Below are 57671 nucleotides of genomic sequence, written 5' to 3' on the forward strand. Positions count from 1 at the left end.
CGAGATCTGCGGTCTGACCGGCGGCGGCTGCTATCAGGGATTCCAGGGCGGGACCATCCACTACGCCCCCGGCGTCGGCGCCTACGCCACCTGGGGCGGCATCCGAACAGCCTGGGGCACCCTCGGGTACGAAAACGGCAAACTCGGTTACCCCGTCACCAACGAGATCTGCGGTCTGACCGGCGGCGGCTGCTATCAGGGATTCCAGGGCGGGACCATCCACTACGCCCCCGGCGTCGGCGCCTACGCCACCTGGGGCCCCATCCGAACAGCCTGGGGCACCCTCGGGTACGAAAACGGCAAACTCGGTTACCCCGTCACCAACGAAACCAGTCCTCTGCCGGACGGAAGCGTCAGCCAAAGGTTCCAAAATGGCACCATTACCTGGTCGCCAGTAAATGGTGCTGCAATCACGCCATAACAGGTCACGGCATTCCCCAGGCGTCTGGCCTGCCCCGCACCCCAAAATATAGCCAGTTCGACCCCGGAGGCGGCTTTCTGGCTACAGCAATGTCAAGTCCTGGTCGTTGACACCTTTCCTCCGCCGGGCAGTTGGACGAGCAGGTGCTCACGGCCCACGAGACGGAGCTGCCTCGAGATGATCGCGCTCATACGCATTGCGCCCCAGCGCAAGCAGCATCGGGGGGAGCTCATGGCCCTCAGGGTCGACTGCATGGGATCAAACAGTGAACTTGGGACTACTAGCCAGCAAGCGGCGAGGAGTACTAAGAATGAGGGAGGTTTCGTGCGAACGATCGAATTCCAGTACCGTTATAGCGGATGCCGCCAAGCAACTACCGCGGCCGCTGCCCCGAGAAACCCGTTAGGGGCATGGACGCCTCTCGTCGCCCAGTACAAGGAACGTCGCTATGACAACAGATCAAAAGCCATGCGTCTCGGTCGTGGTACCCACGATCAGCCTCGATCATTGGCTTGATCTGGCGTTGGACTCCCTACTCAGCCAGACCGAAGTGAAACTCCAACTCATTGTAATCTTTGACGGGATTAGGGAGCACGGAGACCGCCCGTGGATGGATGATCCACGAGTAACCATCCTGAAAAATCCGACTCGTCTAGGCGTTGGAGCTACACTTCGTAAGGCGATGGCCGAAGCGAATAGTGAGTTTGTTGCTCGCTTAGATTCAGATGATATTGCGAAGCCGGGCAGGCTCCTCCGGCAGGCAAATTTCTTGAAAGAGCATCCCGATACCGTGGCCGTAACCGCGGGGACTGAGTTGATCGATGGTGCAGGAGTGGCAATCGGCAAAATGCATTTTCGCCCTGACGCCGACGTCCGGTCCCAACTCCTCCTGCAAAACGTAGTTGTCCAGTCTGCTGTGATGTTCCGGCTCGACGACTATCATCTCGTCGGAGGCTACGAGCCATTGCCACAAATGGAGGACTATCTACTATGGCTTCGGCTAGCGCAGCGCGGAAAGATCACGCTTTTGCCAGATCTTCTCACGCAATATCGCGTTCACCAGGGGCAGCTTAGCCGAGGCGCCAAACCATACGGTACTCATATTTCCAAGGTTCTCGCCGAGCGGCGAAATCTGCGAAAGGCGCTCGGAGTGCCTATGCCGGTCGCTATTGCTAAAGATGTCATTTGGATTGGTGCCCAGTACCTCCGCTACTACGTCACTAATCCCGTTCGAAGAGTTTCGGCACGGGTCCTCGTTAAATGATCAGGGGCACCATATGGCTCACCCTTGCACTGGCGTCTAGAAGTCTTGGCCAAGCTGGGCTTTTGATTGTCTTTGCCAGGCTCGGATCACCGGAAACGCTGGGCAGCTACTCGCTGGCGCTGGCCGTTACCGCCCCGATCTTTGTTCTTTGTGAGTTCGGTTTACGCACTGTTTACCTGACACATCACGGGAGCCAGCCCTTCAGAGCCTACCTTCAAGTGCGCCTGATCACCTTGGCTCTAGCGATATTTTTGACGGCAATGATCGGGGTCCTTTTCGTTCCGGAGTCGACCGCGGTCCTCGTGTTGGTGAGCCTGCTGCGCGCGGCAGACTCCGTAGCCGAACTTTACTCTGCGCCACTTCAGCGTTACGGCGAGTTACCCACGATACTCAAGGCATTCAGCGCGAACGCCCTTCTGACCATCGGTGTTGGAATCGCAGTACTCGTGACCTTCCACGACTTGTATGTGGTCATAGGAGCGCTGATAGTGGTGTCAACAGCGACGACCCTGTTTCTCATGAAGCGACCAGCCCATGCGCTGCTGTTAAGACGAGAACAAACGTCAGCCAGCGCCCAGGGGCGGTGGGATCATCACAGCGTAGTGATCAGAGCTGGCCTTCCCACTGGTATTTCCTGGGGCCTATTGTCCCTGTTGTCATCAATTCCCCAATATTTTCTTGCCGCGTATTTCTCGGAAGTAGAAGTTGGGCAATTCGCGGTAATACTTTATGTCGTCGTCGTTGTTGAGATCTTTTTGAATGCGGTCAGCCAGTCCTGGATTCCGAAGGCAAAACAGTTGCTTTCCGACTCGCCGTCTTTTCCTATGGCAGTGCTAACGACAGCACTACTTTGGACTGCCGCATTTATTCCGCTGTCGGCCGTGATTTGCGCTATCGCCTATGTTATTCTGCCGATCATCTTGGGCCCAACCTATCAACTTACGTGGCCAGAAATTATTCCCCTGTTCGGATCCTTGGCAGTTCTTCCACTCGTGTTTTTCTCCGCCATGGCGCTAAACGTGGCCAACAGTTATGTCAAAGCGCTCTGCACGAGCGTCGTTTCGGTAATCGTAGCTACGGTAATAGCGTACGTATCAATACCAAGCAGTGAAGTCGCCGGTGCTCTTTGGGTCAGTTTTGCTGCACTAGTCAGCAGAGGTCTCCTCTCTATGGCTGCTCTCTATCTGGCACCTCCCAGCGACTACCAACTTTGACGATTGCTAAGTTCCAGAGTCAACATCTGCTCCATGCCTTCGTAGGGCTTTCCGCGGATGAGGCTCGGGACTACTCATTAGAGGACTCAAGCGACGGCCAACAGATCAACCCACTAAAGGGCTATTCACTATGGAGTTGTGGACCCGGTTGGTCTGGCTCCTTGATGGACGTGGCGGCCTCGGCTTGCTGGATGCAGGATGGTCTGGTGAGGCGGGTCTGACTCTCGGCTCTTCTGACGTCACCCCCTGGTGATTGTCCTTCCCGTGACCTGTCGGCCGACCTGGCTCATTTTCGAAGTGCAGCCCGGCAGGCCGTCATGTCCTGATAGGAGTCTGGCGAGTCCCCGATAGTGAACTAACTGACGCCCACCGAGCTGCGCACCCAACAACGAGGAAGGGCGCAGTTTCCATGGTGAACGAGAAGCAAATCAGGGTCTACGGCGGAATCGACACGCATGCCGACACGCATCACATCGCCGTTATCGACGCTGCAGGACAACGGCTGGCAGATGTGGAGGTGCCCACCACCGCTGCTGGTTACCACGCGGCATTACGGTTCCTGAGAACGTGGCCGGCCTTGGTGAGCGTCGGTATCGAGTGCACCGGCTCCTACGGGGCCTCGGTCACCCGTGTCGTCCGCGAGGCCGGTATTGAGGTGTTCGAAGTCAACCGGCCCAACCGATTCGATCGTAGGCTCCGGGGCAAGACTGACGTCTTCGATGCTTACTCGGCCGCCGAAGCAGTGCTGTCGGGGCGCGCAACGGCTGCACCAAAAGGTGGTGACGGCCTCGTGGAGTCTCTGCGGGTATTACGCACGTCAAGGTCCTCAGCATTGACGGCCAGGACCGCCACGATCAACCAGATCAAGGGCATGTTGATCGCAGCACCCGAACATCTTCGGGCCCGATACCGCGGCCTGCCAAACACCAAACTGATCGCCGCATTGGCGACAACGAGACCAACGAAAACGCCCGTCACCGCGGCCGAGGCCACGGCCTACAGCCTGCGCCTTCTCGCGCGGCGCTGGCTGGATCTGACCGAGCAAATCCAGGACCTGACCAGGCACCTGAAACGGCTGCTCGAGGACCACGCACCAGCCCTGATGGGCGTGTTCGGCTGCGGACCAGACACCACCGCCCAACTGCTGATCACCGCCGGAGACAACCCCGAAAGGCTCCGTTGCGAAGCTGCATTCGCTGCACTGACCGGCGTGAGCCCGATTCCGGCGTCATCGGGAAAAACGAACCGTCACCGACTAAACCGAGCCGGTGACCGCCAAGCGAATTCGGCGCTCTATCACATCGTCATTGTGCGGCTGCGCTACGACCAAACAACCCGAGACTATGCTGCTCGAAGGACCGCCGAGGGCAAAACGAAAATGGAAATCGTTCGCTGCCTCAAACGCTACCTCGTCCGCCAGCTCTACCCCCTCATCGTCCAAACACTGCAGGAGCCAACCGAGACATCAACTCTTGAAATCAGTCAATAGGAGTGTCACGGTTCATGGGGAAATGGTTCCCGGGTTTGAGTGGCGTGCCGCCGTCCGGACGGCACTTCTCAAGAGAATAACCGATTTGTAGTTGGCCGCGTTGCGGTACCCAGGAGCCGTGCGTTTGATGTTCGTGATGGCGGTGTTGTTGGCTTCGACCTTGCCGGTCGTGGCGCCGGTGACGATGAGCACCTCTCTTTCCACCATGTGCAAACGGTGCGGTAGAGCCTGTTGGTCTCCGGCCGGGCTGCTTTCTTCACGAGTTCCTCGAGTTCGTTTTTCGCCGCGGCGGCGTCGTCCAGGGAGCCGATGCGCGCAGCAGGCGCCCGGAGCTGTTCCTTGATGTTCCACGCGGCTTGGAGGGTGCCGGTCGGATCATCGACGGCGAAGACTTCCTCGAGCCGTCGTCACGGCCTGGGCCCACCGCATGCTCCTGTTTGCGCGGCGGCGGCATACTCAGCTGCCGGGCAGCCACCCGGCTCGATCGACCGCGGTGCGGGGCAGCCACATCCGCAACGCTTTTCGGAATGTCGCCGAGGGATCGATCGCCACGACCTGCACGGCCAGCCGCCATTCCAGCGGCCGGGCGAACAGCCAGTCCCCAACACTTTTGTGGTCCCGGCCGTCCACCACGCCCAGCACCTGTCCGGTGTCCAAATCCACGATGGTTGTCATCCACGGCTCGAACCTGGTCCATGCCTTCGTTCCCGGGGCCTGGAAGTAGCCCACCGACCGGAACCGGTGTTCGTCGATGCCTAGCATCCGCGGGCTGAGCTTGTCCATGTCCGGCAGCCGCAGCAGGCAGGCCTCGGTCACTGCGGCCCGGACCATCTACCAGGACACCGCAAAGCCGGCAGCTGTCTCCGACACCGCCCTGCCGGAACGGACGACCGCATCCACGAGCTGGTCCCGAAGTCTGCTCATGGACCGCGCACGGCGCGGCACCTGCGGCGTGGATTCAAAGAACGAGAGCCCGTCGCAGGCCCGTTCCTCGCAATACAGCGGTACTTGGACCAGAGCACCTCCAGCGACCCGGCCACGGGAATGTCGCGGAGCCGCTGAAGCCGCCGCTCCTTCCGCCGCCTGGCGATGACCCCACAGCTCGGGCAGCCTGGTGGCTGCTCCGTTTCAACGATGACCTGCCGCCGGCCGGCATTGATGGTGGTGGAAATGACGCGGTAGTCGGGCCGGTTGAAAAGGATGGTGGCAGCGTCGGCTGCGACCCCGGTAGGCTCGATCACGGCTCGTGGTCCTGTTCCAGGTTGAATGCTTAGACACACTCATCCCAGCAGGGCCACGGGTCCCCTTGTCTTCAACGACACGAACTCAATTCCCCACCAACCGCGAAGAGCCCTGTTGACGGCCGGCATCTCAGCAGACGATTCCCCGGGAACCATGAACGGCCGCTAAGGATGCCGCTGGTCACCGGGTCCCTCGCCGACGCCGCGGCCGCGAAAGACCAGCTGCAGGCATTCGTGAGGCGAGCCGCGCAGCCCGAAACGAACCGGCTTTGGCGCCATATCTGCCGCTGGTGGAAAGAGATCGAAGTGCGCGTTATCACCGGCGCCACAATAGCGAAAGTCGAAGCCAACACCGCGATGAAACGCCTAAAAGAATAGGCCGGGGATTCACCAACGCACGGAACTACAAAACGCGCATCCTCTGGGAAAGTGCTGCCAGAACAGCGGCATGAACGCCCGTCACGGCAAAATATTCATCACGATCCGCGAAGAGCCACTAAAGGCGATCAGCAGTCGTGTCAGTGAACTTCGCTGTTTCATCGAGGATTTGTACATACTGACGCGAGCGAGTCGACCAATCGAAGGACATCGTAAGTTTATTATCGACTATTTGACGGGCTGATGCTAGCACGCGCCGGCTCGTGTCGATCCACGCCGCAGGGGAAGAGTCCATCACGATAGTAACTGGAGCCCCCTCTTCAGCCAGATAAAGTGCAGCGGCAACAGGCGTGCTTATGACCGCGGCGCCTGAAGTAACGGCCTCCAAAAGCGTGGTCTGAAAGCCTTCGGCCAGAACGGTGGGATTCAACAAGACCGCATTAGCCAATATCGGCTGAATCTCATGTTTCTGCAAGTATCCATGGATCTTTACTCGATCTTTGATTGACGAAGATTTAGCAGCAATCTCAAGCAACGGACGTTGTGCACCGTCCCCAATGAAGTGAACCTCAAGGTCCGGAAACTCTTCCGTAAGAGCTTCCGCCACGGACAGACATATCTGCCACCCTTTGCCATCGACGAGACGCCCGAGAAAGACTATTTTCTCAGATTGGGGTGCTGTAGCATAGCCCTGGACTTTGAATACAGCGGTATCAATGGCATTGAAGAACACGGTGCTTTTGACCTGAGCAAGAGAGTCCACGAATTGCTGAGCTGCAGATGAAATCGCCAGGACTTTTGATGCGTGACGAAGAATGTATCTTCCCAATGTCCGATCAACCACACGACTGGCATATGCGATCGCTTTTGGGACACCCCGAACATGATCTGACCCGTGTTCAGTATGGATGACGGGAAGGCCGAGCTTTCGGCCCACCCGGACTCCAAGAAACGACATGGGGAAAAACCTTGTATGGGTCGATACGCTGGTTACCCCACGTTGCTGTAATTCCCGTCGCAGTTTCCTCGAAGTGCCAGGCAGAGGAATCGACAAGACGCCGCCGATCATCGCGCTGCCTGAGTATCTCACCACATCAACGCCGTGATAAAGACCCGAAGGAATATCATTATCCAACGTCAGAACAGTGACACCCAGCCCCAATTCTTTCAGGCTCACCGCTAGGTGCGAGACATGTGATTCTAGACCGCCAACCTTAGGCGGGAAATTATTCACAACAAACGCAACGTGATGCCGACCGCCTGGTACCGCGAGTGCGGACATTTTTTTACCTTTATTATATGCTTTGGTCTTCAATCAAGCCTCTTCCTGGTTTTCACGGAACACTGGCGATACATGACCAGGGATCTCGCCGCTCTCCCGAGACAAAGACTCAACTCGGAAGCGAAGTAACGCTACTTCTTCCGCGAGCACGCGCGTTTGATCTTCAGCTTTCGTAACCGCCAGGGACAAGTGGAGGCAGACGCCCATTAGTAAGAGAATCGATAGCGTGAATAATAGATTCGCAGGAACTTGGACACCAAGGAGACGGCTTGCTAGTTCCAGCAGTTGAGGGAAGCCGGCCAAAAGGAGAATGGCAGCTCCGATTATGAGCCAAAGTACGGCGAACTTTTCTCTTAGGTGCTTCCGTCTCGATAGTTCAACCACTGCGGTGACAAAAATGAGTGCCACAATGAACGCTGATACGGTGTTCACTTGTACGACTCCTGGTTCTTAGCTGACGCGGACTTCCGCCGCATAAGTGCAAAGAGCAATGCTAGAAAGGATCTGGCGAGGTAAACTGCGGCTTTGAAAGGATCGTGACTGGGTACCCCTCCCTGGCGCTTGCGCATTTCCACCGGCACCTGCGTTACGGTGCAACCCGACCTCAGCGCCACCACAAGTGAATCTATGGTGTCTCCAAGATATTCGGCTGGATAATGGTCAAGGTATTGCGCCATAGCTCTTGCGTTAGCCGCTCTGAACCCCGAAGTCACGTCAGTCAGCCGAACGCGAGCCAGCCTAGATATCGTGGCTGCTAGAAACCTCATCGCCCACTTTCGTGGGCCGCGTACCTCATAATCGCCCTTATCTGCGAAGCGAGCCCCGATGGATATATCAGCCTGCCGTAGCCCCGCCAAAACTCGACCGATATCTCGCGGATCATGTTGACCGTCAGCATCGACTTGGATCACGGAGCTATATCTATGCGCGACCGCAAATTTGAAGCCAGCCCGCATCGCACCACCCACCCCGAGGTTAAACGGAAGAATGAGTACCTGCGCCCCTGCCAATCTTGCTTCCAGAGCAGTTTGATCCTGAGATCCATCATCGATCACAAGAATATCCAACCCGGGATTCCATTTTACGATTTCGCGAACGGTGTCACCTACCGACGCAGATTCATTCCAAGCGGGAGTTATTACCAACGCATCGCTTCTGTTAGAGGTATTCATACGTATTCACTTCTGTCATCGGTAAACCTTGCTCCAAGTATTTCATGTCTGTGGCGCCTAAGTCCGCCCGAGTCGTGCTATCCCGAATACTTTGATTCAAATGGCGTTGCAGGGAGCCTTCGGGCCCATCGCCCCTCCGGCTTTCCCCTGTCGCAGCGAGTAACTCCACCAGCGTCCTCTCTGACACGGCTCGACAGCGGTCCATCCTTAGACTGGCCTGCCACGGGAGAACCACCGGTCCGATCCCGACTCCCCCGGATCCTGGATCAATTCTTCCGCTCGTGGACCACTTAAGTTGTGCGCAACCCTTGTACAGGGGATACATCTGGCGATGATGTTGCCCGAGGGGGTGCTGTGTTCAGGCCGCCCGTCGACCCCAGATTCTGCGAAGAGGTAACAGCGTCTGAGGCTGAACATGCCGGGAACAACCCCTTGATAGCGATAAATCTACCGACAACTTGGGCCTACTTAGTTTACACGAATGTGCTTCAACGGAAGAAGGCACTCACTGCGCATGGCATCTGGCGCTCTCTTTGGAGGTTGTTTCGAACCGTTATTCCAACGCGTCAACCAAGTTCGCTCCCAATGTTCCGAGACGGGGCTCATTCGTGCGGCTGCTCCGTAGCAGTCATAAACCACTTCGAGTCGCAGCCGACCGAGATCGAGACCTATTCAACAAGACTCTCATGGTCCATCGTGATGCTGCGACTGTACGGTCTTAAAAACCGTCCTCGGTCAGTATCGGGTGTGCAGCAAGCAATCCATCCATGGGCGAGCATCAGGACCGCCGGAAGCGGCACTGTTTTCCTACATAGAAAGTGGCACCAACGGAGCACGCCTAGAGTGGTCGAGGCCGTTGCAAATCGCATAGTCCGGTATCCTCGAAGAAGTGCCCGGTGGTTCCGCAGCGGGTTGTCAGGTTGTACCCGGAGGAAACCAATGACCGCACCAGCGGTGCCAGTCGCCGACCTACATTCAGCCCCTACGGGCGCTAACACCGAACGCAAGGTTAGCCAGGTCCATGCCCTAACCGGCGTGCGTGCTTTGGCCGCTCTTTGGGTCGTCCTCTTCCATATCCGTGGGAACATAGCAAGTGAATTCCCTTGGCTGGACAAGCTAGTAGGGCCAGTCTTAGCCCACGGCGAACTCGGAGTGGATCTCTTTTTCGCGTTGAGCGGCTATGTCTTGGCGTTGAACTACGGCGAGCGGATGGGCTTGCAATTCGACAGATCGTCAGCGCTCAGGTTCTGGTGGGCACGGTTGGCGCGAGTCTGGCCCGCCTACGCATTTATGCTGGCTTTTGCCGCAATATGGCATGGCTTGCTGATTGTGCGCCACGCTGCGGACCCTGTAGCCGTGCGGGACTACAGCATCGGTAGCTTTTTGCGTCAGCTGACTTTGGTGGTTCAGTGGACGGAGCCAGACTTCGAGCGATTGACTTGGAACGGCGCCGCGTGGTCGGTTTCTGCCGAAGCTTTCGTATATATGCTGTTCCCGGTCATCGCGCTTCTGTTGTTTCGGCTGAATCTAGCCCTCAGCACCAGAGCGTTGATTGCCTCGGCTGCTGTCGCACTCTTGCCCGTTGTTTTCTTTTCGTTTGCGCTGGGTCTTTACGCTCCATGGATGTGGGTACTGCGACTTTTATGTGCCTTCGTCGCCGGTGCAGTAACCTTCTACGTCCTTGAGCGCATTCCACGAACCATACGAAATCGCAGGCTTGCCAGCTACGCAGTTCCTTTTATTCTGGTACTGGTCATCCTGGGCTGCTACCTTTTTACCCTTCCCGCGTTCTCGCGATTTAGCGGCCTAATAATTCCCCTGCTAGTGGTATTCGTAGGGGTGCTAGGCATGGCGGATAGGCATGTTGCTAAGGCGTTGGGAAGTCGCTTCTTTGTCATAGGCGGAATGGCCTCATACAGCGTCTACCTGGTCCATATGCCCATTATCGAAGTTGTCTGGTTTATGCAGGGCCGGTTTCCTGGAATCCTGGGGACTGGATCTATGGGCGCTCGGGTTGTCTTCACACTTATTCCATTCGTTGTCGCAGCACTTGGGTATATGCTCTGGCGATATATCGAAGAGCCGGCACGGCGAAAAATGCGTGTGATGTCCACAAAGGGCTTACCCGAACGTGCTGTAGATGACCCATCGCTCAAATAGCGACCTCGCCGCTCGCACGAAATATACGCGTTTACTGGAACATGAGTCAGGGTGGAAGCAGCTTGTACCAAGAGCTTGCAGCCATAGGTCCGATTGATCCAGGCGTGACCGGTAAAAGCTTTGGAAAAAGAATCTTGTGTCCTTTGTTTCGACGTCCGCGGCGAGCCTAATGGTTTGTATTTGCTGTTAGCTTCTCGACAGAAGGTTCTCTCGCCTCTGTGTGTTGATACTAATTTGACACGAGGTTGCGCTTCTTGTTTGCTCTCCGTGCGTGCGTCACAGAACACACGGAGAGCAAATGGGACCAAACCCACAGCCCGAACAAGAAAGAATTGAAACTGATGACTTGGTTTTCGGTCCTGCCAGCCATCTCTGTCTGCATTCTAGTGATGTTCCTGCCGGGGGCTCTAATGCTTTCCGCCCTCGGACAAACTGGTAGCGTACGCTGGGCAGCCGCCCCTCTTATGACGGCCGCTTTAGTGGGAGTTTCGGGCATGGCTGCGGGGGCGCTGAGCCTCCCTTGGAACATCGGCACGCTTGCCGTATTTTCCCTTTTTTTGGCTGCCTGTTTTTGGTTTCTCGCCCGAAAGTTCAATCCGGGCGTCTCTCTTTTTGCAAAACCCGATTCCTGGCGTCCCAATATCGGAACGGTATTAGGAATTATCCTCGGGGTTTCAGTACAAAGCGCCATTCTCATCCGCGCGTTTGTTTTTCCCGAGAGCATCGCACAGCGCTTTGATAATGTCTTTCACCTAAATGGGATACGGTGGATACTTGATACTCAAAACGCTTCTTCATTAACGCTGAACCGTATGAGTGGTGTGGATGGACCTGTTGCGCTGTACCCCGCAGTATGGCACAGCATCGGCGCCCTAGTAGTTCAGCTTTCATCTATCTCTGTTCCAGCGGCAGCGAACGTGCTGAACCTAGTCATCGGAGGACTCATTTGGCCAGTTGGTTGCGTCTTTTTGGCGCGAACAATTCTCGGTCCTGGCTTAGCTCACCAGTTAGTGGCAGGAGCGGGTGCAGCTAGTTTCGCGGCATTCCCGTTAGCCCTACTTGATTTTGGCCCTCTATATCCAAATATCTTATCCTACAGCTTGGTACCGGTGGCGTTGGGAGTATTATTCCCTTTAGCTGTTAGGCGCGCCTTAAAACCCATGGAATGGTTCCATGCAGCGTTCCGCGTTGGCGCGATCCCGATTGCTCTTATGTTTTCCCAGCCCAACGGACTCGTTTCCCTGCTCGTCATTGTCCTACCACTCCTGATTTCGCAATGGGCGGCAGGGCTGCAGCGTCTGATGTCTCATCCTACGAAGGCGGCATCGGTCCTCAAGCATTGGGGGTTATTGGCAGCTGCAGGAGTTGTTTTCCTGACGCTGTGGAACTTCCTCAGACCAAACGACACTACGGGCGGCTGGCCACCGATTCAACCCACGGGAGCTGCCTTGGGAGAGTCGCTCATCAATGGCCCAATGGGCAGATTGCCAGCGTGGATAATGACTCTGCTGATCCTGGTTGGACTGGCAGTAGCGCTGCAGACCCCAAAGGTGCGATGGGTTGCTGGTTCATACGTTGTGGGGACAGCGCTTTTCGTGGTAGCCGCCTCGGCCCCCACCGGTGCAATTCGTTCTTGGTTCACAGGTGGCTGGTATAACGACAGCTATAGGCTCGCAGCGCTGTTGCCTTTGATCGGGGTGCTCATAGCGGCCATAGGTGCCGATGGTCTAGCACGCACGGCCAGAACCCTCGCACAGCACGTATCCATCAACCCAATTCGGAGACGTGAGCGTTTAGCGACTGGTGTTTACCTACTTTCTTCGGTTTTTCTCGTGAGTGCGGTCTTACTGGGAATCAAATATGGAGGCGTCCCGCCGGCACTGCGCAGCGCCTCCGAAGCCTACACCGAGGGACCGGACAGTCAGCTATTGTCTTCGGACGAGTACGATCTGCTGCGTCGGCTTCCTCAGGAGGTACCGAAGGATTCCGTAGTAGCAGTTAATCCGTGGAACGGCGGTGCGCTGGCGTACGCCGTATCCGGTACTCATGTTACCCTTCACCACCTAATCACCGAACTTAGCGCGGACGTACACGCGATCAACCAAGGTATCAATGTCGGCTTCCCGGGATCGGCTTCTTGTGCTGCCGCAAAAAATCTGAACGTTCAATATGTATTGGACTTTGGAGACAAAGTGTTTTTGGACTCTACCGAAAGCCAAGAATTTGAGGGGTTGCGAGCTGACCGCGGTTCTACTTTGAGCCTAGTGGACGCTCAAGGTTCGGCAAAGCTACTTAAAATTACCGGTTGCTGACTAGTTCAACCTGCAAACAGGGCAAGCTCCACGGCAATTCGGCAAGCGAGGTTGAGAATGTGAAGAGGCAGCGATCAATTCATCAGGCACCAGTACGTGACAAAACTTGCGATGCTAACCTGAACCGATGAGTGAAAACCTCTACCTTGTGGCATCCGGTGGAAACCCCAACTATGGTGATGAACTAATCGTCGCTTCATGGCTAACGTTTCTGGCTTCAGTTCGGCCGGAGGCAACTGTTTGGCTGGATACCCCTGAACCCGGTACGGCCACCTCCCTATTTTGTGGCATCCACCCCAAGCTTAGATCCACTGACACGCTCTGGCGCTCCTGCATGGAGGCCCCAGACCAGTCGGCTGCAGGTGTGTGGAAATATGTTAAGAATCTGGTCGACCACGGTGGACGTCCGGTGTCCGAAGTCGGGCTGGCAGCTCTCGGAGCCGCAACGTCCTTGCACCTCCTTGGTGGAGGCTACGTCAACGGAGTCTGGCCGGATCACGTTGGATTGGTCTCGGGTCTACTTGCAGCACGTAACTTGAACGGCGCGCGGCTGTTCGGCACCGGGCTTGGGCTCCTCCCTATGCCGGACAACCGCATTCAGCTAAAGGAGGCGTTCAACAGCTTCGCCAGTGTCAGCGTTCGCGATGGGGGCAGCGCGGAGGAAATCGGTCTCGATCTTGGGTTGGATGACGTTTTCCTGGGCTTGCCCACTGAACTGAAGCGCAGCCGCACCCGTAAGGCATCCCACTCAGCCAAAGACGTAATGCTGTGCATCCAGAGCGACATGACGGACGAGGCCGATTTTCATCTGCTGGGGAGCCGGCTGCGGGGAGTTATCCACCAAGCTTTAGCGAGTGGGCTAACGGTGGGCTACGTTGAGGCCATCCCGGGGTCTGACCGTCGCATGTTTGAGGAGTTGAAAGACCTGATTCCTGAACAGAACTTCGTCCCGTTTCTTGAGGTCTGGAAGCACGGTTTGCCGGTTCGAACGGGCCAACGGTGGTACACAACGCGCTTTCATCCGCACTTGGTGGCAGCCGCTGCCGGAGCGTCTGGTGTCGCCATCGGAATTCGAAATGGCTACTACGACGTTAAGCATCAATCGCTTCTCGATCTAGGCACTGGATGGACTTACTCGTATGCCGGATCAAACAGTAAGCTGCCGGAGCCAACGGGCAGCCTTCACTTCCGGACTACGGCCCTGGACCTCACAGCACGAAAACGAGCCGAGGCACTGCTGCTCTACCCGGTGTCGTGAAATCTGTTGGCATACAGAACAGCCGCACTTTCCGCGAGGGAAAGCGCGGCTGCCGCGCAGGACCCTAACTTAGGCGACGCTTCTCACTTGTTTTGGTGATGGGTTGAACTTCACGCCTTCGAGGATTTTTCCGGCCACAGCCAGCTGGAGGCGTCGGCCCACCCGTCCCCGCCGCATCCAGACGTAGGTGCTCACGACGAAGCGAAGCCAGTCCAGCTTGTTGTCGTGGTGCCAGCGGTAGGAAGACTCGTTACGGGCGCCGTAGAAGAATTTCCAGGCATTGCTGGCGTTGAGGTCCCCGAAATTCACTCCCCGGTTGTCGGGCATGTCGTGAGTAACCACGCTGTCCAGAACCTGGACCCCGGGACCTTCAGCACTGATGCGCAGCGTGTACTCCATGTCATCGAACCAAATGAAATACTCCACCAAAGGCAGGCCAAATCTGGCAATCGATCGCCGGGGAATTAAGACGGATACGAAGGAACAGTTGGTGATGACAACCGTATTTTGGCCCTTGGCAATCAAGCGGCCCCAATCCCAAGCAGTTCCCGGATTGTTCATCTCACAGATGGTCCCATCGGTAAAGCGAACCAGCGAGCAACTATAGGGGACGGGGCGTCCCAGCTCCGTTTCGGCAGCCGCGTGACCAGTTAACAACGTCCCAAGAGCGTCCGGCTCCGTATAACAGTCGTCATCCATGATCCAGACCCAGTCGGCTCCGCGCTCGTAGGCCCTCTCCATGCCAGCCGCGAACCCACCGGCACCCCCCGTGTTCCTTTCCAGGCGGACAATCTCAACGCGGGGATCATCCTCATAAGCCGCTAAGAGATTCGGGGTTGTATCCGTGCTGGCGTTATCGATGACAACCAGCATGTCCACACGTCGCGACTGCGCCAGTATCGAGTCCAGGACCCGGCCGAGCTTGTCGACCCTGTTGTAAGTAACAACCACGGCGGCAACTTTGTCGGTCATGCTTTCCATCCTTCATAAAGTGCCTTTGTCCACCCACGTGCGTCAGGAAGCTCTTTTAAGGCTTTGATCTTTCCCTGCTGCTCGGCGATGATGTCCATCCGGAGGGATTCTGAGGACATCACCTCCTGTGTCAGCTTCACGGCTTCGCTGACGAAGGCGAATGGCTGACGGGGAAGTAGGGCGCGGCCCGCGACGAGAGAGGCCTGCGACCCGACATCCGTGGACACTACGGCAACATTCATCGCCGTAGCCTCAAATGTAGTCAGGGTGAGTCCCTCGTTATCGGAGGAAACAACCAAGAGGTCAGCCTGGGAAAGCGTGTCACTGACCGGCTGCGGTGGACGGCGGAGTTCCACGCTTCCGGACAGGCCGTAGTGGGCAACCAGCTTCTCTGTCTCCTCCAAGAGGGCGCCGTCACCGTGAACAATGAACTTGACCTCGCGCGTGGCCTTCTTCTTAAGTGCTTTAGCGTAACGCAGGAACAAATATGGCCGCTTCTGCTGGCTCAGCCGACCGACGAAGGCGATTGTGAAAGGTCGGCCGGAGTCAATGGACGGGGAGGCTGCAGCTGGCGCGAAGTCATCGGACAGGCCGTACAGTGGTGCCAAGGCCACGCGGGTTTTTGGCACGTCCCGCAGTAGAGCGAGGTAGTCCCGCAACTGCGGCGAAATTACGTGGTGGATGTCGATCACGTTCGAAAGCTTCACGGAAACTTCCACAAAGCCGCCAGTGCGCCACTCGAGAATGTGGAGGGTGTCGACAATGGGAATCGAAGAATCGAAGGCCTTCAACCACGGCAAGCGATGGTACAACCAGTTGTTGTGGTGAACATGGATGCCTCGAACTGAAAACTCTGAAAGAAGGGCGAGGAGCAAATCCGCTTCTTCACCCTGGGGCAACGGAAAACTCATAGGTAGTACTAGTGCACCGTCCAGCTCAGGCCGGTCTATCCATGGGTGAGCTGAGTCTTTGTCGGTCAGCACGATGGGCAGAAATCCAGCCTCTTTGGCGACTGCAATGGACTCAAGCGCCCATCGCTCGGCGCCACCCATTTCCAGCCAGTGCAGGCCGAAAAGTATCGCCGGCGTCCCTTTGGTGTGCCGTACTTCCGCTACCGAGGACGAGAATTGGGGGGCCGCCATTCGCTGGAAAGGACGCCTCGGTACAACGCGTTTTTCGTAGACATCGGTGAGGCCCTGCCGCAAAGCGTCAAAAACTATGGGGGCCCCGAACCGGACACGCTTGAAAATTTTGCCCTTGAGGCCCGCCCGGTCATAGTAGCTCGTCCCACCTTCCGCACCTTCACCTCCCACATCAATGACGAGCGGCATAAAGACAGGCTCCTGGGAGGCGTCACCTGTGCGATGGCTCCGTACTGTCAGGGAGCAGACCGCAACACGGTCGGCTTTCCATTCCAAGCGGTGGCAGGACTGGTCGGTCAGCCTTGGATACTCCCCCTGAGGGGAGCGAAGCACCACAACTTTGAATTCCCTGCCGGGATGGACCAGGGAGTGGTAGTTTAGAGCGCCTGTAAGCAATCCAATCTCACGTTGGCTGAGGCGCCCCTCGCCCCCGGCCAGGCCGCTTTCACCGCCGTCGATAATGTCGAAAAGCATTCGTGCTCGTGTCATGGGTCCTTCCGGTATCACCAAATCGATCGTTACAGCTACCACTAGTTCTCCCGCAACAGCCGGACGGCTTCAGCGATCGGACCATCTGCGACCTTCTGGCCATGGCGCAAGACCACGCCCCGGTCACACACTCTGCTGACCATATCCAGGTCATGGCTGACAACCACAAGCGTCGTACCGGACGAGCGCAGTTCCTGCACACGGGCGAGGCACTTCTTCTGGAAAGGTTCGTCGCCAACCGAGAGAATCTCATCGATGAGAAAAACATCCGGCCTTGTATGGACGGCCACGGAAAATGCCAGCCGCAGGAACATCCCGGAGGAATAGAATTTGACTTCGGTATCGATGAATTTGCCGATCTCGGAGAATTCAACTATCTCGTCAAATCGATCGGTCGTTTCTTGTTCCGTCATACCGAGGATCACACCGTTGAGGTACACGTTTTCGCGCCCCGTGAGGTCGGGGTGGAATCCGGCACCCACTTCGATGAGTCCCGCAACTTTGCCTCGGGTCCTTACCCGCCCGGTGTCCGAACCCATCACACCCGATATCAGCTTCAGCAAAGTGGATTTCCCAGAGCCGTTGTAACCGAGCAATGCAACCGATTCTCCAGCATTCACTGTGAGGTCGACGCCATCCAGTGCCATGAACGTAGAGGACAAATCCCCTCTACGCCCTTTGAAGAGCCATACGACCGTTTCCTTTAAGGAACGGGTATGACGAAGGTTGAATCGCTTGGAGACGTTCTCGACGACGATTGCTTCATTTCCCACTACAGCTCCTGCGCAAATCTGCCCTCAAGGCGACGAAATACAGTTTGGCCCAAAATCAAGAAAAACACTGAAATAACCAATCCGACGGGGAGCCACAAGGAAATGAGGTGCTCGGGAAGCGGAGCGCTTTCAGGGGCTTTCTGCACGGCAGCGGTGGGGAACCAAAAAGCGGCGTGGAATAATTCGACTGCAATAGTCATGGGATTCAGCTGATAGAAAAAGTAAAACGTCTCGCCCAAGCTGTCCCTTACTAAATACCAGGCATAAAGAACTGGGGACAACCATGTCGCCATCATCAACATGAGGTCGACAATGTTCTCCGAGTCACGAAACATCACGTTTGCAGCAGCAAACAGAAGGCCCAGCCCAAGACCGAGAGCTGTCACGATTACAAATGCTCCGACCGCGCCCAGCAGCTGAACTAACGACGGAGCCCAACCGAAGAACAGGCAGGCCACCAAGAGAATCAACAGCTGAGGAAGGAAGTGCACTACCGCCACCCACACGGACGCTACTGGGAAGAGTTCCCGGGGCAGGAAGATCTTCTTGACCAAAGCACCGTTGGCAACTATCGACCGCGTGGCTTGCCCAAAGGCTTCAGAAAAAAAGTTCACGAGGATTATTCCCGAAAACATGTAAATCACGAAATTAGGCTGTTTATTCAGTCCCAAGAAGACCCCGAGGGCAAAGTAGAAAACCACAAACTGAACAGCAGGTTTGACGTAGCTCCACAGCAGCCCAAGTACAGAGCTCCGATAACGAACCTTTAGCTCTTTACGGACAATCAGCTGTAAAAGTTCGCGATGCCGCAGAACATCAATGAGTCCGCCACCCTTGTCAGGCGGCGTTAAGGTTGCGGCGCTCATGCGTCCACGCCTCCACTTTCCAGCTTTACGCCGCTTTGATAGTGTGGCCGGATCTTGTTGTCGAACATGCTCAGCGCGGCCCCGATGGCCATGTGCATGTCCAGGTATTTGTAGGTGCCCAGGCGCCCGCCGAACAGGACGTCTTTTTCAGCGGCGGCGAGGTCGCGGTACTTGAGCAGGCGTTCCCGGTCTGCTGAAGTGTTGACCGGGTAGTAGGGCTCGTCGCCCTTCTCGGCGAACCGGGAGAACTCGCGCATGATGACCGTCTTCTCGGTCTGGTAGTCACGCTCGGGGTGAAAGTGCCGTGGCTCGATCACGCGGGTGTAGGGGATGTCGGCGTCGTTGTAGTTCACCACAGACGTGCCCTGGAAGTCACCGACCTCCAGAACCTCTTCTTCGAAGTCAATGGTGCGCCAGGACAAGTCACCTTCGGCATACTCGAAGTAGCGGTCGACGGGCCCCGTGTAGACGACGGGTATATTCCCGACAACTTTGTTTTTGCTGTATTCATGCGACTCGTCGAAGAAGTCCGTGTTCAGCCGCACCTCGATGTTGGGATGCTCAGCCATCTTTTCAATCCAAGCCGTGTAGCCGTTGGTGGGGAGGCCCTCGTACTTGTCATTGAAGTACCGGTTGTCGTAGTTGTAGCGCACGGGCAACCGCGAGATGATGCCGGCTGGCAGGTCCTTGGGATCCGTCTGCCACTGCTTGCCGGTGTAGTGCTTAATGAAGGCCTCGTACAGGGGGCGGCCGATCAGCTGAATGCCCTTGTCGTTAAGGTTTTGGGGATCGGTTCCTGCGAGCTCGCCGGCCTGCTCCTGGATGAGGTCCCTCGCCTGCCCTGGCGTGAGATTGGCCCGGAAGAACTGGTTGATGGTCGCCAGGTTGATCGGCAGGGAGTAGACCTCGCCCTTGTGCACCCCGTAGACCTTGTGCACATAGTTGGTGAAGGTGGTGAACCTGTTGACGTACTCCCACACCCGTTCATTGGATGTGTGGAAAAGGTGGGCGCCGTACCGGTGGATCTCAATACCGGTCTGCTCTTCCTTTTCGCTGTAGGCATTGCCGCCGATGTGGTGGCGGCGGTCGAGGACAACCACCTTCAAGCCGAGCTCAGTAGCGGCCTGTTCTGCGATTGTCAGGCCAAAAAAGCCGGACCCTACGATGACAAGGTCAGCGGTCACAAAATCTCCTGGTTTGAATGCGGGCAGCGCAATGGTGCGCATTGTCTGCTGCTCTAGCCTACCCGAGGCACCACCGCCCACGTCGAATCACGAGCACTGGCACGGTGGATCCACACGAACATCAGCGATCCGAATCAAGCCCCGACGGAGATTGTCCACATACAGAAATTCGTCCGAGCCCCGCCCGCTCCTGCTGGCTACCGTGGGGTCAAAGGCGTAAGGATCTGTACCGATGAAATTGCATTGCACTCTCGTCCGCAGCCCAGGGGCCGGGCAGCAGGACGCACCTCTGGAACTCACTATCCTGGCTCCCGAAGGCACCGCTGGCGCCGACATTCAAACGCAACTGATTCGCCGCTTCGGCACCGGACCCGTCTCAATCGGCGGCAAAGATCTGCGTTCCCTCACTGTGGGGACTGTGCCCCTGGTTAACGGGGCCGTCCTCGTGGATGGGGACCCGCATCAGCGAGCGCGAAAACTACGACGGCGGGCGCCCACTGACGATGCCCGCCTTGCCCTTGCTGTCCACAGTGGCGTCGGCGCCGGCACGCTGGTGCCTCTGCGCCGAGGTTCATACACCCTGGGCAGGAGCGGGACCCGAATTGCGATCCCCGATCCGGAGCTCTCCAGGGAACACGCACGCATTGAGGTCACTGAAACAGACATCATGATCATCGATCTGGACAGCGCGAACGGCATCCACGTCGACGGCCAGAGGGTCCGAAACGCCGTCATCTCAACGGACTCCGTCATCCGCTGCGGGAACACAACAATGTCGTTGGTTCTGATGGACCCACCGCCAGGAGCTCTTGCCGGTGCCGGTACCTCAACGCAACTGCCCCTAACCGTCGCTGGTCGCGCGGAGCCAGGAAACCGGGCCATGCTGTTCCTGACGGCGGCTCTTCCACTGTTGATCGGTGTGGGGCTTGCCGTGCTCACGGGCATGTGGATGTTCCTCGCCTTTTCGGCGGTCTCGGCGGTATCCGTCCTGGTACCCCTCGCCACGGGCCGCCGCCAACGCCGCTACCTTGCCAGAGCTGTTGCGGCCGCCGTGGATGAAGACAGGGAACGACGACGGCGGGCCGGACCGTCGTTGGCGCGCCTGGTGCTGGCCGCCCGACAAGGCAGCCAACAGCAGACCGGCCCGCCATATCATGCTCCCGATAGTGCCCCTGACGGGAGCGGAGTTTGGCTGCGGCTGGGCCAGGCCCCACAATCGGCGAACGTGAAGATTGAGCCGGCCAACGCGTCCGTCAGCATTCCGTCCGCGGGCACAGTCCCCGTGGCTTTGGATCCAGGAATCCCCAAGACCAATTTCCGCGGACCGCAGGGCGTGACTGACGGCTTGGTCCGTTCCCTCGTGATGCAGCTGGCGGGCTACCCCAGGGCCCGCGATACCCGCATGCTCATCGTGGGTGAGGCGGAGCGCCTTCCCCTGGGCGCACGGTACCTCCCGGGCACCACTCTCACGGCATCCCGCAACGAAGCGCACCGGCTCCTGCGGGAGGGCTTCGGAGACAGCCGTCACCACGGCGTCCTCCTGCTCCTGGGCACATCATCAAGTGAGGACGACGACGTCACGGCGGCAATGGCCGAAGGGCTCGGTTGGCAGGTCCTTCAGTTCGCGTCGGCTGGCAGCGGAAGTGACGGCCACTGCGAAGTGCGGCTCTCCGAACGGACGTCCAGGTTTCGGTGCCCCACAGGGGATATTGTCTTCGTGCCGGACCTGGCCCCGGAATCGGTCTTCACTAATTTCTGCCGAAGCCTTGCCCAACAACCGGAGTTGCTTGGCAACGTACTCGCGAATGTCCCCGGTTCCTGCTCACTCCAGGACGTACTGCCGCTCTCCCCGGACAGTGTTGCTGCGCGATGGCAGGCGAGCGCCCGCAGCCATGGCCTAACCGTTCCCTTGGGAATCAGCGCTACCGGGACCCGCAGCCTAGACCTTCAGGCAGACGGCCCCCATCTGCTCGTGGCGGGCACCACGGGCTCAGGCAAGTCCGAATTGCTCCGCACCCTCACCCTCGCTTTGGCCCTCACCCATCCGCCGAACCGGGTGAACTTCCTTTTTGTGGATTTCAAGGGCGGCTCCGGGCTCGGACCGTTGACGGAACTGGTCCATTGCGTCGGGTTGCTCACGGACCTGTCCACCTACCAGCTCGAACGCACCCTGGCCTCACTCAGGGCCGAGATCAGGCTGCGCGAGGAAGCCTTGGCAGCCGCACGGGTACCGGATCTCGACGCCTACAACACCGTTGAGGCGTGCCGCAGCCTTCCACTCCCCCATCTCGTCATCGTCATCGATGAATTCAGGATGCTCGTTGATGATGCACCGGAGGCACTTCGGGAATTGATGCGGATTGCAGCGATCGGCCGCTCGCTGGGGATCCACCTCGTTATGGCGACTCAACGGCCCCAAGGAGCCGTCACCGCGGACATCAGAGCCAATGTCACGTCCAGCATTGCCCTCAGGGTCCAATCCGACATGGAGTCCTGCGACATCATCAACACCAGGGATGCAGCCGGAATAGGCGTCGGCACTCCTGGCAGGGCCTTCCTGGCCCGTGGAACGGAAGCTCCGCAGGAATTTCAGACAGCATCAATAGGTACGGCTCCGGCCGGCTCGGGTCACGCGCAGACCATCAGGGTGCAACTCGCCATTGACTGCCTGTCCCGTGTTGGCAACGACGCCGGAGATGGAGAGAGCGGGGACCAGCAACCGGCCGGACAGCAAACACCGACCGAGGCTGCCCACCCTCTGGTGTCGATGGTGCAGGATCTGTGGCACGGGCAGAATGGGCGGGCACCGCGCTTGCCAGTGGCCGCTCCCCTGCCAACGAAGCTTGGGGGCACGGTCAAAAAGACCCCGCAAATGTCGCCGGGCAGCAGCAGCGAATGGCCCATCGAACTGGGCCTGATGGACCTGCCGGAACAGCAAAAAGTGGTGCCCCTGGCGTGGAGGCCAGCCAAGCACAGCCACCTGGCCCTGGTGGGAGGTCCAGTTTCCGGTGCAGTGGAGGCCCTTGAATTCGCAGTCGGCGAGATGCTCCTCAATCCTGTGGAAACGCACGGCTACCTGCTGGACGCAGGCGGCACTTTAGGTGGCTTTTCCGGCTCCGGACTCATCGGCGCGCATGTCGGCCCCCATGAGCTGAGGCGTGCCGTACGCGTGCTGGAGCGACTGAAACAGGAGATGGCTTGCAGGCTGAGTCAGGGCGGAATGGCGGGCGAAGTGCCTCTGCTACTGGCCATCTCCGGCTGGGGATCCTGGATCTCCGCGTTCCGGGCAGGCCCCTTGGCTTGGGCTGAAGACGTCATCCAGGACCTTGTCCGCGACGGGAGCCGCGCAGGCATCGTGGTGTTGATCGCGGGTGACCGTGAACTCGTCAGTTCGCGGGCGTTTGCTGCACTTCCCAACCGGCTCTATTTCCCCGCCGGATCCAATCCTGACAGCCGAATAGCGTGGCCCCCCATGCCGGAAACAGCTGACGGTAAGGGCCGCGCCGTAGCGTTCGGTCCCGTATCCAACGGCGGACCGGCAGTTTGCCAGGTCCGCAGCCCGGAACCGCAAACTTCAGCGGACTCAAGCCAGCCTTCCCGGAACGCCCCGAAACAACAGCCCTTCAGGGTTGAGCCGCTCCCCTTGCTGATACCAGCCAACGGGATCAGTTCGGCCACAGCCCAAAGCGCCGCAGCTGACTCCCTCAACACTCCCCGTTCACGCAGAACCTCAGCAGACTCCAGCCGGTCCGGCAGCAGGGAGCACCATTTGCTGGTTGGGATAGGCGGTGACGAGCTCGGGCCGGCGCTTATCAAGGTACGGGACGGTGGCGTGCTAACAGTCCTGGGCGGACCTGGCTCCGGGAAAACCAACTTCCTGCGGGCACTGCCCCTGATGAATCCGGCAGCAGGGCCATGGCTCCGATCCGACGACGACAGAGACCCCGGTGGCTTCTGGCAGCAGACTCTGGCCAAGGCAGCAGCGGGCCGTATTCAACGCGGGGCGATGGCACTCGTGGACGATGCCGACCTCATCTCCCCCGAGGCCCTGCAGCACCTGTCGGAATTGAACGCGATGGGCTACGGCGTGATCCTCACAGCCAGCTACAACCCCTTGCTCGTGCAGCGCGTGCCCTTGGTCGTGAAGTCCCGCGCGTCCGGCACAGGAGTGCTGTTGGCCCCCCGTTCATTGTCGGATGCCGACTTGTTCGGAGTCAGGTGCGATATCGAGGCCCACCCGCCGCCCGGCAGGGGCGTGCTGATCTCCCAGTGCGTGGCAGGGACGGTCCAAGTCGGCTGGGCTGAAATTAACCAGCAATAGAAGAAACCCACGACAGGCCGGAACCACACCGAACGCAGGCGCCCGGAACCCGACAGTGCCTGGACCCCGCACCCGTAAAGGCGCGGCGACCAGCCGGTCAGAGAGCCGGTGTCGCACTCCCCGTGCGCGAGGCGAACCTGATGACCTTGTTCTGGAACAACAGCACAATCGCCGTGGCTGCCGGTACCAGCATCGCAAGCCCAGGCAGCGGAAGGCCGGCGCCCAGTGTAGGAAAGCCGATGGTGAGGACGAACAGTTGCGCCACCAACGCAGCCGCCCTGGTCCAGCGGTAACCCCGGTAGAGAAACAGCGAAACGGCGTACAACCAGGCCGAGAATGCCAGCAGCAGTCCAAGCGTGAAGAGGGCGCCCCAGAACGAAAGGACCGGGCTTCCGGAAACAAGCTGGTAGCCGTACCAGGCGGCAGCAGCCAACAGGGCACTTGCCTCCGCTGAAACGATCACGGCCACCACAAGTACAGCGGGCGGTCGGGCCGGTCGGGCCCCGTCCGAAGACCCATCGGGCCCGGACCCTGCTGGGGGCGTCTGCGGGTCTGTCGGGTTCTCCGGAGCTCTTGACACACTGGCACCCTACCGGACATAGTCGGACAGTGGTGAGGCCCAGTACCGCCACTGTGATGTATCGCTCAGCGTTCCGGGGATTTCAAGCCTTATTACCCCTTGTTTACACAGCGTTAACATGACAGGCTTGACTCAGATGACCAACGGGGCCCTGCCGGGCCCCTTTCCTTTGTAGCTACTAGTGAATAATTTCACAAAGGGCACTTCCCAGAAATGGAGCAACTGATCAGCATGGATTGGCGTAACCGCGCAGCGTGCCTCGAAAAGGACCCGGAACTGTTTTTCCCCGTGGGAAACACAGGCCCGGCGCTCCTGCAGATCGAGGAAGCCAAAAGCGTCTGCCGCCGGTGTCCGGTAGTGGACACGTGCCTGCAGTGGGCTCTCGAGTCGGGCCAGGACGCCGGCGTATGGGGCGGCATGAGCGAAGACGAGCGCCGCGCCCTGAAGCGCCGCGCAGCCCGTGCCCGGCGGGCCTCCTGACGTTCAAAACCCGAACGGCTGGCTGACGAACCAAGAAAGGCCCTGGCCGCAACCCACACAGGTTGCCGCCAGGGCCTTTTCTTGTTCCTGCTACTTGCTTGGAAGGATAAGCCGGATCTGGACGGCGGTGCCACCGCCCTCACGCGGGAGCCACTGAATGCTCCCCCCAAGCTCACTGGTCACCAGCGTGCGGACAATCTGCAGGCCAAGGCCCTCGACGTGGGGGGTGTCAGGCAGGCCCACACCGTCGTCGGCAATGGTTACCGTGAGCTCCTCGCCGTCGTCCCCTTCGGAGCGGTCCGCCAGGAGCCAGACTGTTCCCGCCCGCCCCTCAAGGCCGTGCTCCACGGCGTTGGTGACGAGTTCGTTGATCACCAGAGCCAGCGGAGTGGCGAAATCACTTGGCAGCTCACCAAACATGCCCGAACGTTCCGTCCGGACCTGCTGCGACGGGGAGGCTACTTCCGCCGAAAGCCGGAACTGCCGGCCGATAAGCTCGTCAAAATCAACACTCTGCGTCAGGCCCTGAGAGAGGGTTTCATGAACCAGCGCGATGGTTGCCACCCGGCGCATCGCCTGCTCCAGCCCCTGCTTCGCCTCGTCGCTCACCATCCGCCGGGACTGCATGCGCAACAGTGCGGCAACCGTCTGCAGGTTGTTCTTGACGCGGTGGTGGATCTCACGGATGGTCGCATCCTTGGTCACGAGTTCCATCTCGCGGCGGCGGAGTTCCGATACGTCGCGACACAGGACCAGGGCGCCGAAGCGCTGCTGCTCATCGCGCAGCGGAATGGCCCGCAGTGACAGGCTCACACCGCGGGACTCGATCTCACTGCGCCACGGCATCCGGCCGGTCACCACCAGGGGAAGCGTTTCGTCCACCATCCGCCGGTCCTTCAGCAGGCTTGCCGTAACTTCGGCCAGCGAGCGGCCCTCCAGCGATTCCCCGTCACCGAGGCGGCGGAAAGCGGACACGCCGTTGGGGCTCGCGTACTGCACGATGCCCTCGGCATCCAACCGAATCAGGCCATCCCCTACACGCGGTGCGCCGCGGCGGGAACCCGTGGGTGAGGCGAAGTCCGGCCACAACCCCAGCGTGCCCATTCGCAGCAAATCGTAGGCGCACTGCCGATACGTCAGCTCCAGCCTGGAGGGCATGCGGGAACTCGAAAGGTCCATGTGGGTGGTGACAACGGCGAGCGTGCGGCCATTGCGGACCATGGGAACGGCCTCCACCCGAAGGGCCATGTCGCTGCTCCAGTTGGTTTCGCTGGACCGCTCGATGGAACGGCTGTTCCAGGCCTTGTCCACCAGCGGCTGGAGATCTGAGCGAATCGGGTCCCCTACGAAGTCGCCATGGAACACCGTATGGGTGGTGGATGGCCGGACGTGCGCCAGTGCCACATATCCGTGGTCCGGGTGGGGGAACCAGAGTGCCAGGTCGGCGAATGCCAGGTCCGCAACCATCTGCCAGTCCCCCACCAGGAGGTGCAGCCATTCGGCATCGCCCGGCCCGAAATCAGCGTGTTCCCTGATGGGGTCCGTAAAGATTGCCACTGCACCTCCATTTGCGACGCCGCACCTGCTAGCGTCGGACGATTGACCTCAAGAGCCTCAATGCTACCGACAGTGACGCCATATCGTCGGCCTCGAGCGCGTTGACCTCATCGAACATGCTCTTCGCCCGGCCCAACTGCTCCGCGTTCTGCGCTTCCCAATCCTTGAGCCGCGCCTCCGGTGAGTCGGCAGCAGCGGTGGCGTCCAGCACCGCCGTCGTCATATCCGACACCGTGGAGTACAGGTCATCACGCAAGGCTGCCCGGGCCAGCGCCTGCCACCGGTCCTGCCGCGGCAGGCTGCTGATCCGTTCCAGGAGGGAATCCGCGTGGAAGCGGTTGAACACGGTGTAGTACACAGCAGCGATCTCCTCCACCGGATCCTTGCGGCCCCGGGCGATCTTCGCAATGTCCAGCAGGACAAAGCTCTCAAAGAGCTCCGCCCACCGCAGCGCCAGCCGCTCAGGAAGCTCCCACTCGCGAGCCTTTTCCAGCCAGCCGGCAACCCTGTCCCGGTCGTCGCCGCGCAGGTAGTCCAGCAGGCGGGCCCGCATCGGGTCCACGAGGGGCTTGAATTCTTCCACGACCTCGGCGATGGGCCGGCTGACGCTGCCTTGGCCCAACAACCACCGGACAGCCCGGTCAAGCAGCCGCCGGATATCCAGGTGGACGGTGCTCCAGTGTTCAGTGGGGAACGACGCCGGCAGGCTGTTCAGCTCCTCGACCATCGCATCGAGCTCGTAAACCTCGCGGAGGGCGACGAAGGCCTTGGCTACGGCAACTTCGGAAGCTGAAGTCTCCTCCATGGTCCGGAACGCGAAGGTGATGCCCCCGAGGTTGATCATGTCGTTGGCCACCACGGTGGCGATGATTTCGCGCCGCAGGGGATGGGTGTCCAGCTCCGCATCGAAGCGTTCCCGCAGCTGCTGCGGGAAGTAGGCGCGCAGCGTCTTCCTGAACCACGGGTCATCAGCCAGGTCGCTGTCCCGCAGAGCCGTCGCCAATTCGATCTTGGCGTAGGCGGCCAGCACTGACAGCTCCGGCGAGGTCAGCCCCTGGCCCTGCTGCAGCCGCTCCTGCAGCTCGGCCGTGGTAGGCAGCGCCTCCAGTTCCCGGTTCAGGTCGGCCTTCTTCTCCAGCCAGTCCATCAGCCGCTCGTAGCTCGGGCTCCACTCGGCCACGCGGGTACGGTCGTTCAGCAGCAGGATGTTCTGGTCGATGTTGTCCTCAAGGACCAGGCGGCCCACCTCATCGGTCATCGAGGCGAGGAAACCGGGGCGCTCTTCCGCGGACAGCTTCCCGGCAGCCACCATACGGTCCACGAAGATCTTGATGTTCACCTCGTGGTCCGAGCAGTCAACGCCGGCAGAGTTATCGATCGCATCAGTATTAAGGATGACGCCCTGGAGTGCTGCCTCAATACGGCCGCGCTGCGTCATGCCGAGGTTACCGCCTTCGCCCACCACCTTGACGCGCAGGTCCTTGCCGTCAACGCGGATCGCATCGTTGGCCTTGTCCCCCACTGACGCGTTGGACTCGGTGCTCGCCTTGACGTAGGTTCCGATGCCGCCGTTGTAGAGCAGGTCGGCCGGGGCCAGCAGAATGGCGCGCAGGAGTTCGGGCGGACTGAGTTCGGTGGTGTCCGAGGGAAGTCCGAGGGCCGCCCGCACCTGAACGGACACTGGAATCGACTTCGCCTGCCGCGGGAACACACCACCGCCCTCGCTGATGAGGGACTTGTTGTAGTCGTCCCACGAAGACCGCGGCAGTTCGAACAGCCGCTGCCGCTCCACGAACGTGGTCTCCCCGTCCGGATTGGGGTCGAGGAAGATGTGGCGGTGGTCAAACGCCGCGATCAGCCGGATGTGGCGCGAAAGGAGCATGCCGTTGCCGAACACGTCGCCGGACATGTCCCCCACGCCCACCACGCTGAACGGCTGGGTCTGGGTGTCGAGGTCGAGCTCGCTGAAGTGGCGCTTCACTGATTCCCACGCACCCCGGGCCGTGATACCCATGGCCTTGTGGTCGTAGCCCACCGAGCCGCCGGACGCGAAGGCATCCCCCAGCCAGAACCCGTATTCCGCGGCCAGCCCGTTCGCGATGTCGGAGAAGGTTGCGGTGCCCTTGTCGGCCGCCACCACGAGGTAGGAATCGTCGCCGTCGTGCCGTACGACGTCCGACGGCGGCACGAGCCGCTCGCCGTCGCCCTCCGTCAGGAGGTTGTCCGTGAGGTCAAGCAGTCCGCGGATAAAGGTCTTGTAGCTTTCGATGCCTTCAGCCATCCAGGCGGACCGGTCCAGGGTGGGGTCCGGGAGCTGCTTGGCGAAGAAACCGCCCTTGGCGCCGGTGGGGACAATGACGGCGTTCTTTACCGTCTGCGCCTTCACCAGGCCCAGGACTTCGGTGCGGAAATCCTCACGCCGGTCGGACCAGCGCAGGCCGCCGCGGGCCACCTTGCCGAACCGAAGGTGGACGCCCTCGACGCGGGGCGCGTAGACCCAGATCTCGAACATGGGGCGCGGGAAGGGCAGTCCCCTAATCTTCGCCGGATCCAGCTTGAAGCTCAGGTGCGGCTTGTACTGGTAGAAGTTGGTCCGGAGCGTGGATTCGATCAGGTTGAGGAAGGTCCGCAGCACCCGGTCGGCATCCAGGGTGGCCACTTTTTCAATGGCCTCTGCCAGTTCTTCACGCACGGAAGCCTGGGCTTCAACCCGCTGGCCTTCGCTTAGTGAAGGATCGAAGCGGGCGGCGAAAAGCGCGCTGAGGCCCCTGGTGACATCCGGGTTCGCGAGCAGGGTGTCCGCCATAAAACCGAAGGAGTTGGTGTTGCCCATCTGGCGCATGTACCGGGCGTAGGCACGCAGCACAGTGATTTGGCGCCACTGGAGCCCCTCCCGGAGGACCAGCCTGTCAAAGGCGTCGGATTCTGCAGCCCCGGTTACTGCGGCACCAAAGGATTCAGCCAGCAGTTCGTTCGTGGCCATCGGATCGACACCCGCCGGGTACTTCAAGCCAAGGTCGTACAGGAAAAAGTCCCGGCGATCAGCAGTCTCGATCTCGAAGGGGCGCTCGTCGAGCACCTCCAGGCCAAGGTTGTGGAAGAAGGGAAGGATCTGGCTCAGGCTCTTCGGCTCCAGCATGTAGAGCTTGACGCGGGCGTCCTCCTCCAGCGTTGCCCCCGCCCCTTCCGGGAGGTAGACGTGGACGCCGGGGCGTTCCTGCTTTGCACCCGCGGTCCGCTCTGCGGCCGCCCCGTATTTTTCGAAGCGGGCTATGTCCTCAAGGGCGTCCTCGACTTCGTAATCCACCCGGTAGCTTGCGGGGAAGGCTTCGGACCAGATGGCTGCCAATTCCTTGGCCTCGCTAACGTCCCGGCCTTCGCGCAGGACCTCGGCGATGCCTTCGCTCCAGGAGCGGGCGGCCAGCACCAGCCGCTTCTCCAGTTCCTCACTGTTGACATGGCTGACGTCGGCACCCTTGGGCAGCCGGATCCGGAAGAAGAGCCTGGCGAGGGCGGACTCCGTCATCCGCGCTTCATAGTCGATGGACACGGCTTGGAAGGTTTCGCGCAGTTCCTGCTCAATGCGGAGCCGGACATTGGTGGTGTAACGGTCCCGGGGAAGGTAGACAACCGCGGACATAAAGCGGCCGTAGATGTCAGGGCGCAGGAAAAGCCGGGTGCGCCGGCGTTCCTGCAGCTTCTGGATACCCATGGCGGTGGCGGCGAGGTCCGGGACCTCGATCTGGAAGAGTTCATCCCTGGGGTAGGTCTCCAGGATGCCCAGGAGGTCCTTACCCGAATGCGAGTCCGGCGGGAACCCTGCGCCGTTCAGGACGGCGTCGACTTTTTCCCGGACGATAGGGATCTCGCGAACCGAACCGGTGTACGCACTGGTGGCGAAGAGGCCGATAAAGCGCTGCTCCCCGTTGACGTTGCCCGCGGCGTCGAAACTCTTGATCCCGATGTAGTCGAGGTACGCAGACCGGTGGACGGTGGAGCGGGAGTTGGCCTTCGTGATAACCAGTGCCCGCTTTTCGCGTGCTTTCTTCCGGCCGGTGTCCGTAAGGTGCTGGATGTGGGGCGAGTCCGCAGCCGCCCGCAGCAGTCCCAGGCCGCTGTCTTCGCGAAGTTCCAGGACGTCTTCACCGCCCACGTTGACCAGGTCGTATTCGCGGTAGCCAAGGAAAGTAAAGTTGCCGTTGTCAAGCCAGTGCAAGAGGTCCTGGGCCTGCCGCAGCTCAGCAATCTGCGCCGGGTTGGCCACCTTGTCCAGGTTCTCCGCGATCTCCAGCGCCTTTTGGCGCATCCTGGGCCAGTCTTCGACGGCGGCCCTCACATCATTAAGAACCCTCCGCAGCCCTTCCAGGAGCGAAGCTTTGGCTTCGTCCGAGACGCGGTTGATCTCGACAGCGATCCACGACTCCATGTACGAGGCGTTGTCACCCTGGGCAATGAGGTGGGACAGGCTGGGCATGGCAGCGGTGTCGCCGCTGGAGATGCCAATATGGGAAGGCACCTTGTTGACCTTCACCAGGGCGCCGGTGTCTTTGTTGCGTGCGGCAACGAACAGCGGGTGGACCACCAGCCTGATGGCCGCGTGCTGGCGGACCAATTCTGCGTTGACGGAATCCACGAGGAAGGGCATGTCGTCGGTGACCACGAAGACCACACTGCTGTCTTCCTCATCAATGATGGAGATGTTCGCCTGGCCGGGTTTCCTGACAGAAGCGACGCTGCGGTGCCCTTCCGCCCTGGCGGCCAGCAGGTCCTCGGGGTAAGTCCGGGCGTCCTCTTCGGCCAGGTGCTCATAGTAGTCCCCGAGAAAACCTTCACGGCCTTCCATGGATAGGGGCTGATCCTCCACGCTGGATCCAGACGACATCTACAAACGCCTCCATCAGAAGTTCTGGCTGCATCGTCGCAGCTCTTACGGCGAGCCTAGTCTTTTAGTTTCCGCCTTGCTGTGGAAGAAAATACAAAGGTTTTCGATTTTTGCTGGGCGGGTGCACAAACGAGTCGGGCGATCGCGCGACGGAGGGGTGAATCTGGTGTCGACTCCAGCAGCAGCGAGCCTCCAAGCAGCGCGGCGTCTGCCGCCGCTGGGTCGTGGGGCAGGAAGGCTTTGAGGTCCGAGGCCAGACCATAACGGGCCCAGGCGTCCTGCAGTTGGCGCTCCGGCCCCCTGCCTACGGATGAGGAGCGGACCTTGTTCATAACGACGATGGGTGCGGCCTGCGGCACCACCGCCTCAAGCTCGGTGAGACCGCGGACGAGCCGTGGCACTCCGACAGGATCTGCGGCTCCGACCGCGTAGACCGTGTCCGCGAGCTCAAGGGACCGCAAGGTGGCGGCATTGCGCCGCGGTGCCATGGTGTCAAAACTGAGTTCCTCATCAGCTTCGAGGCAGAAACCGGTGTCCACCACAACCACCTCGGCAATCTGCCGGGCGCGCTCGAGCACCAGGGCAAGGGCCGGCGCCCGGAGTTCGGTCCAGCGATCGGCGCGGGTGATCCCCGTGAGCACACGGAAAGAGCCCAGTTTTGTTGCTACGGGAATGGCCACCTTCTTCAAGGCCTCGGTATTCAGCAGGCCCTGGTCGGCGAGCCTGCACGCCTGGGCGAGACCGGCGGATTCATCCATAAGACCGAGCACTGCGGCTATGCTCGCCCCATAGCTGTCGGCGTCCACGAGAAGGACGGACTTTCCTTCGGCGGCAAGTTCGCCGGCAATATTGGCTGCCAGGGTTGTCCGGCCCGGTGATCCTGCCGGACCCCAGACCGCAATGATTTGCCCGGGCCCGGTCTCCTCGGGACCCGCCCCGGCGTCCACTGCAACGGGGATAAGGGCAGCGCCCGGATCGGCAGGGGCGCTGCGGTGCGCTCCGCGGGGTCCGCTTCCGGTGAGCAGGGCCACCGCCTCGGCGATCCTGTCCGATAACACGGCCGATTCCACCCCAGTCAGGGCGCAGGCCACTCCTATGGCCCGCAGCCTGGCCGCTTCATCAGCCGAGTCGGTCAGGGCGATCACGGCTACACCCACGGCACCAAGCCGGTCCACGAGCGAGGCCGTGAGGTCCTCCGAGCCATCAGCCACCACCGCAGCCCGCGCCAATCCGCTCTGGCAGGCCGCTAACAGTTCCGCGAGTTCAGTGCATCTCCGTACTACTGTTACCGGTCCGTGCAGGCGTTCCAGCCCGCCGACCAGGTCCTCGCGGCTCTGCCCGACGGTGACGACGGGAATGCTCATCGAAGGCCGCCCCCTGGATTCCAGACCACGGAGATTTTCGCTTCATTGGCCTGCGCACCCAGGAGAGCAGGCATCTGGGCGTCTTCGACGAGCACCATCAGGACGGTGGTGCGGGACGAGCCGAGTGCAGTGGTACCTTCGGCGACCTCCGCGATCTCTGCGCCAGGAAGCAGGAGTTTGGGTTCACTGAACCCATTTCGCGCATCGGGCTGGGCCACCCAGACGTCCACCCGGGCACCCGGGACCGCCTGGGACGGCAGGGTCTCTTCGATGGCCAGGGCAACGGGCTTGCGGTCGAGTTGATCCACTGTCCCCAGGCTTGCCCGCGGAACGAGCTGGTCTTTGGCGATCCTTTGCACCGCAACAACACCTTCGGGCAGCCCCGCTTCAGCGGTAATGTACTGCGATTCCGTCTCGCCGAGCCTGACTTTGGCCCGGATGACGTTCTCGGAAGTGAGCTTTTCGCCCACTGCAATACCGTCCCTGGCCGCATAGACCTCGGTAGTCCGGTCCGCGCTGCCCACCAGGAAAACGACTCCCGCCACGGATGCCAACACCAGTAGGACACCTACCAGCAGGCGGGGATCCTTCCAGGAAGGCCGTTGCAGCCGGGCCGCCGTGGCAGATGACTCAGGAACCATTACCTTTTCCCCCCAATGTGCACGCGGATTGCACGGTGTGCTCCGACTTCCCCCATTGTTGCGGCAGCGGCCAGGGAACAAAAGTCCTAAGTTCAAACATGGTCAAATTGTGGATAACACCGGCAAGACGCACCTACTGGTGGCAAAATGGGTGCATGCCCAGGTTTCTTACGCTCGCAGATGTCGCGGAACAGCTCCAGATCAATTCTCCGGCTGCCTATGCCCTGGTCCGTAGCGGTGAACTCAAGGCTATTCAGGTCGGTGGCCGCGGCCAGTGGCGGGTGGAGGAAAAAATGCTTGAGCAGTACATTGAGGAACGCTACGCCGAGGCGAGCCGCATGATCCAGGAGTCCAAGTCAAAGTCCGTCTGACTCCAGGTCCACGGGAACGTGCAGCCGTTGGCTCAAGCTCACTCGGCCGTCCGGCGTGACCTGATAGCCGCCAAGGCAGTAAAGGGAATAGTCGCTACCTGGCTTAACTGACCGCTGCGCCGTACCTCGCCGGGAGTAAGCACGGCAAGGTCCAGGTAATCCTTTCCCACGCGGTCTATAACGCCAGCCATCCGCACAGACCCCGCAGCATTACCGACGAGGACTGAGAGCTCCGCCCGGTCCCTCGCCAGTCCGCGCAAGGAATGGGCAAGCCCCAACCGCCTGCGGACGGACGATGTTTCCGCGGCAGAAAGCCTGCCCAATCCCACGTACCGTCCAGCGGCAGCATAGGGAATAAGTACCTGCTGCTGTTCTTCATGCAGGACCAGGGCGTCCCCGCCGACGTGCATCAGCGTGCCCGAAAATGACTCGCCTACCGAAAGATGTACGGTGAGCCGGCACCCCAACACTCCGCGCAGCCGGTCCACGAGCTCGAGGGCCACCATCTCTGTCCTGGCCCGCTCATTGATTTCCGCGTCAAGGGCCAGCCGGTCAGCCTCCGTGAATTGGCTTTCCAGGTCATTAAAGAGTGCATCCCACCGCATTCGGCCAGCGTAGGGTGCCCGTCGCCGCCCGGTCAACAGCACAAACTTTCTCTCTCCATCGTCTGGACAAACGTCGAGAGAAAGGAGCAAACTGAAGCGAGCTATATCAAACAGCATCAAACTGCGCCAAAAGGGGATACGCATGAGCGGGCAGAGTGGACCCAAACCATGGACGGATGCCATCTGTGCCGCGGCAATACTGCTGCTTGGCGTGCTTCTCTGGCTCGTCGGAACCGGTCTGCTGGAGCAATGGCAGCACTCCTCGGTACGTCACCAGGGGCTCCGTGCAGAGGACCTCCTGGGGGCAGGCGCAGCGATCAGTGGAGCGGTCCTGGTGGGCTGGTGGTCTCTGTCCCTGCTTCTGGCCGGAGCCACCACCATCCTGTACCGGTTGGGAAAAGAACGCGCCGCAGCAGTAACGCTCAGGTTGTCGCCGGCCTTCATGCGCCGGCTTGTGCTGGCCGCCGTGTCGGTCCAGCTTGCGGCCGGGCCGGCCGCGCAGGCGGATGCGACAATTCCCGGACCGGAGTGGGCGCCCACACAAGAGCAATTTATCTCCGCGCCCTCATATCCCGGAAGCGGCTCTCCCTCGTCAGCCCCGGCAGATTCCGAAAGCTACGCCGGCCGCACCGTGACCCATCCGCCGCTTGAAGAAGCTGTGAAGGACAACGCCCATCCTCCCTCCGCCATCGCGCCGGGCTGGCAACCTGTTGCCCCCGTCGCTGGTCCAGGGCTGCTCACGGCACCCGCGATACGCACCGCCAAGGACGCGGGAACCGAAGCCGCAACCGTGACGGTCCTTGCCGGAGACACGCTGTGGGACATCGCAGCAGCCGCATTGGGGCCAGGAGCAAATGACGCGGAGATCGCCATGCAGTGGCCCCGGTGGTACGAGGCCAACCGGGCCATCATCGGCCAGAGCCCGGATGTGCTGCTTCCGGGACAGATTCTTCAGCCGCCGTCCGCGGCATAACCATCCACACGGCCCCACATCCCGGCCGCTACCTAAGGGGAAATCAATGACTGCAGTGACACCGATCCGGGCCGGGCAACGATCCGGCAACGCAGGGAGCCCGCCGCCCCGCAATGGCCTGCCCGCTTCCGCCAGGACCGGAACGCCACCTCCACCTGGAATCCCTGCCGGCTTGCGGCCGGTTGATGAGCTGTCCGAGGTGCGGGCAATCACCCGCGGCACTGTTCAGGCCGCAATGGAAGTGCTCGCCGGTATCCGCCCCGTCCACCAGTTGGCCCGCCGGCTCGATCCGCAATGCCTTTCGGCTCTGCAGCACCGTGCCTGCCTGATACGGCGCGAAGTTGCCCGGACGAACAATCCCGCATTGGCACGGCTGCACAGGAATTCCATTGTCCGCTCGGTTCGTGTATGTGAGGTGGCTGCCGGAATCTATGAGGCCAGTGCCGTGGTGGTGGACGATGTCCGTGCCCGGGCGGTGGCGGTCCGGCTGGAACGTAGCAAGCAGGTATGGCGGGTCACCCAGCTTGTTATTGGCTGAGGGACAGGCATCCCGGGAGCCATGGAAGGAACCGGTAAAACTGGAGCAGGGCCGGGACATGTATTCCCGGCCCTGCTCCCTGTTCTTACCTGTTCTCCCGCGGGCCGATCCCGCGGTCAGCGCTTCTTTTTCTTTGCCGGACGCTTGGCGGCGTCCTGGGCTGCCGCCTTGGCCGGGTTCCCCGACCGTCCCGAAGAACGGGTTTCCACCCGGGTCTGCGTACCGCCGTCCTCGCGGGGGGCCGTGTACTGCAGCTGGGCAGGCTGCGCCGGCGCTTCCAGGCCGGCGGCGCGAACCTGGGGCTCGACGTGCTCAGTGTGCCCGCCCTGGTCGTCGGCAACCACCACGTCCTGGGCAGGGGTGACTTCCACCTCAAGGTTGAAGAGGAACCCTACGCTTTCCTCGCGGATGGCCTCCATCATGGTCTGGAACATCGCGAAGCCCTCACGCTGGTACTCAACGAGCGGATCGCGCTGGGCCATGGCACGCAGGCCGATGCCTTCCTTGAGGTAGTCCATCTCGAAGAGGTGTTCCTGCCATTTGCGCCCAATCACGGACAGGACAACCCGCCGTTCCAGCTCCCGCATGCTCTCGGAGCCGATTGCCTCTTCCCTGGCCTGATAGACCAGGCGGGCATCGGACAGCAGCTCTTCCTTCAACATTTCGACGGTGAGCCTGGACTTTCCGCCGGCTTCGTCAATGATCTCCTCCGGGGTGACACTGACCGGGTACAGGGTCTTGAGGTTGGTCCAGAGCTGGTGGAAGTCCCAGTCATCCCCGTTGCCCTCCGCGGTCGCAGCGTCGATGAGCGCTGTGATGGTGTCCTCCACAAAAAACTGTACTTTTTCGTGCAGGTCGTCGCCCTCAAGGATCCGGCGGCGGTCACCGTAAATGGCCTCTCGCTGGCGGTTGAGGACGTCGTCGTACTTCAGGACGTTCTTCCGCTGCTCGGCGTTGCGGCCCTCCACCTGGCCCTGCGCGGAGGCGATCGCGCGGGAGACAAGCTTTGATTCCAGGGCGACATCGTCCGGCACCGAGCTGTTCATCAGGCGTTCGGCTGCACCCGAGTTGAAGAGGCGCATGAGGTCGTCGGTGAGCGAGAGGTAGAACCGGGATTCGCCCGGGTCACCCTGGCGACCGGAACGGCCACGGAGCTGGTTGTCGATGCGCCGTGATTCGTGCCGTTCGGTACCCAGCACGTACAGGCCGCCCAGGTTCAGTACTTCCTCATGTTCGTCCTTGACGGCCTGTTTTGCGGCTTCGAGGGCTTGTGGCCAGGCGGACTCGTACTCCTCCGAGTTCCGTTCCGGATCCAGGCCGCGCTTCGCCAACTCGGCCACGGCAGTGAATTCGGCGTTGCCGCCGAGCATGATGTCGGTTCCGCGGCCGGCCATATTGGTGGCGACGGTGACGGCGCCCTTGCGGCCCGCCTGGGCCACGATGGCCGCTTCCCGTGCATGGTTCTTCGCGTTCAAGACCTCGTGGCGGACACCTTCCTTGGCCAGGAGCCGGGACAGGTATTCGCTCTTCTCCACGCTGGTGGTACCCACCAGCACCGGCTGCCCTTTTTCGTGACGCTCGGCAATGTCCTTGACGACGGCGTCGAACTTCACGGTCTCGTTCTTGAAAACAAGGTCCGACTGGTCCACACGCTGCATATCCCGGTTGGTGGGAATGGGCACCACACCGAGCTTGTACGTGCTCATGAATTCCGCTGCCTCGGTCTCGGCAGTACCGGTCATGCCGGAAAGCTTGTGGTACATGCGGAAGTAGTTCTGCAGCGTGACCGTGGCCAGTGTCTGGTTCTCGGCCTTGATCTCAACGCCTTCTTTGGCCTCGATCGCCTGGTGCATGCCCTCGTTGTAGCGGCGGCCAGCCAGGATGCGGCCGGTATGTTCGTCGACGATGAGCACCTCGCCGTCCAGGATGACGTAGTCCTTGTCCCGCTTAAAGAGCTCCTTGGCCTTGATGGCGTTGTTGAGGAACCCGATCAGGGGCGTGTTGGCGGATTCGTACAGGTTCTGGATCCCGAGGTAGTCCTCAACCTTTTCGATGCCGCTTTCCAGGACCCCGACGGTGCGCTTCTTCTCGTCAACCTCGTAATCCTTCTCTGGCTGGAGCCGAAGGACCACCTTGGCGAATTCGCTGTACCAGCGGTTAGTGTCCCCCTGGGCCGGACCGGAAATAATCAGCGGTGTACGGGCCTCATCAATGAGGATGGAGTCCACTTCGTCCACAATGGCGAAGTTGTGCCCGCGCTGGACGAGTTCGGCTTTGTCCCAGGCCATGTTGTCGCGGAGGTAGTCGAAACCGAATTCGTTGTTGGTTCCGTAGGTGATGTCCGCGGCGTACTGCTGTCGCCGGACGGTGGGATCCTGGTTCGAAAGGATGCAGCCACTGGTGAGGCCAAGAAAACGGTATACACGGCCCATCAGGTCGGACTGGTACTCGGCCAGGTAGTCGTTCACCGTGACGACGTGAACACCCTTGCCGGTCAGGGCATTGAGGTAGGCGGGAGCAGTTGCCACCAGGGTCTTGCCTTCACCGGTCTTCATTTCCGCGATGTTGCCCAGATGCAACGCAGCGCCGCCCATCAACTGGACGTCGAAGTGGCGCATCCCCAAGGTGCGTGAGGATGCTTCCCGGACCGCGGCAAAGGCCTCCGGAAGCAGGTCGTCAAGCTTCTCGCCGTCCTGGTGGCGTTCGCGCAGCCTGTCCGTTTCCTCGCGCAGTTCGGCATCCGTGAAAGTCTTGAACGAATCTTCCAGGGCATTGATGGAGTCGGCATAATTCCGCAGTTGCCGGAGGGTTTTTTTGTCACCCGTGCGGAGAAGTTTTTCGATAAGTGTTGCCACGTGAAGATGCTCCCAGTCGTTGCCGCCGAATTCTGGCGTTTTTAGTCTACGGGAGAGACACAGGCCCGGTACTTGTTTTTCCCTCAGAGCAGAGAGCGGCCCCTGCAGGAAACCTCCTGCGCCAGTTCCCTGGCAAGATCGCCCCGGGGACAGACTTCCACCCCGGTCAGCCCCAGCCAGTCCGCCATCAACCGCAGCTCGGCGGCGAGTTCGACGGCGGTGTCCAGCGGGGCGCCAGGCTCGGCAAATGCCGACCGGACCAGCAGTTTCCCGCCTGCGCGGTCGGCCTTCAGGTCTACCCGCGCCACGATCCGATCACGCAGGAGGAAAGGAAGGACGTAGTAGCCGTACCGCCTCTTATGTTCCGGTGTATAGATTTCGATCCGGTAATGGAAGCCGAACAGTTCCTCGAGTCGGCGCCGTTCAAAGACCAGCGAGTCGAAGGGGCTCAGCAGTGCCCGGCCGGTTGCACTTCGCGGCAGCCTGGCCTCTGAGTGGAGGAACACTTCCCGGTTCCAGCCCGCGACAGTCACCGGTTTTAGTCTGCCGGAAGCCACGAGGTGCTCCACTGATGCCGCCGCGGCCTTGATGGGGGTTCGGAAGTAATCGGCGAAACAGCGCACTGTGCCAATGCCGTGTGCTTGCGCGGCGGCGTCAATGAGCCGGTGCAGGGCCCCTGCGGCATCATCCTGCCCTGGTTCCACTTCGGGCAGATCCGGGAGCACCTTGGTGGTGAGCGCGTACCTCCTTTCAAACTGCTCGGTCCTGGAAGCCGCCGAAACAACGCCCTCCTCGAAAAGGTGCTCCAGTACCCTCTTGACCGCACTCCAGTTCCAGCCCCAGTTGGCGTTCTGCTTTTCTTCGACATGGCCTATGCGGTCTGCGATTTGGGCGGCAGTCAGGGGCCGTGCCGTTGCCAGCGTTTCCAGGATCCGGGCGGAGATGGTGGCCCGCACGGCCGGGTCCATGCTGTGGGCGCCAACCCAGTTGCGCTTCTGCCACAGGCGGAGGTCGGGGAAGTGTTCGGGCCGGATGAAGCTGGCTTCGTGCGCCCAGTACTCCACCATGCGCCGCGGGTGCGTGCCGGACATCCGCTGGAGGATGCTGCGGTCGTAGTTTCCGAGCCGGGAGAAAAATGGGAGGAAGTGGCTCCGGGCGAGGACATTGACGGAATCAATCTGGACAAGCTGGAGCCGGGCAAAGGTCCGGCCCACCGTCCGTGATGTCACGGGTCCGGCAGGCCGTCCTTTGTCGAGTCCCTGTGCTGCCAAAGCGATCCGCCGGGCCTGGTCCAGGCTCAGCGTCGCCACATCAGTCCTCTCTGTGGATGGTGTTTACCACCCTAGGCGTTGGCTGCTGCATCGTCAGAACGGTACGCGAGAATTTTTTCTTCCACCACGGTGTCACCCGGCTCGCATTCGTGGTCCAGGGTGATGACTCCGTAGGTCCAGCCGCGGCGCCGGTATACGACGGACGGCGTATTCGTGGCCTTATCCACGAAAAGGTAGAAATCATGGCCTACAAGTTCCATGTTATCCACGGCGTCGTCGAGCGAAAGCGAGGCGGCCGGGAAGACCTTGCGCCGGATCAGGACCGGTGAACTGCCGGCCGGGATGTCGTTATCGACATCGTAGGGAGACTTCTCCGCGGGCGCCGGGGCAGCTTCACTGCGGTGGCTCGCCTCGACATATATGGGTTCGTGGGCGCTGGCGGGTTCCAGTGTGGCGGTAGCTTCACGGACAGCTTTGGGGGTGTGGCGTCCGTGGTGGACTTTCTTGCGGTCCTTGGCGCGGCGGAGCCGCTCGAGCAGCTTGTTGTAGGCGAGGTCGAATGCAGCGAACTTGTCAGCGGCGCTTGCCTCGGCACGGATCACCGGCCCCCTGCCCAGTACTGTTACCTCAACAGTCAGCTGGTCGCCGGTCTGCCGTGAGTTGGTCTCCTTTGAAACTTTTGCATCGACGCGCTGGACCTTGTCCCCCAGCGACTCAATCTTTGAGATCTTCTCCCCGGCATATTCGCGGAACCGGTCTGAGACTGTCAGATTTCGTCCGCTGATCATAAACTCCATGGTGCCCTCCAAATGACTTCGGTGACACGACGGCAGCACTTCGCTGGGCCGATCTGTTTGACAGTCAAGCCCCTTCCCGAGCCGCCATCGACAGGTACATTCTGTTCTTGGTACCCACCACCGACGTTAGTTCATAGCCATCGGTTATTCATCCTTTCGTGGTTTATTTTTTTCTAAGTCATGCCCCTGGCCGCGGGCTTCAGCGGGTTGTGTGCCTGCGCCTGCAGAGTCCGGCGGGCGTGTCGCGGCGAGGACCACTGCGCCCGCCACGACGGCCCCCGCGAGGTGCAGTGCCCGCGCGGCTTCGGAGAGCGTCGCGCCCGTGGTGAGGACGTCGTCGACAATGACGCAGCGGTGGCCGGCCACCTGGTCCCGCCCCCGCCGCTGGACGCGCATGGACCCCCGTACCCGCCTGGCCCGGCCTCCGCGGTCGAGGCCTTTTTGGCCTCCGGGCAGTTGCAGGATGCCGGATCTGTTCTTTTCCAGCACGTCCCGCACGGGAAATTCCGGCAACTGCCGTAACACCTTCCGCAAAAGCAGGTGGACAGGGCTGAAGCCTCGCTTCATAAAGGCCGCGTTGCTGGTGGGGACGGGAACCAAAACCGTACCCGCTGTCCCGCCGGTGGCCGCTCGGATGGCACCGGCGAGCGCCCCGCCCAGGCTGTTGCCGAGCTGGTGCTGGCCGTGCCGTTTAAAGGACAGCAGGGCCTGCGCCAACTCCTCCCGGTAAACGCCTGCTGCCACTACCGGCAACAGCATGGCCCCGCCGACGTCCATCAGGGCGGGGGCGCCTTTTTCAGCCCGGAAGGGTTCCCGTGTCAGCTGGCGGACATGACGGTCGCAAGGGATGCACAGTGCCCGGTCCTCGGCCCCGCAACACACACAGTCCACCGGCACCGCAAGGGCGAGGAGATCCCCGGCTGCACCTGACGCCTGATCCACCAGGCGCAGCAAGGCGCTGCGGTAATCCGACCGGTGCCGGGCAGGCCGCTCAGCGGACGGGTTGAGGTCCGGATCAAGCCTGGCATTCCGGGACGCCCCGGACGGCATCGTGGATTTGCTGCTCACTGGTCAAGCATCTGCCCCGCTGCCCCCTGAGGGACGGACGCCACTGGCCTATGTGGACAGGATCCGGAAACAACCCCAGGTTCAGCCCGGGAAGGCAGGATCGAGGGGGCCTTTGATCTGCGGGGACCAGCCGTTGCCAAGCCGTTGGAAGACTCCCTCCGCGGATTGGGCGTAGATCTCCTCGGGGCCGTTGCCGGCGCTGAGGGCCACGAGCCCCGGCCAAGGGGCCAGCTGCTGCGGCTGGCCTGACGTGAGCGAGAGCAGCTCGGGGGTCACGTTCGAACCGGCGGCCCCCTTCATCACGGCAACGGTGGTGTCGCTGACCCATACGCCCTGGTCCGGGCCGCTTTCGGTGGCCAGGGTGACCGGTTGCGTAAGCTCGCGGGGCGTCCCGTCACCGCCCCGGATGATACCCGTGACCTGCACCCGGGTCTTGCCGTTTTGTTCGGAAATTACCAGCGCACGTACACCCTCGTGCGAGATCCGGAACTCCTTGACCGTCCGTCCGGACAGCCATGCCGGCGTCAGTGTGACCGAGGGGACGTTTGCGCCCTCAGCCACTCCAGTGGGGCGGTAGGCAACAACTTCGGTTTCTCCGGACGCACCGGGCCCCGCCGACCACAGCCAGTTATTGGGGCCGAAGGACGGCCGGGTCAGGGTGCTTCGCGTGATAAGCGCCCTGGCGGGCTGGCCGGGATTGATGCTGTAGAGGGTGGTGCGGCCTTCATTCAGGAACGCCGCCGTCTGTGACACCGGCGACTCCGCCGGGAACCGTGGTGTCAGCGAGGAGACCGGCTGCATATCCGGCAGCGGGGAAACCCTGTTGTTCTCATAGCGGACCAGTTCGTTGCCGCTCACGGCAATCTGGCGCGACGGTACGCTCTTGTCCACTACCGGCGGCAGGACCGAGCCGTTGTCCTCGACCCGGACCAGGTCCTGGTTGGCGCGGAGCTCAACGTTGACCACGTCCGGCTGGCTGCGGAAGGTCAAGGTCAGCTGCATTTGCATCCTCAGCCGGTCCTCGGGCGACGTCTCGGTAAGTTCCTTGGCGGTCAGGTCCACCTGCGCTGCCCCCGAGACAACGGGCACCGACTCGCGGGCCAGCTTGATCCCCGAGGGGAAGGCACTTGCAACGGCGCCCCGCAGGTACGGCGCGGGCCCCGCGAGCAGTGCACTGGTCATGGCCTTGACAGTCTTGTTCTTAATGAACCAGCGAACGTCGGGCACTGCATAAGTGAACGTCGGATCGTAAAAGTAGATGGGGTAGGCCCCGTAGATCACCTTGAAGGTTTCTTCGGCGATGGCTGTTCCATCGGGCAAGGCCGAAATCCGCCATTCGCCGTCCACCTGGGTGACTGTGACAGGGATTTTTTCGATGGTCCCTTCCGGTGACTGGGTTGCGATCCCGTCCGCGTCCACCGTATAGGCGACGTCGAGTTCGTAGTTGTAGACATTCTCGGTTTCACCGGGCACAACCCTGGCTTCCCGGTAAACGAGGGCGCGCTGGTCCGGTTTCCAGGAGACGGAGGAGGCCTGGGTCAGGTACTGGCGTGCGACGGCGTAATCGTCCTCGTAGCCGCTTCCGGCCCGGTAGAAGTAGTCGATGATGGTTTCCGCTGAAGCGCCCGGCTGGGGCGCTGCCGGCAGGAACACCGGTGCGCTGAGGTTGCCGGCGCTGCTCTCGCTGCTTTTGCCCACCGGTCCGGACGTGGGAATCCGCGCGCACCCGGCCAGCACAACCAGCAGGAACACCAACAGGGAAACTGCCGCCCTGGTTCCGGGAGCGGTGCGGCCGGTCATGGAGTCTCCTTTGCGGCAGCCGCCGGGGCAAGCGGAGTGCCGGCCTCAAAGACCAGCATGTTCCTGTTATCTGTTGCCCCAGGGATGGTGATGTCCTCCGGTTCGAGCTGCACGGGCGATTTGTCGATCTCTTCGCCCTGGCGCAGGGGCAGCGTCAGCCGGAAGTTGGCACCGCTGCCCTTCTTGCCCCACGCCTGCAGCCACCCGTTGTGGAGCTTGGTGTCCTCCATGGCGATGGACAGTCCAAGGCCGCTGCCGCCGGTGGTGCGGGCGCGGGCCGGGTCTGCCCGCCAGAACCTGTCAAAGACACGCGCCGCTTCGGCCGGCGCCATGCCTATCCCCTGGTCCCGGACAGCAATTCCGACGGCGGTTTGGCTGGCTGCCACTGTGACGGTTACCGGCTTGCCTTCGCCGTGTTCAACGGCATTGAGGATGAGGTTCCGCAGGATGCGGTCGATCCTGCGGGCGTCCATTTCCACAACGATGGCGCCCGCGGGGGCGCTGAGGATGATTTCAGAGCCGTATTCGGCGGCGACCGGCGAGGCGCCTTCGATCACGTGGGCCACCACCTGCAGGATGTCCTCCGGCTCGGCGTCGAGCACCGCAACGCCGGCGTCGAAGCGGGAAATCTCCAGCAGGTCCGACAGCAGGGACTGGAACCGCTCCACCTGGTTGTAGAGCAGTTCTGCCGAGCGCTTGTTGATGGGGTCGAAGTCCTCCCGGGCGTCGTAGAGCACTTCGGCGGCCATCCGGACGGTGGTCAACGGTGTCCGGAGTTCATGCGAGACGTCGGAGACGAAGCGCTGCTGCATTTGGGACAGCGTAGCCAGCTGGGTGATTTGCTCCTGGAGGCTGGCCGCCATGTGGTTGAAGGAGGCCCCCAGCCGTGCCACCTCGTCTTCACCGCGGACCACCATCCGCTCCTGCAGCTGGCCGGCCGCGAGCTTTTCGGAGACCATCGCGGCGTGGCTGACCGGGCTGACCACGTTGCGGGTGACGTACCAGGCGATGGCGCCGATCATCAGGACCAGCACGGCCCCGCCGGCCCACAGTACGCTTTGAATTTCGTCCAGGGTCTGCTGGGCGGTGTTGAGGTCGTAGATCAGGTACAGCTCATAAACGGTGCCGTTAAAGGTCACCTTGTTGCCCACTGCGATGCCGGGGCGGTCCTCGGTGCCTACGGGGATGACGGTTGAGGCCCAATACTGGTCTTTCCCGGACTCCTGGACGGCCTTGCGCAGTTCCGGCGGGATGACACTGACGGTCAGCTGGTCCGAGGCGCGTGATTCCACCCACCGGTTCCGCGGTTTGGTCTGTTCGGGCATCGCCTCAAAGACGTACCTGCGCTGGATCACGGAACCGCGGCCCTCCACCGCGTTCAGGGTGTCGTACACCAGGGTGATCACGCTGGACTGGTCGGTGACCTGCGCGCCGTCGAACGTGTCCTGGACCTGCTTGACGTTATAGCGCGTCTCCGACTCCGCCTGGGTCAGCCGCTCCTGGAAGAGGTTATTGGCGATCTGGTTTGAAAGATACGCGCCCACCACGGCAAAGGAAGTGATGGCCAGGAGCAGCGTGGTCAGGACGGTGCGGAACTGCAACGACCGGCGCCACCGCTGCTGCAGTGCCCGCCCGATGTACCTCAGGGCAGGAAGGAATTTTCGGAACCCTGTACGCACCAGCCGGGCAACGCGCAGGCTGACAATCAGGGCGCGCCGCTGCCAGATCCTGGCCTGGAACCAAAGCCGGTGAAGGGCTGAAGTGCGGGCAGCGGTGTGTTCCGGGGCATTGTGGTGCCCGGTCCCGTGGGGCACGGGTTCGGCAGAACTTCCCGTGGCGGGCTTGTTTGCAGCTCCCCCCGGGGGAACTGCGGGGTCAGGCCCCTGCTTTGTAGCCGACACCACGCACCGTCAGGACAACTTCCGGAGCTTCCGGGTCCTGCTCGATTTTGGACCGGAGCCGCTGGACATGGACATTAACCAGCCGCGTATCGGCAGCATGGCGGTAGCCCCAGACCTGTTCGAGCAGCAACTCCCGGGTGAACACCTGCCACGGTTTGCGGGCGAGGGCCACCAGGAGGTCGAATTCCAGGGGGGTCAGGGAAATCCTCTCGTTGCCCCGGCTCACCGTGTGGCCGGCGACGTCGATGGTGATGTCCGCGATCTTGAGGGTTTCGGGGGCCTTCTGGTCGCCGGGCCGAAGCCGGGCGCGGACGCGCGCCACGAGTTCGGCCGGTTTGAACGGCTTGGGCACGTAGTCGTCGGCGCCTGATTCAAGCCCGCGGACGACGTCGGACGTGTCCGACTTGGCGGTGAGCATCACGATGGGCACATCTGATTCGGAACGGATCTGCCGGCAGACCTCGATGCCGTCCACACCGGGAAGCATAAGGTCCAGCAGGACAAGGTCCGGCCTCGATGAACGGAAAACGTCCAGGGCCTTGGCGCCGTCGGCGCAGAAGACTGGTTCGAAGCCGTCATTGCGAAGCACAATTCCGATCATTTCGGCCAGCGCTTCGTCATCGTCTACCACCAGAATGCGTGCCTTCATAGTTATATATTCCCTTATCGGGCATGCTTTGTCCTGTTCAGGGGCCTTGCGGCATGGCGGAACGCTAGGTAGCCGTGCCCGCGGAACTATAGGCTGGGAGCATTGCCGGACGTTTCCGGTGCCCACCGTTCCGACGCGGCCCGGGCCTGGCTGCGAGGCACTGGTACAGGGGGAAGGAAACACGGGTGTCAGAACAGGATCCGGGCATGCAGCCGCCCCAGGGCGGGGGCGTGCCGCCACCCCGGCCTGGCCAACAGCCCCAGTGGGGCCAGCAGCCCCAATGGGGCCAGCAGCCCCAGTGGGGCCAACAGCCTGAATGGGGCCAGCAGCCCCAGTGGGGCGGGCCGCCTGCCTGGGGCCAGCCGCAAGGCCAGCAGCACTGGGGTCCGCCGCAGCCTCCATACCCGGGGTACCCCTACGGCCAGCCCCGCTACATGGCCCCGCCCAAACCGGGGATCGTCCCGCTTCGCCCCCTGATGTTCGGTGAGATCCTAGATGGCTCCTTCCAAACAATCCGGCGAAATGCCAAAGCCATGCTCGGCGCTTCCCTCCTCGCCCAGTCGCTCGGCGCCATCCTTGCAGCTGTGGTTACGGCGGTGACCGCAACATCCATGGTTTCCATCGAAAACTGGGCAGAAAGCGCAAGCCCGGCCGACCTCGCCTCATTGGGCCTGGGCTTCGCAGGTGCCGTCCTGGTGGTTGGTGTGCTTACCCTCTTTATCTCGGCCGTCCTCCAAGGAGCCATGGTGGTGCCCGTGGCGCGGTCCATCCTCAACCGCCCCACGGGTTTCCGGCAGATGTGGACCCTGGCACGCTCCCGGGCCTGGACGCTGGTCCGCCTGGCCGCGCTGATGATGCTGGCCGCCCTGCTCGCGTTCCTGCTTTTCGCGGGCCTGGCCGTCGCGGTGACCTCCACTGTGGAAGGCGCCGGGGTCCTGCTCCTCATTCCCGTGATTCCCGCTGTTGTTGCACTGCTTGTGTGGATCTATATCAAGCTGATGGTGGCGCCTGCCGCCGTCGTCATCGAAGAACTGGGCGCGCTGTCTGCCTTGCGCCGCTCGTGGTCGCTGACCCGTGCCAACTGGTGGCGGCTCCTCGGCATCACCCTGGTGGTGGGCATCATGGTGGGCATCATCGGGCAGGTGGTCATGATCCCGGTGAGCCTGCTGCCCACATTCCTCTCCGGTTTCCTGTCGCCGCATGCAGGCAGTGAGCAGGAGATCACGGTGGCGGTTGCCGTAGGGGTGGCCACCGTCATCGTGGGCGCGGTGGTGGGAGCAGTGGGGTACGCCTTCCAGACCTCCGTGATGGCCTTGATCTACATGGACCTCCGGATGCGCAAGGACGGCCTGGACATCGCACTGCTGCACCAGCTGGAAACCGGGGCGGATCCGGAGGGCATACCGGGCCGCGGGATGAGCGCCCCCAGGCATGGACCTGTTCCCGGCACCGGCCAGCCCGGGATGTGGCCGGATGTCCGCTGAACCTCCTGTTCTGCCAGGAGCGGAGGAAGCCCGCCGTTGGGCCGCCGAGGAACTGGCCAAATCCGAATACCGGGATGCCGAACCTGGCTGGCTCGCATCGCTGTGGCGCAGCTTCCTGGACTGGCTCCAGTCCCTGGACGGACCGCCGGGGGCCGACGCGCCAGTGCCGAGCCCTGTCATCGGAATCGTCATCGCCGTGGTCATCGCCATCGCCGTCATCCTGGCCCGGCCCCGGCTGAACCCGAAGGCGCGGCAGGCCAAGGAAATTTTCGACGCTGACAGCGAGCTCGCTGCCCCGGACTACCGCCAGCGCGCAAGCGCTGCGGCCGCGGCCGGGAAGTGGGGGGACGCCGTCGTCGACCGCTTCCGTGCCCTGGTACGTTCGGCGGAAGACCGCGTTGTGCTGGATCCCCAGCCGGGCCGGACCGCCGACGAAGCCGCCCTCGCCCTGTCCCGGCCCTTCCCTGCCGAAGCAGCGCGCCTGGATCAGGCCGCCAGGACCTTCGACGCCGTCCGCTACGGAAACTGGACGGCCGGGAGCCACGAGTACGAGGCCATATGCAGGCTGGACACGGATCTTGAGGCCGCCAGGCCCGTCTGGCCCGGCGCCGCGCCAGAGGATGATTCAGCCCGGCCGGATACGGCGGTGCTGCCATGACCGGGGTGCTCCAGGAAGCAGCCGGGCAGGAGGACGGAGCCAACAGGAACACCAGTCCAGGCCCGCGGGCAGCGTCCGGCGTGAATTTCTTTCGGCGCCACCGCGGCACAGCAGCCCTTGCCGCCGTGGTGGCCGCGGCGTTGGGCATGCTCATCTGGGGGCAATTGGCGCCGAAGGGCGACGGTATTCCCTTGTCCATCCGCAATCCCGGTCCGGAGGGGGCCCGGGCGGTGACCGAAATCCTGGGCCGCCACGGGGTAACGGTCCACGACGCCGCAAACTTCGAAGAGGCCATGGCCTCGTTGGAGGACAGCGACTCCCCCACTCTCCTGCTCTACGACCGGAACGGGTACCTGGACGAGGCCCGGCTCCCCGAACTGGCAGGCGCGGCCGGACGGGTAGTGGTGGTTTCGCCCAGGCTGCGTACTCTGACCGCGCTGGACGAGGGAATCAGGCAAGCGGGCGTGGTGCCGGAGTCGGCCCGCATGCTCGAGCCCGGTTGTTCCCTCCCGGATGCCGAAGCTGCCGGCCAGGTCACCGGGGAGTCGGGCTTCGTGTACGACGGCGGGACGTCCTGTTACCGGCCCGCCGGCTCTGCCGCCGGGCTGCTTGCCGTCAGCGGTGACGGCCACGTGACGGTGCTGGGCAGTACCGCTGTCCTTAGCAATGGCAAGCTCGACGATCTGGGGAACGCCGCACTGGCCATCCGTACCCTTGGCAGCTCGCCGGACCTCGTGTGGTACCTGCCATCCTTGGAAGACCTGGACACCACGGGTTCCCCGCAAACACTCAATGAGCTCGCACCGGACTGGTCACGCTTTGTGGGGCCGTGGCTTGCCCTGGTGGCGCTGGCGGCCATTGTGTGGCGGGGGCGCCGGCACGGACCGCTGGTGTTCGAGCCGCTGCCTGTGGTGGTCAAGGCGGTGGAAACAGCGGAAGGAAGAGCCCGCCTGTACCAGGATGCGCGCGCGGTGGAGCAGGCCCGGGACAACCTCCGGGCCGGGACCCTGGTACGGCTCGCCAGGAATATGCGCGTTGGTCCGGCCGCCACCGCGGATGACGTTGCGGAAGCGGTGGCCCGGTTCCTGGCCCGGCCCTCCCCGGACATCAAGCAGATCCTGAATGAACATCCCCGCACCGAGGCACGGCTCGTGGCCTGGGCGCAGGAACTGAACACCCTAGAGAAAGAGGTCAGTAGCCGATGAGCGAACAAGGCAGCGGCCCCCGGGTCCTTGATTCCACTGGACATGATTCCGCCGGGCATGGTTCCGCCGGGCAGAATGCGGACGGAAACGCTTCGGCGCGGCAGGCCCTGCTGGATGTCCGCAACGAGGTGGCAAAGGCCGTAGTTGGGCAGGACTCTACGGTCACCGGCCTGCTGATCGCCCTGCTCTCGCAGGGGCATGTGCTGCTGGAAGGTGTGCCCGGCGTGGCCAAGACCCTCCTGGTGCGTGCACTGTCCGCGGCATTGAGCCTCGACACCAAACGGGTGCAGTTCACCCCCGACCTGATGCCGGGGGACGTCACGGGGTCTCTGGTCTACGACTCGCACACTTCTGAATTTTCGTTCCGGGAGGGCCCGGTGTTCACCAATCTCCTGCTGGCTGACGAGATCAACCGGACCCCACCCAAGACGCAGGCCTCTCTGCTTGAGGCGATGGAGGAACGGCAGGTCTCCGTGGACGGCGCCTCCCGTCCCCTGCCTTCCCCGTTCCTGGTGGCCGCCACCCAGAACCCGGTGGAGTACGAGGGAACCTACCCCCTCCCCGAGGCACAGCTGGACCGGTTCCTGCTCAAGCTGACCATGCCGCTGCCGGAACGGCGTGACGAGATAGAGGTCATCCGGCGGCACGCAGCGGGCTTTGATCCCCGCGACCTTGCCGGGGCGGGTGTCCGCGCCGTGGCGGGGACGGCTGATCTGGAGCGGGCGCGGCAGGCGGTGGGCACTGTGGTGGTGGAGGCCGAAATTATCGCCTACATCGTGGACCTGGTGCGGGCTACGCGTTCCGCGCCGTCGTTCCAGCTTGGCGTTTCGCCCCGCGGAGCAACGGCACTGCTGAACACGTCCCGCGCCTGGGCCTGGCTGTCGGGGAGGAGCTACGTCACCCCTGACGACGTCAAAGCCCTGGCGCTGCCCTGCCTCCGGCACAGGGTGACGCTGCAGCCGGAAGCGCAGATGGACGGGGTCCGGGTGGATGACGTGCTGGGCAGCATCCTGGCGTCCGTTCCCGTACCCCGCTGATGGCCATTTCCGGACGGTTTGTCTTACTGGTGCTGGTGGGCCTGGTGCCGGTCCTGGTGCTGCCCGGCTGGGGAACGGTCTTCCTTGTCGCGGTCAGCCTGGCGGCCGTGGCAGCCCTTGACCTTGCCTTGGCCAGCTCGCCGCGTCGGATCCATATCGTGCGCCGGGATCCCGGCAACGTGACACTGCACGGGACGGCAGAGTCCGTGCTCACTGTCACCAACGACGGCGGCCGGCGCCTCCGCGGAACCGTCCGGGATGCCTGGCAGCCCTCCGCCGGAGCCAGGAATCCGGTGCAGGACCTTGACGTTCCGGCCGGCGAAAGCCGGCGGGCCAGAGTACGCCTTCACCCCATCCGTCGGGGAGACCTCAAGGCACCCCACGTCACCGTTCGCAGCTTCGGACCGCTGCTGCTCGCTGCCCGCCAGCGGACCATCGACTGCCCCGGGCTGCTCCGGGTACTGCCCCCCTTCCACTCCAGGCGGCACCTGCCCTCCAAGCTCCGCAAGCTGCGCGAACTGGACGGTAGGGCCGCAGTGCAGATCAGGGGTGCCGGCACGGAGTTCGATTCCCTTCGTGATTACGTTCCCGGTGACGACGTCCGGTCCATCGACTGGCGGGCAACAGCCCGGCGGTCTGCGGTGGTGGTGCGGACCTGGCGGCCGGAACGCGACCGCCGGGTGGTGATGGTCCTGGATACATCCCGGACTTCCGCCGCGAGGATAGGGGACGAGCCCCGCCTGGACACCGGCATGGAGGCCGCCCTGCTGCTCGGCGTCCTCGCCGAGCGGGGCGGGGACCGCGTGGACTTCCTGGCCTTCGACCGGCGGACCCGGGCCCGGGCCGGATCCGCCGGGCAGGGAAACCTCCTTGGCCAGCTGGTCCAGGCGATGGCCCCGCTGGAACCCGAACTCATCGAACTGGACTGGTCTGCCATCCCGGCCCAGGTCCGTGCCGTATCCGCCCACCGGTCCCTGGTGGTGCTGCTGACCTCACTGGAAGGCGGGGCGCCGGAGGAAGGCCTGATCCCTACTGCAGTGCAGCTGGCCCGGCAGCATGTTGTGGTGGTGGCAACTGTCCGGGATCCCCAGTTCGGCCTGATGCTGCAGGAACGGGACAATGCGGCCGGAGTCTTCCGGGCGGCCGCCGCGGAGCGCGCCCTCCTGCAGCAGGCAGCAGTGACGGCAGAGCTCCGTCAGCACGGTGTTGAGGTGGTGGACGCCGAGCCACAGGAGCTGCCGCCCCGGCTGGCCGACACGTACATCAGGCTTAAGGCGGCAGGTAGATTGTGAAGGTCCAGGCGATCCGTCCGCATCAGGAGGAAGTCTTTATGAGCGTTCCCATCTACCAGCAGGCCCTCGGACCGGACTACAGCCGGCTCCAGCCCGAACTGCAGGAGTACTTCGCGCTGGCGCCCGGCTCAGGCCAGTACGGTGTGGGCGAGGGGACCTTCGATGTGGTGGGCTGCCGGCAGGACTGGCTGCGTCCCCTGCTGCGGCTCACCGGCGGGGAGCAGGCGTTCTTCCCAGAGTACGGGGAGAACGTTCCGTTCCGGATAGAAAACTACGCGCATCAGGATCCGTTTGGCCGCTCCAGCCTGACTGCCCGGCGCGAGATCCGGTTTCCTGGCCGGACGCGGATTTTCCAGGACACCACGAGCTTGACTACGCGCAACGGAGCTCCCCAGCTGGTTGACTATGTGGGCCGGTACCGGCGGCTGGTGACAGACCTGAACCTGGGCGTTACGGCGGAAGGACGGCTCCGCGGTGTGTCGGAAGCCTCGCGGCTGTTTCTTGGCCCCCTCCGCATCCCACTGCCCGCCGCCCTGGATGCCAAAGCCTACGCCGAGCAGTGGTGGGACCCCGACGAAGGGAGCAACGGCAGGCACCGGATCCAAGTCAAGGTCATCCAGCCCCAGGTCGGCCTCGTCCTGGTTTACGCCGGCAGCTTCGACTACCGGCTGCGCCCGTACACCGGCCGAAGCTCCGCGCAGAGCTTCCTGCCGCAGTACGCGCACCCGGACCGCTGGGAAAACCGGGTGTAAGGTCCTAGCCCTGCGCCGCCTGGTTCAGCCCGTCCGCTACCTGCGTCAGCCGGCCGAGGACCGCCGTCGCCTCTGCGGGTGTCCGGTCCGCAAGTCCCGCCGAAGGTGTAACCCGCACGGCGCTTAGCCCATCCGGGGACAGGCCCAGCTGCCGCCACGGACGCCACACCGCCTCCACGCAGTCAGAGACTTTGGGCAGGGAGCCCCCCGCAACGTCCAGCGCGCCGATCCACAGCCGCTTGCCCGCCTCGGCGGCTCCCGCCAACTGCTCCCACTGCCGGGAGGTCAGCGCCCTCAGCGGAACCGCAATACCATCCGCTCCGGCGGCCAGGATCTGATCGAACGGTGCCTCGACTTCGGGAACGGAGATCACGATCTCCGCAGCACCGGCCGAACGTAATCCGTCCAGCACCACCCGCCAGGATTCCCGCGCCTCGGAGGCCGGGACTGCCCGCAGGGTTCGGTACCCGCTGGACGTGGGAATGGTGCCGGCCAGTACCGCCGAGACATCGGGCTCATCCACCTGGACCACCAGGCGGGCACCGGGAACGGCAGCCGCCACACGGGAGAGGTAGTTTCCTACTCCGGCCGCGAGGGAGGCGGCCAGGTCCCGCCGGGCACCATAGTCGATCAATGCGCGCTCGCCGTTATGCAGGTGAAGCCCGGCCGCCAGGCTGAGCGGCCCCACCAGCTGCACTTTGACCTCTTCAGCGGGCTTATCCTCGGCACCGGCCACATCGGCGAGGATGTTGATGTCCGTGGCGAGGGCGGAGGCAGCACGCCGGGAGTCCTTGCCGGGCCGGTCCACCAGGCGCCAGCCGTAGGGTTGGACGTCCACGGCAAGTTCTTCCAGCATGGTGGCCGTGCGTCCCAGGGCGTCTGAACCAACACCCCGGTCCGGCAGTTCGGCAAGGAACGGAAGGTGCGGGCTGCCCAGCTCGCCCCGGATGATTTTGGCTGCCTCCACGGGGTCCTCCCCCGGCCAGGGGCCCAGGGCCGTGGCCGTTACCTCCCGCGGCGGTGCCTCCTTGGCGCCGGTGGCCGCGCCCGGCTCGTGCCGCTCGCCCCTCACGCGAGGGCTGATGCCTGCGGGTGCTGGCCCGAGGCGGCTTCGTGGTCTTCGGCGATCGCCTCGTGATGCCGGATGACCTCACCGATGATGAAATTCAGGAACTTTTCCGCGAAGGCAGGATCGAGGTGTGCGTCTTCGGCCAGCCTGCGGAGCCTGGCGATCTGTGCTGCTTCGCGGCCGGGGTCGCCGGCGGGCAGCCGGTGGGCGGCCTTGAGGAAACCCACTTTTTGGGTTGCCTTGAAGCGCTCTGCCAGGAGATACACCAGCGTGGCGTCAATGTTGTCGATGCTGGAACGGATGGACAGCAGTTCAGCCATCACCGAGTTGTCCACCTGCCCGGCCAGTGAGCTGGCCGAGGGATCGTAGTCATCGGAGTCAGGAGCGTGAAGGTTGTGCTGCGTCATGCTTCAAGTCTATGGGCAGCCGCGGGAATCGACCGGCTGTTAAGCGCCGGTGCCGGCGTTACGCCGGCACCGGCGCCTGACGGATGCGGAGCGTCAGATGCCCAGCAATGCCTTGTTTTCTTCCCGCCGCCGCGCTTGTTCCTGCGGGTCCGGAACGGGCAGGGATGCGATGAGCCGCCGCGTGTAGTCGTGCTTGGGACTCCCCATGACCTGGCTGCCGATGCCCTGTTCCACCAGCTTGCCCTTGTACAGCACCCCCACCCACTGGGACAGGATGTCCACCACCGCCAGGTCGTGGCTGATGAAAAGGCACGCGAAGCCGAACTCCTGCTGGATGTCCCTGAACAACTCCAAAACCTTCGCTTGCACTGAAACGTCCAGTGCCGACGTCGGCTCGTCAGCGATCAGCAGCCGCGGATTGAGGCTTAACGCCCGTGCCAACGAGGCCCGTTGGCGCTGCCCGCCGGAGAGTTCGTGCGGGAAGCGTCCCGCGTACGACGCCGGCAGCTGGACTGATTCGAGCAGCTCACCCACACGCTTGCGCGTCTGTGCCGGGCTAGGCTTCGTGTGGATGATCATGGGTTCGGCGATGCAATCCCCGATGGTCAGTTGCGGGTTAAAGGAGGCTGCCGGGTCCTGGAACACAAAGCCAATGTCCTTCCGGAGCGGCTTGAAGGTCCGCTCCCGGAGGTTAAGCATTTCGTACCCCAGTACCTTGAGGCTGCCGCCGGTGGTCCTGTTCAAGCCGGCGATGGCCCGTCCGATGGTGGTTTTTCCGGAGCCTGATTCCCCCACCAACCCGAACACCTCCCCCCGGGAGAGGGTGAAACTCACCCCGTCAACAGCCTTGAACGCCGGAGTTCCAAGCCTGCCCGGATATTCGATGGTCAGGTTGTTGGCTTCCACCAGGAGTTCCTCGTCCTGGCGGGCCCGGCTGGTCAGTCCCTCGGAGGCCGAATTGTGCCCCAAGTGGGGCACCGCGGCGAGGAGTTTCCGGGTGTAGTCCTGCCGCGGTTCGGCAAACAGCGTATGGGCCGGAGCCTCCTCAACAACATCACCCTGGTACATCACCACCACGCGGTCGGCGAGGTCCGCCACAACGCCCATGTTATGCGTGATCAGCACAATGGACGTGCCGTACTTGGCGCGCAGGTCCCGGAGCAGTTCCAGGATCTCGGCCTGGACAGTGACATCAAGGGCGGTAGTGGGTTCATCGGCCACAATCAGTCCAGGGTTCAGGGCCAGCGCCGCCGCGATCACTACGCGCTGCTTCTGGCCGCCGGAGAACTGGTGCGGGTAGTAGTTGACGCGGCGCTCCGGATCGGGGATGCCTACTTTGCGAAGGGCATCAATGGCGCGGGACTTCGCCTCCTTGGCCGAAACCCTTTTTCCGCCGTCACTGCCGGCATGGGCCCTGATGCCTTCGGCGATCTGCCACCCCACCGTGAATACCGGATTCAACGCCGTCGAAGGCTCCTGGAAAACCATGGCAACGTCACGCCCCCGGATCTGGCGGAGGCGCGCGGCGCTGACGCTGATGACGTTGGCACCGTTGATCAGCACGGTGCCCGAGCTGGTGGCGGTTTCGGGAAGCAGACCCAGGATGGTTTTGGCGGTGACCGTTTTGCCGGACCCCGACTCCCCCACGATCGCCAGCGCTTCGCCCTTCCTGACCTCGAGGCTGACATCCTTCACTGCCTGGACATCACCGGCGTCGGTAGCGAAGGTCACCTTAAGGTGGTCGATGTCCAGTACCGGCTGGCCCGCACCGGCTTGCCGGCCGGGTGAGGGATCGATATTGATGGTCATGAGTTCCTCACTTCTGCTTCGATGGCCGCCGTGCCCGCAGGAACCGGGGAGCTGCCGCCGCCGGCGCGTGCGCGGCCGCGTAGCCGGGGGTCGTTCAGGTCGTTGATGCTCTCGCCCACCAGTGTCAGTCCGAGGACTGTCCAGACGATCGCAAGGCCGGGGAACAAGCCAGTCCACCAGATCCCTGAGGTGGTGTCCGCAAGCGCCTTGTTGAGGTCGAAACCCCACTCCGCGGCGGAGCTTGGTTCGATGCCGAACCCCAGGAAGCCCAGTCCAGCCAGGGTCAGGATGGCCTCGGACGCGTTGAGCGTAAAGATCAGGGGCAGCGTCCGGGTGGCATTGCGGTAGATGTGCCTGCTCATGATGCGGATGTTCGAGGCGCCCACCACCTTGGCCGACTCGACGAAGGGTTCCGCCTTTAGCCTGATGGTCTCGGCCCGGGTCACCCGGAAATACTGCGGGATGAACACCACCGTGATGGAGATGGCGGCCGCCAGAATCCCGCCCAGCAGGCTGGACTGGCCGCCGCTGATGACGATTGCCATGACGATGGCAACGAGCAGTGAGGGGAAGGCGTAGATGGCGTCCGCCACCACTACCAGGATGCGGTCCAGCCACCCGCCGATGTAACCACTCAGCAGGCCCAGGATGACACCGGCGAAGATGGAGAGGACCACGGCCACGATGATGACCAGCAGCGCGGTCTGGGTACCCCAGATGACGCGGGACAGGACATCATAGCCGCCAACGGTGGTGCCGAGCAGGTGCTTGCCGCCTGGTGCCTGCTGGGTGGGAAAGCTGCCATCGGCGTCGGAGAGTTGCGCGAACCCGTAGGGGGCGATCAATGGCGCGGCGATCGCTGTCAGCAGGAAGATGCCGGTCAGCAGGAGTCCCATGACCAGCATGGTGCGCTGGAGTCCTACGCTTTTCCCGAAATGCGAAATAACCGGCAGGCGCCGGTAGAAGGGGGCCCGTGGGTTGGCTACGGGCTCGATGGCCAAATCGGTGCTCATGTCAGTACCTCACGCGCGGATCGATCAGCGCGGCAACGATGTCCACGATGAAGTTGGTGACGGCGACAATAACGGCCAGCAGTACCACGATGCCCTGGACCGCCACGAAGTCCCGTGCGGTCAGGTAATTGGCCAGCTGGAATCCGAGCCCTTTCCATTCGAAGGTCTTTTCGGTCAGGACGGCACCGCCAAGCATCACTGCTATCTGCAGGCCCATCACGGTGATGATGGGAATCAGGGCCGGCTTGTAGGCGTGCTTGGTCACGAGCCGGAACTCACTGACCCCGCGTGACCGGCCGGCCTCGACGTAGTCCTTGCCGAGCGTCCCGATGACGTTGGTACGCACCAGCCGAAGGAAGATGCCTGCCGTGAGAAGTCCCAGGGCAAGGGCCGGCAGCACGGCATGTGCCAGCACGTCATTGAGGGCGGCCATGTTCCCGCTGCGCAACGCGTCGAGCCAGTAGATGCCCGTCGGCGCCTGCAGTGCTGTCAAGGCCAGTTCGCTGCTTGTTTTTGCCCTGCCGGCCACGGGAAGCCAGCCAAGCCAGACTGAGAAAACCAGCTTCAGCAGCAGGCCAGCGAAGAAGACCGGGGTGGCGTAGCAGAGGATTGCGAAGACCCTCAGCAGCGCGTCGGGAACGTGGTCGCGCCGGTGGGCGGCAAACATACCCAGCG

General features: G+C 62.2%; 48 protein-coding genes (1 of these 48 running past the window's edge). 19 read left to right on the forward strand and 29 right to left on the reverse strand.

Annotation, left to right across the window (positions count from 1 at the left end; translation table 11 throughout):
• From AC5RVY_RS00005 to AC5RVY_RS00020, 4 genes are all read left to right on the forward strand, one after another.
• A partial coding sequence (locus tag AC5RVY_RS00005) for an LGFP repeat-containing protein (RefSeq protein WP_493952682.1) occupies window positions 1-421 on the forward strand: 421 nt, incomplete at its 5' end.
• A gap of 448 nt (window positions 422-869) precedes the next feature.
• Window positions 870-1685 carry a glycosyltransferase gene (locus AC5RVY_RS00010; RefSeq protein WP_493952683.1) on the forward strand — a complete coding sequence of 272 codons (816 nt, stop codon included), beginning with the start codon at window positions 870-872 and terminating at the stop codon, window positions 1683-1685.
• A gap of 62 nt (window positions 1686-1747) precedes the next feature.
• Window positions 1748-2899 (forward strand): lipopolysaccharide biosynthesis protein, encoded by a 1152-nt coding sequence (locus AC5RVY_RS00015; protein WP_493952684.1) that lies wholly within the window; start codon window positions 1748-1750, stop codon window positions 2897-2899.
• Between the two features lie 409 nt (window positions 2900-3308).
• Window positions 3309-4388, forward strand: a complete 1080-nt coding sequence (locus AC5RVY_RS00020) for an IS110 family RNA-guided transposase (RefSeq protein ID WP_493952685.1) — start codon at window positions 3309-3311, stop codon at window positions 4386-4388.
• A 12-nt stretch (window positions 4389-4400) separates the two neighbouring features.
• On the opposite strand, the gene AC5RVY_RS00025 is transcribed toward AC5RVY_RS00020, so the two are convergent.
• From AC5RVY_RS00025 to AC5RVY_RS00035, 3 genes are all read right to left on the reverse strand, one after another.
• A complete protein-coding gene (locus tag AC5RVY_RS00025; protein ID WP_493952686.1) occupies window positions 4401-4595 on the reverse strand; it encodes a transposase in 195 nt (64 codons plus the stop codon).
• A 249-nt stretch (window positions 4596-4844) separates the two neighbouring features.
• Window positions 4845-5219, reverse strand: coding sequence for a transposase (locus AC5RVY_RS00030; RefSeq protein ID WP_493952687.1), 375 nt, complete (start codon window positions 5217-5219; stop codon window positions 4845-4847).
• An 89-nt stretch (window positions 5220-5308) separates the two neighbouring features.
• A complete protein-coding gene (locus tag AC5RVY_RS00035; protein WP_493952688.1) occupies window positions 5309-5629 on the reverse strand; it encodes a hypothetical protein in 321 nt (106 codons plus the stop codon).
• A 171-nt stretch (window positions 5630-5800) separates the two neighbouring features.
• Here AC5RVY_RS00035 and AC5RVY_RS00040 point away from each other — a divergent pair, with 171 nt between their 5' ends.
• Window positions 5801-6007 (forward strand): hypothetical protein, encoded by a 207-nt coding sequence (locus tag AC5RVY_RS00040; RefSeq protein ID WP_493952689.1) that lies wholly within the window; start codon window positions 5801-5803, stop codon window positions 6005-6007.
• 118 nt (window positions 6008-6125) lie between these two features.
• Here AC5RVY_RS00040 and AC5RVY_RS00045 read toward each other — a convergent pair whose 3' ends face one another.
• The 3 genes from AC5RVY_RS00045 to AC5RVY_RS00055 are packed head-to-tail and all read right to left on the reverse strand — an operon-like array spanning window position 6126 to window position 8461.
• Entirely contained in the window at window positions 6126-7322 is a 1197-nt protein-coding gene (locus tag AC5RVY_RS00045; protein WP_493952690.1) for a glycosyltransferase family 4 protein, read from the reverse strand.
• The gene (locus tag AC5RVY_RS00050) at window positions 7323-7721 is read right to left on the reverse strand and encodes a DUF2304 domain-containing protein (protein ID WP_493952691.1); all 399 of its coding nucleotides are present in this window, start codon (window positions 7719-7721) and stop codon (window positions 7323-7325) included.
• Window positions 7718-8461 (reverse strand): glycosyltransferase family 2 protein, encoded by a 744-nt coding sequence (locus AC5RVY_RS00055; RefSeq protein ID WP_493952692.1) that lies wholly within the window; start codon window positions 8459-8461, stop codon window positions 7718-7720. The genes AC5RVY_RS00050 and AC5RVY_RS00055 overlap by 4 nt, the downstream gene beginning before the upstream one ends.
• Window positions 8462-9400: 939 nt before the next feature.
• On the opposite strand from AC5RVY_RS00055, the gene AC5RVY_RS00060 reads away from it, so the two are divergent.
• From AC5RVY_RS00060 to AC5RVY_RS00070, 3 genes are all read left to right on the forward strand, one after another.
• Complete coding sequence (locus tag AC5RVY_RS00060; RefSeq protein ID WP_493952693.1) at window positions 9401-10621, forward strand: acyltransferase family protein; 1221 nt, start codon at window positions 9401-9403, stop codon at window positions 10619-10621.
• A 341-nt stretch (window positions 10622-10962) separates the two neighbouring features.
• A complete protein-coding gene (locus AC5RVY_RS00065) occupies window positions 10963-12933 on the forward strand; it encodes a DUF6541 family protein (protein ID WP_493953664.1) in 1971 nt (656 codons plus the stop codon).
• A 127-nt stretch (window positions 12934-13060) separates the two neighbouring features.
• Entirely contained in the window at window positions 13061-14191 is a 1131-nt protein-coding gene (locus tag AC5RVY_RS00070) for a polysaccharide pyruvyl transferase family protein (protein WP_493952694.1), read from the forward strand.
• A gap of 69 nt (window positions 14192-14260) precedes the next feature.
• On the opposite strand, the gene AC5RVY_RS00075 is transcribed toward AC5RVY_RS00070, so the two are convergent.
• From AC5RVY_RS00075 to glf, 5 genes are read right to left on the reverse strand one after another with little or no spacing between them, the layout of a single operon-like run.
• Complete coding sequence (locus AC5RVY_RS00075; protein WP_493952695.1) at window positions 14261-15163, reverse strand: glycosyltransferase; 903 nt, start codon at window positions 15161-15163, stop codon at window positions 14261-14263.
• Window positions 15160-16779: a glycosyltransferase gene (locus AC5RVY_RS00080; protein WP_493952696.1), complete on the reverse strand. Its 1620-nt coding sequence runs from the start codon at window positions 16777-16779 to the stop codon at window positions 15160-15162. Before AC5RVY_RS00080 ends, AC5RVY_RS00075 begins: the two co-directional genes overlap by 4 nt.
• Before the next feature lie 56 nt (window positions 16780-16835).
• Complete coding sequence (locus AC5RVY_RS00085) at window positions 16836-17567, reverse strand: ABC transporter ATP-binding protein (protein WP_493952697.1); 732 nt, start codon at window positions 17565-17567, stop codon at window positions 16836-16838.
• On the reverse strand, window positions 17567-18433 hold the full coding sequence (locus AC5RVY_RS00090) for an ABC transporter permease (RefSeq protein WP_493952698.1): 867 nt from the start codon (window positions 18431-18433) through the stop codon (window positions 17567-17569). The genes AC5RVY_RS00085 and AC5RVY_RS00090 overlap by 1 nt, the downstream gene beginning before the upstream one ends.
• Complete coding sequence (gene glf, locus AC5RVY_RS00095; RefSeq protein ID WP_493952699.1) at window positions 18430-19617, reverse strand: UDP-galactopyranose mutase; 1188 nt, start codon at window positions 19615-19617, stop codon at window positions 18430-18432. Before glf ends, AC5RVY_RS00090 begins: the two co-directional genes overlap by 4 nt.
• Before the next feature lie 232 nt (window positions 19618-19849).
• Between glf and AC5RVY_RS00100 the strand changes: the two genes are divergently transcribed.
• On the forward strand, window positions 19850-23938 hold the full coding sequence (locus AC5RVY_RS00100) for an FtsK/SpoIIIE domain-containing protein (RefSeq protein ID WP_493952700.1): 4089 nt from the start codon (window positions 19850-19852) through the stop codon (window positions 23936-23938).
• A gap of 97 nt (window positions 23939-24035) precedes the next feature.
• Here AC5RVY_RS00100 and AC5RVY_RS00105 read toward each other — a convergent pair whose 3' ends face one another.
• Window positions 24036-24518, reverse strand: a complete 483-nt coding sequence (locus AC5RVY_RS00105) for a hypothetical protein (RefSeq protein ID WP_493952701.1) — start codon at window positions 24516-24518, stop codon at window positions 24036-24038.
• 231 nt (window positions 24519-24749) lie between these two features.
• Here AC5RVY_RS00105 and AC5RVY_RS00110 point away from each other — a divergent pair, with 231 nt between their 5' ends.
• Window positions 24750-24998, forward strand: coding sequence for a WhiB family transcriptional regulator (locus AC5RVY_RS00110; RefSeq protein ID WP_015937605.1), 249 nt, complete (start codon window positions 24750-24752; stop codon window positions 24996-24998).
• A 90-nt stretch (window positions 24999-25088) separates the two neighbouring features.
• On the opposite strand, the gene AC5RVY_RS00115 is transcribed toward AC5RVY_RS00110, so the two are convergent.
• Genes AC5RVY_RS00115 through AC5RVY_RS00130 form a run of 4 tightly spaced genes read right to left on the reverse strand, consistent with a single transcriptional unit; the run spans window position 25089 to window position 33442 of the window.
• Window positions 25089-26555, reverse strand: a complete 1467-nt coding sequence (locus AC5RVY_RS00115; protein WP_493952702.1) for a sensor histidine kinase — start codon at window positions 26553-26555, stop codon at window positions 25089-25091.
• Between the two features lie 28 nt (window positions 26556-26583).
• Window positions 26584-31437: an NAD-glutamate dehydrogenase gene (locus AC5RVY_RS00120; RefSeq protein WP_493952703.1), complete on the reverse strand. Its 4854-nt coding sequence runs from the start codon at window positions 31435-31437 to the stop codon at window positions 26584-26586.
• 56 nt (window positions 31438-31493) lie between these two features.
• A complete protein-coding gene (locus tag AC5RVY_RS00125; RefSeq protein WP_493952704.1) occupies window positions 31494-32801 on the reverse strand; it encodes a CpaE/TadZ family protein in 1308 nt (435 codons plus the stop codon).
• Window positions 32798-33442, reverse strand: a complete 645-nt coding sequence (locus AC5RVY_RS00130) for a hypothetical protein (protein ID WP_493952705.1) — start codon at window positions 33440-33442, stop codon at window positions 32798-32800. Before AC5RVY_RS00130 ends, AC5RVY_RS00125 begins: the two co-directional genes overlap by 4 nt.
• Window positions 33443-33597: 155 nt before the next feature.
• Between AC5RVY_RS00130 and AC5RVY_RS00135 the strand changes: the two genes are divergently transcribed.
• A complete protein-coding gene (locus AC5RVY_RS00135) occupies window positions 33598-33813 on the forward strand; it encodes a helix-turn-helix domain-containing protein (RefSeq protein ID WP_045729765.1) in 216 nt (71 codons plus the stop codon).
• A gap of 38 nt (window positions 33814-33851) precedes the next feature.
• Here the strand turns inward: AC5RVY_RS00135 and AC5RVY_RS00140 are convergent, their stop codons facing one another.
• Window positions 33852-34418 carry a hypothetical protein gene (locus tag AC5RVY_RS00140; protein WP_493952706.1) on the reverse strand — a complete coding sequence of 189 codons (567 nt, stop codon included), beginning with the start codon at window positions 34416-34418 and terminating at the stop codon, window positions 33852-33854.
• 142 nt (window positions 34419-34560) lie between these two features.
• On the opposite strand from AC5RVY_RS00140, the gene AC5RVY_RS00145 reads away from it, so the two are divergent.
• Complete coding sequence (locus tag AC5RVY_RS00145; RefSeq protein WP_493952707.1) at window positions 34561-35391, forward strand: LysM peptidoglycan-binding domain-containing protein; 831 nt, start codon at window positions 34561-34563, stop codon at window positions 35389-35391.
• Window positions 35392-35437: 46 nt separating this feature from the next.
• Window positions 35438-35929 (forward strand): Rv3235 family protein, encoded by a 492-nt coding sequence (locus tag AC5RVY_RS00150; protein ID WP_493952708.1) that lies wholly within the window; start codon window positions 35438-35440, stop codon window positions 35927-35929.
• A gap of 116 nt (window positions 35930-36045) precedes the next feature.
• On the opposite strand, the gene secA is transcribed toward AC5RVY_RS00150, so the two are convergent.
• The 7 genes from secA to mtrA all read right to left on the reverse strand — a co-directional run bounded on the left by secA (window position 36046) and on the right by mtrA (window position 46270).
• A complete protein-coding gene (gene secA / locus AC5RVY_RS00155) occupies window positions 36046-38784 on the reverse strand; it encodes a preprotein translocase subunit SecA (protein WP_493952709.1) in 2739 nt (912 codons plus the stop codon).
• 83 nt (window positions 38785-38867) lie between these two features.
• Window positions 38868-40094: a winged helix-turn-helix domain-containing protein gene (locus AC5RVY_RS00160; RefSeq protein WP_493952710.1), complete on the reverse strand. Its 1227-nt coding sequence runs from the start codon at window positions 40092-40094 to the stop codon at window positions 38868-38870.
• Window positions 40095-40126: 32 nt separating this feature from the next.
• Complete coding sequence (gene hpf, locus AC5RVY_RS00165; RefSeq protein ID WP_493952711.1) at window positions 40127-40852, reverse strand: ribosome hibernation-promoting factor, HPF/YfiA family; 726 nt, start codon at window positions 40850-40852, stop codon at window positions 40127-40129.
• A gap of 144 nt (window positions 40853-40996) precedes the next feature.
• On the reverse strand, window positions 40997-41920 hold the full coding sequence (locus tag AC5RVY_RS00170; RefSeq protein WP_493952712.1) for a ComF family protein: 924 nt from the start codon (window positions 41918-41920) through the stop codon (window positions 40997-40999).
• A gap of 81 nt (window positions 41921-42001) precedes the next feature.
• Window positions 42002-43720: an LpqB family beta-propeller domain-containing protein gene (locus AC5RVY_RS00175; RefSeq protein ID WP_493952713.1), complete on the reverse strand. Its 1719-nt coding sequence runs from the start codon at window positions 43718-43720 to the stop codon at window positions 42002-42004.
• Window positions 43717-45447 carry an MtrAB system histidine kinase MtrB gene (gene mtrB / locus AC5RVY_RS00180; RefSeq protein ID WP_493953665.1) on the reverse strand — a complete coding sequence of 577 codons (1731 nt, stop codon included), beginning with the start codon at window positions 45445-45447 and terminating at the stop codon, window positions 43717-43719. The genes AC5RVY_RS00175 and mtrB overlap by 4 nt, the downstream gene beginning before the upstream one ends.
• Window positions 45448-45595: 148 nt before the next feature.
• Entirely contained in the window at window positions 45596-46270 is a 675-nt protein-coding gene (gene mtrA, locus AC5RVY_RS00185; protein WP_091415523.1) for an MtrAB system response regulator MtrA, read from the reverse strand.
• A gap of 185 nt (window positions 46271-46455) precedes the next feature.
• Between mtrA and AC5RVY_RS00190 the strand changes: the two genes are divergently transcribed.
• From AC5RVY_RS00190 to AC5RVY_RS00215, 6 genes are read left to right on the forward strand one after another with little or no spacing between them, the layout of a single operon-like run.
• Window positions 46456-47754: a DUF7847 domain-containing protein gene (locus AC5RVY_RS00190; RefSeq protein WP_493952714.1), complete on the forward strand. Its 1299-nt coding sequence runs from the start codon at window positions 46456-46458 to the stop codon at window positions 47752-47754.
• Window positions 47744-48412: a DUF4129 domain-containing protein gene (locus AC5RVY_RS00195; RefSeq protein ID WP_493952715.1), complete on the forward strand. Its 669-nt coding sequence runs from the start codon at window positions 47744-47746 to the stop codon at window positions 48410-48412. Before AC5RVY_RS00190 ends, AC5RVY_RS00195 begins: the two co-directional genes overlap by 11 nt.
• Window positions 48409-49617, forward strand: coding sequence for a DUF4350 domain-containing protein (locus AC5RVY_RS00200; protein ID WP_493952716.1), 1209 nt, complete (start codon window positions 48409-48411; stop codon window positions 49615-49617). The genes AC5RVY_RS00195 and AC5RVY_RS00200 overlap by 4 nt, the downstream gene beginning before the upstream one ends.
• Window positions 49614-50654, forward strand: coding sequence for an AAA family ATPase (locus tag AC5RVY_RS00205; RefSeq protein WP_493952717.1), 1041 nt, complete (start codon window positions 49614-49616; stop codon window positions 50652-50654). Before AC5RVY_RS00200 ends, AC5RVY_RS00205 begins: the two co-directional genes overlap by 4 nt.
• Window positions 50654-51946 carry a DUF58 domain-containing protein gene (locus AC5RVY_RS00210; RefSeq protein WP_493952718.1) on the forward strand — a complete coding sequence of 431 codons (1293 nt, stop codon included), beginning with the start codon at window positions 50654-50656 and terminating at the stop codon, window positions 51944-51946. Before AC5RVY_RS00205 ends, AC5RVY_RS00210 begins: the two co-directional genes overlap by 1 nt.
• Window positions 51947-51984: 38 nt before the next feature.
• Window positions 51985-52698, forward strand: coding sequence for a DUF4166 domain-containing protein (locus AC5RVY_RS00215; protein ID WP_493952719.1), 714 nt, complete (start codon window positions 51985-51987; stop codon window positions 52696-52698).
• Between the two features lie 4 nt (window positions 52699-52702).
• Here AC5RVY_RS00215 and AC5RVY_RS00220 read toward each other — a convergent pair whose 3' ends face one another.
• From AC5RVY_RS00220 to AC5RVY_RS00240, 5 genes are all read right to left on the reverse strand, one after another.
• A complete protein-coding gene (locus AC5RVY_RS00220) occupies window positions 52703-53770 on the reverse strand; it encodes a uroporphyrinogen decarboxylase/cobalamine-independent methonine synthase family protein (RefSeq protein WP_493952720.1) in 1068 nt (355 codons plus the stop codon).
• Window positions 53767-54174 (reverse strand): chorismate mutase, encoded by a 408-nt coding sequence (locus tag AC5RVY_RS00225; protein WP_493952721.1) that lies wholly within the window; start codon window positions 54172-54174, stop codon window positions 53767-53769. The genes AC5RVY_RS00220 and AC5RVY_RS00225 overlap by 4 nt, the downstream gene beginning before the upstream one ends.
• Window positions 54175-54267: 93 nt before the next feature.
• Complete coding sequence (locus AC5RVY_RS00230; RefSeq protein WP_493952722.1) at window positions 54268-55983, reverse strand: ABC transporter ATP-binding protein; 1716 nt, start codon at window positions 55981-55983, stop codon at window positions 54268-54270.
• Window positions 55980-56996 (reverse strand): ABC transporter permease, encoded by a 1017-nt coding sequence (locus AC5RVY_RS00235; RefSeq protein ID WP_493952723.1) that lies wholly within the window; start codon window positions 56994-56996, stop codon window positions 55980-55982. The genes AC5RVY_RS00230 and AC5RVY_RS00235 overlap by 4 nt, the downstream gene beginning before the upstream one ends.
• A 1-nt stretch (window position 56997) precedes the next feature.
• Window positions 56998-57671, reverse strand: the 3' portion of a protein-coding gene (locus tag AC5RVY_RS00240) for an ABC transporter permease (protein WP_493952724.1). It continues 418 nt past the right edge of the window; 674 of the gene's 1092 nt are visible here — the last part of the coding sequence; the start codon falls outside the window, past its right edge — the gene reads right to left on this strand; it ends in the stop codon at window positions 56998-57000.

Source organism: Arthrobacter sp. Ha26, from assembly GCF_059091705.1.

Bases quoted from the DNA above. Each gene is read 5' to 3' on its own strand.
- AC5RVY_RS00025 (WP_493952686.1), bottom strand. From the start codon at position 4,595: ATGGTGGAAAGAGAGGTGCTCATCGTCACCGGCGCCACGACCGGCAAG.
- AC5RVY_RS00110 (WP_015937605.1), top strand. From the start codon at position 24,750: ATGGATTGGCGTAACCGCGCAGCGTGCCTCGAAAAGGACCCGGAACTG.
- AC5RVY_RS00215 (WP_493952719.1), top strand. From the start codon at position 51,985: ATGAGCGTTCCCATCTACCAGCAGGCCCTCGGACCGGACTACAGCCGG.
- AC5RVY_RS00210 (WP_493952718.1), top strand. From the start codon at position 50,654: ATGGCCATTTCCGGACGGTTTGTCTTACTGGTGCTGGTGGGCCTGGTG.
- AC5RVY_RS00100 (WP_493952700.1), top strand. From the start codon at position 19,850: ATGAAATTGCATTGCACTCTCGTCCGCAGCCCAGGGGCCGGGCAGCAG.
- AC5RVY_RS00175 (WP_493952713.1), bottom strand. From the start codon at position 43,720: ATGACCGGCCGCACCGCTCCCGGAACCAGGGCGGCAGTTTCCCTGTTG.
- AC5RVY_RS00030 (WP_493952687.1), bottom strand. From the start codon at position 5,219: ATGGTCCGGGCCGCAGTGACCGAGGCCTGCCTGCTGCGGCTGCCGGAC.
- AC5RVY_RS00150 (WP_493952708.1), top strand. From the start codon at position 35,438: ATGACTGCAGTGACACCGATCCGGGCCGGGCAACGATCCGGCAACGCA.
- AC5RVY_RS00070 (WP_493952694.1), top strand. From the start codon at position 13,061: ATGAGTGAAAACCTCTACCTTGTGGCATCCGGTGGAAACCCCAACTAT.
- AC5RVY_RS00040 (WP_493952689.1), top strand. From the start codon at position 5,801: ATGCCGCTGGTCACCGGGTCCCTCGCCGACGCCGCGGCCGCGAAAGAC.
- mtrA (WP_091415523.1), bottom strand. From the start codon at position 46,270: ATGAAGGCACGCATTCTGGTGGTAGACGATGACGAAGCGCTGGCCGAA.
- AC5RVY_RS00225 (WP_493952721.1), bottom strand. From the start codon at position 54,174: ATGACGCAGCACAACCTTCACGCTCCTGACTCCGATGACTACGATCCC.
- AC5RVY_RS00145 (WP_493952707.1), top strand. From the start codon at position 34,561: ATGAGCGGGCAGAGTGGACCCAAACCATGGACGGATGCCATCTGTGCC.
- AC5RVY_RS00135 (WP_045729765.1), top strand. From the start codon at position 33,598: ATGCCCAGGTTTCTTACGCTCGCAGATGTCGCGGAACAGCTCCAGATC.
- AC5RVY_RS00200 (WP_493952716.1), top strand. From the start codon at position 48,409: ATGACCGGGGTGCTCCAGGAAGCAGCCGGGCAGGAGGACGGAGCCAAC.
- AC5RVY_RS00010 (WP_493952683.1), top strand. From the start codon at position 870: ATGACAACAGATCAAAAGCCATGCGTCTCGGTCGTGGTACCCACGATC.
- AC5RVY_RS00230 (WP_493952722.1), bottom strand. From the start codon at position 55,983: ATGACCATCAATATCGATCCCTCACCCGGCCGGCAAGCCGGTGCGGGC.
- AC5RVY_RS00125 (WP_493952704.1), bottom strand. From the start codon at position 32,801: ATGAGCATTCCCGTCGTCACCGTCGGGCAGAGCCGCGAGGACCTGGTC.
- AC5RVY_RS00120 (WP_493952703.1), bottom strand. From the start codon at position 31,437: ATGTCGTCTGGATCCAGCGTGGAGGATCAGCCCCTATCCATGGAAGGC.
- AC5RVY_RS00195 (WP_493952715.1), top strand. From the start codon at position 47,744: ATGTCCGCTGAACCTCCTGTTCTGCCAGGAGCGGAGGAAGCCCGCCGT.
- AC5RVY_RS00065 (WP_493953664.1), top strand. From the start codon at position 10,963: ATGACTTGGTTTTCGGTCCTGCCAGCCATCTCTGTCTGCATTCTAGTG.
- AC5RVY_RS00080 (WP_493952696.1), bottom strand. From the start codon at position 16,779: ATGCTTTTCGACATTATCGACGGCGGTGAAAGCGGCCTGGCCGGGGGC.
- AC5RVY_RS00020 (WP_493952685.1), top strand. From the start codon at position 3,309: ATGGTGAACGAGAAGCAAATCAGGGTCTACGGCGGAATCGACACGCAT.
- AC5RVY_RS00130 (WP_493952705.1), bottom strand. From the start codon at position 33,442: ATGGTTCCTGAGTCATCTGCCACGGCGGCCCGGCTGCAACGGCCTTCC.
- AC5RVY_RS00075 (WP_493952695.1), bottom strand. From the start codon at position 15,163: ATGACCGACAAAGTTGCCGCCGTGGTTGTTACTTACAACAGGGTCGAC.
- AC5RVY_RS00235 (WP_493952723.1), bottom strand. From the start codon at position 56,996: ATGAGCACCGATTTGGCCATCGAGCCCGTAGCCAACCCACGGGCCCCC.
- AC5RVY_RS00090 (WP_493952698.1), bottom strand. From the start codon at position 18,433: ATGAGCGCCGCAACCTTAACGCCGCCTGACAAGGGTGGCGGACTCATT.
- AC5RVY_RS00140 (WP_493952706.1), bottom strand. From the start codon at position 34,418: ATGCGGTGGGATGCACTCTTTAATGACCTGGAAAGCCAATTCACGGAG.
- hpf (WP_493952711.1), bottom strand. From the start codon at position 40,852: ATGGAGTTTATGATCAGCGGACGAAATCTGACAGTCTCAGACCGGTTC.
- AC5RVY_RS00055 (WP_493952692.1), bottom strand. From the start codon at position 8,461: ATGAATACCTCTAACAGAAGCGATGCGTTGGTAATAACTCCCGCTTGG.
- AC5RVY_RS00060 (WP_493952693.1), top strand. From the start codon at position 9,401: ATGACCGCACCAGCGGTGCCAGTCGCCGACCTACATTCAGCCCCTACG.
- AC5RVY_RS00205 (WP_493952717.1), top strand. From the start codon at position 49,614: ATGAGCGAACAAGGCAGCGGCCCCCGGGTCCTTGATTCCACTGGACAT.